Source organism: bacterium (assembly GCA_020444325.1).
Lineage (GTDB): Bacteria > Bacteroidota > Ignavibacteria > SZUA-365 > SZUA-365 > BM516.
This window is the reverse complement of the sequence record JAHLLD010000008.1, coordinates 171,165-215,342: the sequence shown is the minus strand read 5'-3', so window position 1 is coordinate 215,342 and position 44,178 is coordinate 171,165. Positions and strand designations below refer to the sequence as shown.

Sequence of the window (44,178 nt, the reverse complement as noted above, 5' to 3'; positions counted from 1 at the left end):
TCGCCTTCCCTCTCGCTCTCGCCTTCCCTCTCGCTCTCGCTCTCGCCTTCCCTCTCGCTCTCGCCTTCCCTCTCGCAATCGCCTTCCCTCTCGCAATCGCCTTCCCTCTCGCTCTCGCCTTCCCTCTCGCTCTCGCTCTCGCCTTCCCTCTCGCTCTCGCCTTCCCTCTCGCAATCGCCTTCCCTCTCGCAATCGCCTTCCCTCTCGCTCTCGCCTTCCCTCTCGCTCTCGATTTCCCTCTCGCAATCGCCTTCCCTCTCGCAATCGCAATCGTATTAAAAAAAAGCCCGCTCTCTGGAAACACAGAGAGCGGGCTAAATACCCAGCTGGCGTTAAAGCCAGCGAGTGATTTCGGGAATTACCGGGTCAGCACCATCTTCTTGGCTGCTGCGTACGGTGCGCTTCCGTCAACCGGAGTGGCTTCCATGCGATACAGGTAGATACCGCTGGCGACCGTCTGACCGAGTCCGTTCGTGGCATCCCAGGTCGTGATGTAGCTGCCGGCGGACTGGAAGCCGTCGATCAGCGTGGCGACCTCGCGACCGAGCATGTCATACACGCGGACGGTGACATGGGCGTCGCTGGGGACGTTGAACGCAATGTTCGTGGTCGGGTTGAAGGGGTTGGGATAATTCTGCGTCAGCTCGAAGCTGGCAGCATTTGCGATCTCGTTGAAGCGGCGGTCGGCCGGACGAGGATCCTTGGCGAGCACGTTGACGACGCGGAGGTCACCGATACGCTCACCAACGACGCTGATTTCGTCGCTGTTGCTGAACACAATGGCTTCACGCGCATCGCGACGCATGGTCGGCTGCTGGTCATACTGCTGCATGCGGGCATAGAACTGCGCGACGCGGTTGGTCATTTCGTTGCTGACCTTGTTGACCGCGAACACCGGGGATGCAGGATTGCTCAGCTGTGCGACGATGGCGCTGTTGGCCGGCATCTGCACGTTGTCAAGCTTCGGCGTGGCAAGCACGCGGTTCATGGCGTCGAGTTCCTTGGTCGTTGCGACCTGGGAGAACACGTCCGTCATCGGATGCTTGTTGAGCTTGAATTCCGGCAGCACGGCGAAGTTTCCGCCGTTCTTCACGTACTCGCGTGCGACTGCAGCGGAGCTGCGATCAAGATCGCCGACAAAGAGAACCTTGCCATTGGCAGGGTACTCGACGGCGCCGAGGTTGCGATCGACGAACACACATTCCACACCCTGCTGGGCGTAGGAGGTGATGATCTGATTCTTCTGCTCGCTGCTGATGGCACCAGGAGTGCTGACGACCATCGGAGCAAACGGAACAACCAGCTGACGGCTGTACTCGTTGTTGATCAGGTTCTCGTCATCCGGACGCTCGATCACGACCTTGATCGTGTAGCTGCCGGAAGTAAGGGACGGGAAGTTGTAGACCTGTGTATCCATGAAGGGTGCCTGGTTCAGGAAGACACGCTTCTCCTGGTAACCGACGGTTGCCATGGTGGAGTTGTCAATCACCCAGACCTTACCGAAGGTGATCTGGTTCGGCAGATAGCTGTAATGCGCATATGCTGCGAAGTCCACGGTCACGTCCAGGCCACCGAATCCGTTGTTCGGGTAAATGGCCACGACACCGACGTCGGACTGCTGGATGAAGTTCGGGCGGATCATCTTGGTATTGAAGGTGCGGAAGTCATCCGCGAACCAGGTCATGCCACCGTCAAGCGAGAATTCCTGGACACCGAAGCCGTAGTAGCGGCTCAGGAAACCGAGGGGCTCGAAGGGACTGCCGGTCTGGTCCATACCGATGCCGGGGCCGAAGGATCCGGGATCCACGGAGGTCATGCAGGTACCGATGCGGTACGTGCCTGCGGGCAGGGACACGGGCGTGGGGAACGGATAGCTCACCCACTTGTCACCCTGCGGCGGGAAGGGCACGGGCCCCGTGCTGGCCACGATGGTATTCGAGGTGACATCCCAGACATTGATCGTCATGGCGGAGGTGGATGCAGGCGGCTCGAGTTCGACCGTGCTTCCCTGCCACACATCAACGCTGGTGATGGTCTGCGGAGCATAAATCGTGTACACGTTGACATCGCACTCGTCCGTCATCGGGAAGAGCGTGTTCTGCACCATGCCGTTGTCAAACGCAAGCGAACCTGCGGTGACGTCCAGAGGCACGACCACGTCGTTGTCCGGGCGAGTCATGAAAAGATCGCCGCGCATGAAGAGACCAAGCTCGCCATTGTGCGTACCGGTCATGCTGTTGAGGTTGAAGCTGGCGATCAGACGATACGCGTCCTCGGCAGGGATGCCGAGATCGACATCGGCGAGGTTCGTCGTGCTGTTGCCGGGATACCGGTGATCGAGGGTCAGGTTCAGGACACCAGGCGTCTGGCTGTTCTGAATGTAACCTTCGGCGGTCACAACATTGTTGAGGGGGCGATGACCCTGCACCGTGTACGGCGGGATGGTCGTGAAATCGTCGACGAGACCAAGAACGTTGAGCGTCGTGCTTCCGACGTAGTTCAGGTCAACACCACCGCGGATGTCGCGATAGTTGTCGTAACGATTGAAAATGAGTCCCCAGCGAACGAGTGTACCGTTGTCACCGAGCAGGTTGTCGGTCACTTCGAGAGTCCAGAGACCCGTTGCGGAACCGGAGGTCGGCAGCGAGCTCTCAGGGATGTACACACCACGGAAAAACGCTGTTACGTTTCCGGGGGAGTTGACTGCAACACCCGGGATCGCGGTGCCGGGATTGCTGTCGAAAATCGTGTTCTCATAATTCGCACCCGCCAGACCGTTCTGCGTCGAAAGCGTGTAGCTTCCCGTCGGTCCGGTGAGCTTGATGGTCAGATCAGCTGCGGCGGGATGATCGATGTCGACCATGACCGCGAGAGAGCTGATGTTGAACACATCAGGAATATCAATGGAACTGGAGGTTGTGCTGAAATCCACGATGGGAGCGTTCGGGTCCATTTTGTACTCGAATTCCCGGTTCAGCTGTGCCTGCGCTGTGAGGGAAAAGAGGAAGGCGAGCGCCACCAACGCTACTGATAGCCTAACAACTTTCATTGATTCCTCCAATGATGATTGATTAATGATGAATAGGAATGTTTGCGTGCTTGTATGGTTCTAGTGAATCAGAAAGAAACTACCACTTACTGCCAGCAAAGTCAAGCAGATAGACGGGATGGAGGACAGGCAGCGCGGCCGTCAGGCAGCGAAACCGTTCCCGATGAAATATATGAGATTGCGTTCCCGTGGGGCTCCATGAGCTGGTATATTCTGAGGATCGGTCACAGAATAGCACCTCTTCATAAGAATGTCAACTATGTGGACGAAAAAAGGTGTGCGCACAAATCCGGTCCCATTCCGGTGCTTGCAATTCCCTGCACGGATAGGCATCTTTAAATGATATGCTGGAAAAGCCACCTGCCATCGAACCCGTTTACTTCATTTCCGATGTCCATCTCGGCTTCGGCGATGCCGCCACGGAACGCGTCAAACTGGAACGCCTGCTTGCCCTGCTCTCCAGCATCCGCGACAGTGGCGGCACACTCTATATCGTGGGTGATCTGTTCGATTTCTGGTATGAATACCGGGCTGTGGTACCGCGCGGGTATCACCGTCTCTATGCGATGCTGGAGGACCTGCCCCGCGCGGGGGTCCCCGTCACCTACCTGGCCGGCAATCACGATTTTGCGATCGGGAAGTTTTTTTCCGAGGATCTCGGACTGACCGTGCTGCACGACGACGTGCAGTTCCGCGTGGGCGATACACAGTTTTATGTCTATCATGGTGATGGACTCGCCCCGAAAGACGGCGGCTACCGGGCGCTGAAACGCGTCCTCCGCTCTCCGCTCTCGCAGTGGGGGTTTCGCTGGCTGCATCCCGATCTTGGCTTCGGTATTGCGCGGAAGTTCTCACATACCAGCCGCGGGTATACCAGCGGTAAGGATTACGGCGCGATGGACGGCATGCGCATGGAGGCAGAACGCCGGCTGCGCAATGGAACCGACATCGTGGTGATGGGACATCGGCATAATCCGATGCGTGAGCAACTCGGGGGTGGACTCTACATAAACCTCGGCGACTGGATCCGGCACTACACATACGCCGTGTTTCGCGACGGGGAAATCAGTCTGTATACAATGATCAATGGCTTTGAGGAGCAGTTCACGGAATGACCATCACGCCTCGCAAATTCTGGTCTGTCGCAGTTCCCGTCCTCGTCATCGTCGTCGGTGGGTGGATCTTCCTTTCCAATCTCACGGAGGGACTCCCTTCCCTCGCGGAACTGGAGAACCCTCGTCCCCCGTTCGCCACACGTGTGTATTCCGCGGACGGCGTCGTCATCGACCGCTTTTTCGAAGAGAACCGGTCGCGCATCACCACGCTCGACAGCGTGCCACGTGCTTTTCTCGAAGCCCTGCTTTCGACGGAAGATCGCAGATTCTACAGCCACTGGGGCGTGGACATGCGTGGGCTCTTCGCCATTCTCGCCGAACGCGTCTTCAATCTCACCCTGCACGGGCGCGGTGCCAGTACCATCACGCAGCAGCTCGCACGGCTCCTCTACCTGACACGTGAAGTCACTCTGACCAGAAAACTCCGGGAGATGCTGACCGCCGTGCAGATCGAACGCCGCTATACGAAAAATGAAATCCTCATCATGTACCTCAATGTGGCACCGTTCGGACGAGGAGCATACGGACTGCAATCCGCTGCTTCCGTGTTTTTCGGGAAGCGTCCCACGGAGCTGACGAAGGGTGAATGCGCCTTTCTCGTCGGTGCACTCGCCAATCCGACACGCTACGATCCCCGCCGCAGTCAGCAGCGCGCCATGGCCCGGCGTAACACTGTGCTGCGCAACATGATGGATGAGGGATACCTCGATGGCGGGGAATACCAGGAGATCTATCAGGACTCCATCCTCACCCGCTCACGCACCCGATCTGCTGGCATCGCACCGCATTTCGTCGAGTATGTGCGCCAGCTGCTGCGGGAAAAGGCGGAAAAATACGGCTTCGATCTTTACAGGGACGGTCTCTCTGTGTATACAACCATCGACAGCCGCATGCAGGAGGCCGCCAACCGCGCCGTGCTCGAGCATCTGCTTCCTTTCCAGGAGCAGTTCGACAGGCGATGGAGCTGGAATACACCAACACGGCGCGGCATCCTCGGTACTGCGATCCGGGTGGCGATCAAGGCCTCTTCCCAGTACAGGCAGGCAAAGACCGCGGATGAAAAGGAACGCGTAGCCATCGGACTGCGCATGGACAAGAGTTTCGTCGATTCTGTGAAACACGCCCTGACCAGTATTCAGGTGGGTTTCGTGGCCGTCGATCCGCAAACCGGCGAGATCAAGGCGATGGTCGGAAATTCTGCCATGGATTTCCGTTATGGACTCAATCATGTCACGCAGATCACCCGCCAGCCGGGTTCCACCTTCAAACCGTTCATCTATACGGTCGCTATCGACAACGGGTACAGTCCCGCCTACCAGATCTCCAACGACGCCATCGATATGGTCGACGGTTCCGGGAAACGGTGGAGACCGCGGAATTTCGGCGGCGAGGTTGGCGGCATGTATACACTGCGGTCGGGTTTGAAAAACTCGGTCAACCTGGTGGCCATCCGCACCATCCTGGAGATAGCACCCGCTGAAGAGGTGGTGCGCTATGCTCACCGCATGGGCATCGAAACACCTCTGCGTCCGGTCCCCTCCCTCGCCATCGGTACGTCGGAAGTCGTTCCCCTGCAGATCATTTCTGCCTACGGTTCGTTCGCCAACGAAGGCATTTACGCCAAACCCTTCGCCATCACGCGCATCGAAGACCGTGATGGCCGTGTCATCGAGAGCAACACCAGCGAAATCCGCGAAGTGCTCAGCAAGGAAACCGCCTTCATCATGTCGAGCATGCTGCGTTCGGTCATCCAGGGCGGTACGGGATCAGGCACCCGCCGCTGGTTCAACGGCCCCGCGGGAGGCAAGACCGGTACCACGCAGGATTATGCGGACGCCTGGTTCATCGGCTTCACTCCGAACCTCGTGGCCGGTGTGTGGACGGGCTTCGACGATCGCCGCATCACCTTTACCGGGTCCTACGGTCAGGGCAGCGTCGCCGCCGCTCCCATCTGGGGAAGGTTCATGAAGTATGTCTACACCGACAAACGCATCCCACTGAAGATCCGCGACTTCGTTCAGCCCGAAGGTGTCACGCAGGAAAAGATCTGCCTTGATTCACAGAATCTCGCGAATCCGTTCTGCCCGAACACGGTGACAGACTATGTCAATGCGAAATACTTCCCCGGTTACTGTACGATGCACACTTCGACCTCAAGCGAGCAGGAAAACTCGCGGCAGCAACCCGCGGAACGTACGATCGAATACTGATGCAGCGCTGCGCGTCCAGGGACGCAGAATGAAGGGGGGATTTGCGTGTCAGGAAAGTGGACAGTAACTTTCGTTATTCAACAATACCCATTCCACACATGCACTGGAGTTCTCTATGAGGAAATCTCTGAACATGATTCTGTTCCTCGCCCTGCTCTCTCCTTTCTTCCTGTCCGCATGCGGCGGAGGTGAAGAAGACAGCGCGGACAAGGAGGAAAAAAGCGGGCTGGAACAACTCGCCGATGCGGCTGACGATATGGCGAAAGCCGCGGAGGATATGGCAACGGGAAATTCGGAAGAACATGAACCACAACCCGCCGTCCATTTCCGCAAGCTCATCGAATATCTGCCCGAAAGCTTCCACGATCTTGAGCCCGGCGAGGCGGAAGGTGAATCCGCAACCTACGGGAACTGGACGTTCTCACAGGCGAAGCGACGCTTTACGGGACCCGAAAACTCGCGTGTTGAAGTGGAAATCTTCGATTATGCCTATATCTCCATGCTTTATGCGCCCTTCCGTATGATGTTCAAGATGAACCTGAACAGGGAAAGCACCAAGGGCTATGAGCGTGCAACAGAGATCGCAGGTTTCCCGGCAGTTGAAAAATGGAAAATCGACACGGAACGCGCGGAGGCAACCGCACTGGTGGGCGACCGCTTCATCGTTACGGTAAAATCCCAGAAAATGCCGGAAGACACTCCCCGCCAGGTTCTGGAAATGATGAATCTGCAGGATCTTGCCGATGAGCGGGGTGAAAAACCATCCGCGTAGGATGCATACTCACCACCAGAATAATGGATTGCTTAAAGCCGGTGCTCGCAAGCACCGGTTTTTTTATTCCCCATCCCGAGCAATGAGCTGATGAAGCTGCCATGCCGCAAGGTATGCTCGCGGACCGGGACGGAGAAAGATGTCAGCATCAACAGGATGCAGCCGTTTGCCCGAGACGGCGCTGAGACGGCGCCATTCCGGGAAGCGCTGCAACAGATCCCGCATGTTGAGATGCATGTCGTCGGGGTAGAGAAGCATGTCGGGATTCATCCGCAGTACTTCTTCCCTGTTCAGGACTGGGTAATTCCCGGGAGTCGCTTTCGCGGCATTTTTCGCCCCACCGAGCGCTATGATCTCGTCGAGAAAACTTCCTCCGCCGGCCGCCATGATCGGCTGCGTTCCCACGAGCATGAGAAGGGAGGGCGGCTGCGCCGTCTGCTGCGAACGAAGGGTATCGGCGACCGCATGAAGGGAATCGACGACACGACGCGCCACGCTGTCCCTGCCAGTGATGCCGCCGATATCGCGCACACTCTTGCAGATCCCATCCAGTGTGCGGGGGTTTGAGACAAATAACTGCAGTCCCACACGGTTGAGCTGTTCGAACACGGCATGCGTGTTTCCCTCGACGGATATCAGCACGAGATCCGGATCGAGCGCCAGGATGCGCTCGACATCAGGGTGCAGCAGATCACCGACTTCCGGCAGGTCGTCGGCGCGAGGAGGATAATTGCAGAGTGATGTCACGCCCACCAGCAGGCTGTCGGCTCCGACAGCGAACACCGTCTCCGTCAGGCTCGGGGCCAGGGAGACAATGCGCTTCGGCACGGACGCGAACCGGACGCTGCGGCCGAGATCGTCGGTCATCACCCTTCCGTCCTGCCGCTGTGTATGCGAGGACCGGTCGCAGCCCTGCGCTCCAACAAGAAGCAGGAATACGACCGGCCAGTACCTGTAGATGAAATAACGCAAGAAAGCTACTTCCCGATTCCGAAGATGGCCTTCACGACATGTGTGGCCATCGAGGGATTCTCCTTGAGCCTGCGGGTGGAATAAGCATACCACTGGTCACCGAACGGCACGTACACGCGCAGACGGTGTCCCATGCCGACGATCTCGTCGCGACGCTTCGACCGCACGCCGAGCAGCATCTGGAATTCATAGTCCTCGCGCTTCATTTCGTGGTTGCGCACGTAGTCGAGGCCATGCTCGAGAAGGACGTCATCGTGCGTGGCTATGCCGACATACACGCCGCCGCCCAGCCCCATTTCGTTGAGTTTCTTGAAGTTTTCCTGAATTTCTGCCCGGCCCTTGAAGGCGATCTCTTCGGGCTCGACATAGATGCCCTTGCAGAGACGGATGTTCGTATCACCGTCTTCCATGAGCATGCGAAGGTCGGCCTCGGTGCGGCGCAGATACGCCTGCAGCACGACGCCGACGCGATGACCGTAGTCACGCCGAAGCTTCATATACATCTCGAGCGTGGAATCTGTAAACGGATGGTCCTCCATGTCGAGGCGGACAAAATTGTCGTACTGCACTGCGAGATCGAGCAGGAAGCGGGCGTTCTCCTCGAAAAACGCGGTGTCGATGCTCAGACCGATCTGCGTCGGCTTGATGGAAAGGTTTGCGTCGAGCTTGTGTTCGTTGATGGCGCGCAGCACTCCGGCGCACTGCTCGCGCATGGCGAGTGCTTCATCCTTGCTGTTGACACTCTCCCCGAGAACATCCATCGTTGCCATGATGCCCTGTGCGTTGAGTTCCTTGACGACGCGGACTCCGTCAGCAAGCGTTTCGCCTGCTATATACGGTTTGGCGAAGTACCCGACGACGGGTCGCGGGATAAGCGGGATGGATGCGGCAATCAGTTTTGAGAATAATGACATGGTTTGATACTCTGTGGCGTTTAAGGCGTGATATGGCGTTCGCGCTGCGAACTTCCCTCCTGGCCGTCCACAAAATTACCGCCGGTGCGCAGGAAAAACAAGCGAAACGGAGTTCCGTATCCGGCACCGCGACATCGCCCGCGTCCCCCACCATGTGGGGAATTGCCCCGGAGTCGGAACTCAGCTTGTCCCGAGAAGCTCGCGATACACGGCCATGGTTTTCTCGGCCATGCGGGTGTTGGTGTAGTGCTCGAGGACGCGCTCCCTTCCCTTTTTCCCGTATTCCTCCCGCAGCGCTGTATCGTCAAGCAGTCGCTGCATGATTTCCTGCATCGCGTCCCAGTTTTTTTCCTCGAACGTGAAGCCGGCATCACCGATGACCCGCGGAATTTCCGCATGCGTCGAACCGACCACCGGCACCTCCGACGCCATGGCCTGCACCAGCACCTGTCCGAACTGCTCTTTCCAATGCGGGACGGTATACGAAGGCAGCACGAGCATGTCCATCACGTTGATGTGCTTCGGGATTTCGCTGTGCGGGATGGAGATCACGAGACGCACGCGGTCCGCGATGCCCAGCGACTCGGCACGATCCCTCAGGTCCTGTTCCATCGCCCCCCCGCCGATGACAAGCACCGAGAAATCGCCCTTGAGTTTGGCGGCGGCCTCCACGAGATCCATCACTCCTTTCTCCGGCACGAAACGGCCGATGAATCCGATGACCGTACCTGAAAGTCCAAGCTCCGCCTTCAGTGCGGGATTCTCGCGTTTCTGAAAAAGCTCGGGATCGAGTCCGAGCAGCGGCATGACATGGATCGGAGCCTCATATCCCTTCTCACGCAGGATATCCCGCGCGTCACTGTTCCCGCAGATGGCGGCATCGCTGCGCCGAAGATTGAAACGCTCAAAAAAGCTGAAGGGGAAAGACAGTTTCTTCTCGAAATTCATCCATGTGAAGAACAGGGTTTTCGCCTTCGGGGCGAAGAACCTGCGATACAGCAGCGCCTGGAAGTAGGAAAACGCATCCGTGCCTTCTTCCACGTGCAGGATGTCGGGCTTGAATCCTCTCATCCCGAGGGAGAACGAACGGTAGACATGCGCCGCCTCCTTGCCGCTGAACAGCACGGGGAGTCCACGCACATCGAGTTCATCGTCAGGGTGATCCGCCTGTTTGATGGTGAAAAGGTAATCCTTCCACACGGTCGGCACGATGATGCGCAGATTGACATCATAGAGCCGTGCAAGTTCGCGCCACTTTTCCCGGCCGACACGGGTGATATAGGTATGACTGATGACGAGGATATTCACACAAACTCGCTGGATGCTGTTACTGATGCGCGGCGATGGCTTTTTCGTACACATCCACCGTCCTGCGCGCGATTTCCGGCCAGGCGAACACCTGCTCCACTCTGCTGCGGGCGCCCTCGCCAAGTCGTTGGCGCAGCGCATCGTCCTGCAGCAGGCGCACGAACTGTTCGGCCAGCTGTTCGGGACTTCGGGGATCGACGAGAATACCGCTCTCACCGTCTTCGATGATTTCCGGTATCCCGCCAACACGCGTACCCACCAGTGGCAGTCCGCTGGCCATTGCTTCGAGTCCCGAAATACTCGTCGCCTCCATCAGTGACGGCAGCGCAGCGATGGTCGACAGCGCATAGAACTTTGGCATCGCGGTATTCGGCACGTTGCCGGTAAAAAACACGTCGCGAAGTTCGCCGCTCTCGCGCAGCAGGTCCTCGAAACGCTTGCGTTCTTCCGGGAAGCCGCCTCCGACGATGAGGAACTGCACATCGCTGTGCTGTGCCCGCACCAGGGGAATGGCGCGAATGAAATATTCCACCCCGTTCTTGGGTTCAAGTCGTCGGGGACAGATGATGACGGGACGACCGGGATCGAGTCCGTAATCCTTGTCAATCACGCCGAAGCTGTTTCCGGGACGAAACTTGGCCGCGTCGACGCCATTCGGGATATAAAAATTCCGTGCGGGCGCGATGCCGGTAGCGGTGGATTTCTCATACAATTCGCGACTGGGGCTGATTATGGCATCAGCATGTCCGAGAAAAAGATGAATCTTGCGGCGTCCCCCGCTGGTCTCAAACATCTCGAGATAATTGGAAGTGTGATTGGTCCACACCAGTGGAATGTCGCGCCGCAGCGTCCACGTGGTCCAGCAATTCGGCGTCAGATCATGCCAGTGCAGCACGTCGAAGCGATGCATGGCATGCAGCTGGCGAATGTACTCGCGCACACGACGGATATACACCAGGTGTTTGATGCGCGGCGTACTGCGATCAATGAAAAGATTGTGGACGGTAAAGCCCTCCATCTCTTCGATGTTGTTTTCGCCTGCACCATACACAGGATGCACCAGGTGCAGGGTGTGTCCATTCATGACATGGGCACGCGCGAGCTCCAGTGCGTGGGTGGCCATGCCGCCGATATTCGGGAGGAAGTCAGATGTCAGTAGCAGTATGTTCATGTTTCGAGCACTCTGGTCATGTCTTGAGCACCTTGGTCAGGACGCCGTTCCCGTCAGCGCATTCACGTCATCAATGACGCGGCGCAGACGGTGTATCGCCTGATGCTCCGCGGTCGCGCGCGCATATCCCGCACGGGCGATGGCCAGGCGTTCGTCCTCATGTTCCAGGTAATAGGTGATTTTTTCCTTCAGTTCATCCACGGTCTCGAAGCAGGCGATTTCCTTACCCTCGGTGTAGAGATCTTCCGCCTGCTCCCGTGATCGTTGCGTGAGCAGGAAACCTCCATACCCGGGTATTTCAAGAGTGCGAACGTTGTGCGAATCCTTGTTCTGTTCACGCAGGAAATTGAGGTGAATCTTTGAAACAGCAAACAGCTTCGAGATTTCTTCGCCATAAACGGCATTCCCTTTCCAGCGTTGGCGCAGCGCGTTCGCTTCACTCACATGCTCCCACATATTACCCCAGACCGAAAGATCGAATTCCGTGATTTTCTCCAGCCACCATTCCCGCATGGGCTCCCATGTCCCGGCGAACACTACATCCGTCGCGTACTTTGCCCTGTCTCCTTCCGAGATGGAATCCGGTCGCTGCAACATGGCGGGATCGTAACAGAAAGGGAGGTACTCAACGCGCCGGGCGCCGGCATCACGCAGCGGCTGTATCAGGGATTTTGCGTAGATGTAGTAGATATCGAACAGCGGGATGCTGGCGATGCTGTCTCGCGTGGCATTCCTGTTTTCGACATTGAAGGGACCATCGGGATACCACTGCAGGAGCACCGGATTGAAACGCTCTTTCACCTCGCGAATCGCTGAGGCATAGATTGTTTCCCCCTTGAGAAAAAACACAACGTCGGGACGAAAATCCTCAACGGCCTTCACGAAAGCAGCATTCATTTTACGGCGGTTGATGCGTCTCGTTGCGGCAGAAAGCACCGGCACGGAAGCACCGGCGGAAAAGTAGGCCTTGCGGAAATCGAAGACCTGTACCTCACAGCCGAGTTCTTCGAGATACCCTTTGTAGGACCACCCTCCTGTTCCGTACCAGTATTCGCAGACGAGGAGAAGTTTCATTGTTGCTCCGGGCTTTGCCCGCCCTTCATCACGGTTCTGATATACTGTGCATGCTCGCGCAGCTGCCGCCATTCAAACAGCAATTCGAGCAGAACAAAAATACCAATGAGATAGAGGGCTTCCAAAAGGAACTGCGGGATGGCACCCAGTCCGAGCTGCGCAGGTGGGAGGGAAAAGAACATTGCCGTGGCGATGCCGGCGAAGATAACCGGGTACACGAACACATGCATCCACCGTACAGACACTTCCCTTCGGACGATAAACAGCGCCCCCGCCACTCCGATGAAGTAATTCAGGACAATGGCCACCGCGGCGCCGCTGATACCCATCCACATAACGAAGCCGTACATGGCGGGAATGAACACCACCAGCTGCACCACCCGCACACGCACAATGGCTTCGGGCTTGCCCTTCGCATACAGCAGCTGTTTCATGTTCTCAAACATCGGTGAAAGAAGTGCCCCGGCGGCAAGGATGCGGAGTACGGGAACGGCGTCCATCCACTGCTCTCCGATGATACGAATGAACGAGGCCGGAAGGACGCCGAATACGAGCACAAATGGCATCAGCACGCGTACGAGAAAATACAGTACCATGCTGAATGCACGGGACAGGCGCGCGGCATCATACTGCACCTTCGCGTATGTGGGCAAGGCAACGGTGACCACGGCGGGTGCAACAGTCTGCGGTGCCATTTCCCAGTATTTCAAAGCGCGCCCATAGCTCCCCTGCAAATCGGTACCCAGAAGCTGCTGCGTCACCAGCGTACCGTATCGAACGAAGATCACTTCCATACCGCGTGAAAATATCAGCTTCCAGCCCATGGACATGAACCAGCGCGCCGTTCGTGGATTGAGTTTCAACCCGACGGGATATCTACTTACGATGCTCATCCCGATAAAGGAGACGACGAAGGTCGAGCTGTATCCGAGTACCATGCCCCAGGCACCCATGCCGTTGACGACGAGGAAATAGGATACCAGGGGAAAGGCGAGTACGGACAGCAGATTGATCCGCGCGATTTTCTTGTACTCGAGCTGCTTTTCGAGATAGGAGGAGAACAGGATGGTGAAGAGGTTAAGCGTGCTGAACGCGGCAAGGACAAGGAAGGCCTCGATCATGATTCCGGCGGTACCCGCCAGATGAAGGATCCACGCCGTGATCATGGTTGCCACGATCATGACAGCGGAAAGGATCAACGTTAACGCGAAGGCAGTGGTATAAAGGTCCTCCCGCTCTTCATCCGCCTGGATGACGGAGATGTTGAAGGAAACGGCGGCGAGGATGAACAGCGTATCGACCAATGCGAGTCCGAACATGTAGATGCCGTTCTCATCAGGCATAAGTACACGGTCACGAAGGATTCCGAAAACGAAACCCACGCCCATGGCGATGTAATTGAGACCGCTAGTCCAGAGCGTGCTGACGATCGCCTTGCGTCCGATGCTCACGCTGCGGACTCCCTGTCCCCAAGAATCTCCCGGTAAACCTCGATCACATTTTCAGCATACCTGTCCCAGGTAAACTGCTGAATATACTCCGCAGCGGCAAGGCCCATCTGCGCGGCATCCTCCCTGTTGTCGTACATCCACTGGAGTTTTTCCATAATCGCTTCCACACTGCGAATGGGGATGACAAATCCGCCTTTCCCGTCACGCACGACACTGCCGGTGTTTTCCGAGACGATAAGCGGCAGCCCGCAGGCTGCGGCCTCGTACGTGACCAGCGCGGAACCCTCCTGGAGCGAAGGCAGAATGAACACTGAAGCCTGTGCATACTCGTCCTTCAGCATCTCATGCCTGACATGACCACGAAGGGTGATGCGCTCCGCGTGCTTACGCAGGAGCGGCTGCATCCCTTCTTCCACTTTCCCGATGAACACGAGTTCCGCATCGGGTAAGGCCAGCCGTTCCCAGGCTTCGAGCAGATAATGGACGCCTTTCTGTATGCCAATGTTCCCAACAAAAAGGACACGGAAAATGTCGTCCTTCTTTTCCCCCTGCGAAAACGCGGATGGATTGAAGCCGTATGGGATCATACGCAGCTTCTCCTCCGAAATCCCGTTTTCGATGAAGGTGCGGTACACGAAGCGGGATGGGATAATCACGCGGTCAGCTTCCTCGATTTCCCGCAGCCCCTTTTCAATGATCTGTGGATGGGCACATTCGGTGCGAATTCCCTGGCGGGCGAATTCCTCCTGCAGTATCCCGCTCTGAAAACGCGGATGCGTCGATCCTCGTTCGATGACGACACCTGCACCGTGTTTTCGCGCAAAGGGAATGGATGCGAGCGCATAATTTCCCCAGGCATGAAAAATATCACAGGGGGGAATATACCTTCGGGCGAGTGCGTCAAAGAGGTTGTCTTTCACCCAGGAGTAATACCCTGCGCGCCGGAGTGAAGGGATTTTACGCACCAGCTCACCGAGATATTCAGGCGCCGGAATCGCATGCCACCGCCGCGCTGCGAAGCGCTTGTTCACATACCAGCTCTTGGTGGTAATGATGCGCGCAAGATGCCCACGCTTATCAAGTTGCTCGGCGAGCTCGATCGCGTGAAAGCGCCCGCCAACGGATATGACGACATTCACGCTGCTTATTTATCTCCACTGTCCTTTCCGGCGGTCGCGGCTTTTCCTGCCTGCATCCGCTTACGGATGTACATGACCAGGTAAAACAGCAGCACGATCGCCAGCAGATAATTGGTTACTGTGGTGACGATGAGACCTGCTTCATAGGTCTCCGGTTCGAAATGCATCTCTACGCGGTGTTCACCAGCGGGAACAACAACAGCACGCAAGGCATAGTCTGTCCGGAGGATGTCAACGGGTTTCCCGTCGATTGTCGCCGTCCAGCCGCTGGGATAATACACTTCGCTGATTTTCAGAATCGCGGTCTCCGGTGTGCTCACATCATACGCGAAACCGTTGATGCCGAAATCTACCATTTTTACGCTCGCTGACGCCAGCACGCTGTCGGGTACCTCCTTGAATCCCGCAGGAGGTTCTTCACTCAGGTATGCAACCTTGTCCGGCATGTACCCGGGGAGCGTCGACACTTTCTCGAGCATTTTCGCGTCATCCGGAATCACTTCATAGCGGCCGACGAAGAACGCGCGGTCGAGATCGAAGAGATTCTGATACACCGTTTCCTGCTGGCCGGTGAAGACCGGTTTCAGCCAGCGCGACCGCGGCTGCCATTCCTGCCCATTCGGAACGATGAGGTACTTGGTGTTGAGCATACTGAGCATGGCCCAGTTCACCGCATCAAGATGCTGTCCGTTCTGGAAGGTAAACTCATTGTACATCGTGTTGCGGATATCGTCATACAGCTTGAGCTTGGCGGGGTGATACCCGGCCACGCTCTGGATGCCGAAGCCCACGTACCAGTTATTGTCGTTGTGGTTCCTCGCTGGGAGAATACGGAACACCGTGGTATCCTGCTGGAGGAAATCCACTACATCGGTTCTGGCGAGCGACTGCTCCTGCTGCCGCAGCGGCACCATGTTCATGGGCTTGTAATCAACGATCCACCAGTCGATGATCAGCAGCAGCAGCAACGCCGCCTGCAATCCCATCAGGGCCATCTTTCCCCGTACAAACGCATAGAGTGCACCGGCAGCCAGCGCCATGAAAAGCAGCGCGAGCAGCGCATCGTTCAACGCCATGCTAAAAATGTTGTCTCTTGTCAGTCCCTGGGCTTCAGGATTGAGCTGGGAAAGCTGTCCGGCCTGTGCTGCCTGTTCGACCTGCTGCAGGGCAGAATACATCTGTGGATGGTTCTGCTGCATACCTTCGGCAATCATGGTTTCAAAGCCGCCTTCCGATGCCATGAGAAGCAGCACCAGCGCTCCGGCCACGGCAACCGGTACCCAGATGACCTTTGTAAGCCGCTTCGTCTGCGCCGCCCCCTCGTCTCCTTTTCTGCGTTCTCGTACGATACGAACAATCTCGGTGAGTCCCACTCCCGCGAGCATGCTCATGCACAATCCTTCGAGGAAGAGAATCATCGAAGGGATGCGGAAGCTGTTGAAAAACGGAAGGTTATTAAACAGCAGATCGTAGATCAGACCGAAATTCCTGCCGAAGGAAACGAGAAGTGCGAACACACCGAGTGCGATCCAGAGATGGACGAAACGGTCTTTCGGACGAAGGAGGATACCGAGCAGCGCGAAGAAACTGATCACGACGCCGAGATAAATCGGCGACTCGGTAAACGGCATGCTTCCCCAGTAGGTCGGTGTCCCGAAGCCGACGAAGGAAGGAACGAAAAAGGTGAGGACTTCAAGCGGCGAGAACGACCATTTGGTTGCGTAGTCGTAATCGAGTCCGCCACCCGGCGCCCCGTGCCCGGAGCCGCCCGAGCCCGCGCCGCGAATGGAGAAATCCTTGTACTCCCATGTCGCGAAATACGGGCCCGAAAGCATGAGAAACGCGAATGCTGCCGCCCCGAGTGTGATGACGGAAACCAGTGCGACATCCTTGAATTTCGCGCCCGCATACCATTTGTACATGACATAGAAAGCCACAGCCATCAAACTGTAGACCACCATCTGCACATGGCCCGAGTTGAAGGTGAAATGCAGCGTGACGATCAGGAGCGCCACTCGCAGTATACTTCGTTTCTCAAACAGCATATCCACGAGCAGAAGAATGGCCGGCAGCCAGGCGAACACGGTGATTTTCGTGTTATGCCCCGCCATGACCCAGTTCAGGGAATAGAGCGTGAAGACGACCGATACCGCGGCGAGAAAAGCCACCCAGGGTTCGAATTTCCTTCGCACGCCGAGCATGTAGGTGAACAGGCCGAGCAGGAAAAAATTGAACAGATCCCAGAACATGGATGGCAGTGGCAGTATATTCACGATACTCTGTACCCAGCCGTATGCCTGCAGAATCAGCATCGGCTTGAGGGGATCCAGGAAGGTATGCAGATACATACCGTGTCCGGGAGAAGAAGAACCCCAGGTCGGCATGCCGGCGAACACGTAGGGATTCCAGAACGCGTTGATCCCGTTCTCCTTCGCTTTTTCGAGATACCCCTGTTCCTGTACGATGCTCGCAATATTATCGGGCACGGCGAACACCTTGCCCTCAAAAAATGCTTCATGGAAAAAGATGATTAGCAGCAGGGCTATCATTCCAAGGAAAACGGCATGCGCGTGCTTTTCGAGAAAACCGGGCTGCGCGAGAGAGGGTCCCTGCGGCGCCGATTTGCGTGTCGATTTCCTGCCCGATGAGCGTGCTTTGGCCATGATACTGCAACTCTGATCTGTGAATGCGGATGAAAGCAAAAAAATAGGCATCCCGCGATGAAGAAACAATCGGCCGGATGCCAGAATCCATATCCGCGAAGCGCAGAAACGGGTACACCCACGATGGAGTACCTGCTAACGAAATGCCCCTCCCGTGTAAGCACGGAAGGGGCATGAATGACGAGCGGTTCGGAATATCAGGCGACGCGTTTCTGGCCACCCTTCTGATTCGGATTCCGTGCTGCACGCACGACGACCTCGACCTTGTCCAGATCAACACTCACTTCTGCGTTGCAGTACGGACAGTACTTGGCCGTCTGTATATCAAAACTGATGGTGTTTTGGCACATGGGGCACTCGGTAATCACCATTCCGATAACCTTGCCGGTCTGTTTGACTTTCACCGGTTTGGCTGCTGTTTTGTCTGTTGCTTTCATTATTCACCGTTTCTTTGAACAGTTTGCCACTATCCCTTGAAATTACGAATTTTTTGTTTCTGATTCAATGGATTTCTTCGTGGGTTTCGATTTTCGGCGTGTTTTTGGCAATGCGATTTCCAGCACTTCGCTCATTTCCTCTACAAGATGGAAGGTTATCTCCTTGCGCACACTCTCGGGAATTTCCTTTAAATCGTCCTCATTCCGCTTCGGGAGCAGCACGGTTTTCAGGCCCGCGCGATGCGCCGCAAGCACTTTCTCCTTCAAACCGCCGATGGGAAGCACCTGTCCGCGGAGCGTAATTTCACCAGTCATACCGAGATCATTTCTCACGACACGGTCGGTCAGCAGACTGGTCAGGGCGGCAAGCATGGTCACACCGGCGGAAGGACCATCTTTCGGGACGGCACCGGCCGGTACATGGACGTGGATGTCCATGGTTTCACGGAAATTTTCAGGAACGCCGAGGGATTTGGCATTGGCCGCGATGTAGCTGAGCGCGGCCTGTACGCTTTCTTTCATGACATCACGCACCTGGCCGGTGATAATCAGCCTGCCTTTTCCCTTCATTCGCGTCGCTTCGATGAAGAGGATGTCCCCACCGACCGGCGTCCACGCGAGTCCCGTGGCAATCCCGGGCACACAGATGCGTTCGGCCACTTCAGGGAAGAATTTCCGCGATGTGATATAGGTCGGCAGATCCGTTTCACTGATCGTCGCCTTTTTCACGGTGCCTTCGGCGATACGCCGGGCCACGCCGCGACAGATATCAGCCAGTTTGCGCTCCAGGTTGCGCACTCCTGCTTCCCGGGTGTATCGGTCAATGATGTCGCGGATGACATCGTCGCTGAGTCCCACCTGCTTCTCGGTCAGTCCATGCTCCTCGAGCTGTTTAGGAAGCAGATGCCTCCGTGCAATGTGCAGCTTCTCATCAATGATATAGCTGGGAATCTCGATGATTTCCATCCGGTCGCGCAGCGCGGGCTGTATGGTGTCGAGTGTATTCGCCGTCGCGATGAAGAGCACATTCGACAGATCGAAGGGAACCTCGAGGTAATGGTCGCTGAAATTGACGTTCTGTTCGGGATCGAGCACTTCGAGCAGCGCTGATGTGGGATCGCCGCGGAAGTCCATCCCCACCTTGTCGATTTCATCGAGCACCATGACCGGGTTACTGCTGCCGGCTTTCTTGATGCTCTGGATGACACGTCCGGGAAGCGCCCCGATGTAGGTACGCCGGTGTCCGCGAATCTCCGCTTCATCACGAACTCCGCCCAGTGAAAAACGCACGTATTTGCGTCCCATGGCCTCGGCAATGGAGCGTCCGAGTGAGGTCTTTCCCACGCCCGGGGGGCCCACGAAGCAGAGGATGGGACCGCGCATGTCGTTCTTCAGTTTGCGTACTGCGAGGTATTCAAGGACGCGGTTCTTGACCTTCTCGAGTCCATAATGGTCATGATCCAGCTGCTCTTTTACGAGGGCGATATCGAGGTTGTCTTCAGTATGCACCGCCCAGGGCATCTCGAGCAGCCAGTCGAGATAGTTGCGCGTCACGCCATACTCGGCGGCCGCAGGACTCATGACACTGAGACGACTCAGCTCTTTCTCGGCGACTTTACGCACTTCATCCGGCATGTCGAGGTCTTCGAGTTTATTGCGCATTTCGTCGACTTCGAGCTGATCCTTTTCCTCACCGAGCTCCTTCTTGATGGCGCGCAGCTGTTCACGGAGGAAATACTCCCGCTGCGCCTTGTTGATGGAATCCTGCACATCGGCCTGGATTTTCCTGCTCAGTTCCTGACGCTGAATCACCTTGCCGAGCGCGGAGGCGAGCTTCCCGAGAAATTCGCGCATATCCATGGTTTCGAGCATTTCCTGCTTTTCGGGAACAGGAATGTTCATCATCGCGGCCACCAGGAACGCGAACGTCGCCATGTCCTGCGTGTTGAGAATCAGGTTCAGCTGTTCGGGATTGACGTCGGGGAGAAGCTTCTCAAGGGACTTGAGCTGCTTGCGAATATTGGCCACCAGCGCGGTGAATTCCATGTCCTCATGCGGGACCTCTTCTTCCTGAAGACGATCGATTTCCGCCTGCAGGTACGGCTCCTCCGCGACGAGCTGCGAGAACCGCGCCCTGCTCGTGCCCTGTACCACCACGCTTTTACTGCCGTCGGGCATGGTATGAATCTTGACCACGCGCACCACAGTACCGACATCGTAAAGGTCATCGTTGCCGGGCACATCGATGGACGAATCCTTCTGCGTCAGCACCATAACGGAGTTCTGCGCCTGGTACGCTTCTTCGATCAGCCGCACTGAACTGGGCCTGCCAACATAAAGCGGCATAATCTGTCCCGGAAAAAACACGATGTTACGCAGGGGCAGTACCGGGATCACTTCCTTTCCCGTTTCCACCGGTTGTTCAGCCGATGTCCGGGATGAAGACTGCTGATGTTCACTGGTCATAGGTTACTCTCCTGTGTGTCCCGGACTCCCCAGCACCGGGAATTCTTGATTGCGTATTGGTCAAATGGGACAAGAACTGTGCCATGCAGCTATTCTGCCTGATCATTCAGGATAACCTGTCCATTTGACAGCCCGAATTGGCGCCTACCTGCCATACTGTCGCACCTCTCTGACAGCAGGCACTGCCGGAGGTACGACAATCCTCAAATCGACATACATTATCCGCATTTCGCATGAAAGAGCGTATTTTTTTATGCATTTTCTGCATATTTTGTATTGAAATCAAGAATTTCGTGAGAAAACCGGAGTCCTTGCACCGCGCATCATGGTACTGAAGGCTGCAATGATACAGGCGTATGTTTACCGGCGCAGCAGTGCCGGTGAGCTGGAGTATCTGCTGCTCAAGCGTGCATCGGACGAACGGTTGTATCCCGGGATGTGGCAGATGGTTACCGGAAGGATCGAACATGGCGAAACGGCCCTGCAGACCGCACGCCGCGAGATCGAGGAAGAAACCGGTTGTGCCTTCCCTCTCCTGACGGTTGTACCCTATGTCGCTTCCTTTTATTTTGCTCCTGACGATTCCATTCATCATGTGCCCGTTTTCGCCGCCGAAGCAGAGGTAAGCGACCACGTGCGGCTGTCTGCCGAGCACGAGGAGTTTGCCTGGCTCACATACGAGGAGGCATGGCGCAGACTGGTATTTCCCGGGCACCGGGAAGGCCTGCGCATCCTGAGAGATTACATCCTGCTGGACGCGCGTGCCCGCGAAGATTTCTGACGGTACATTCATTTTCCGGAGAATACAGTCATGAAAAAATCCTTGCTCCCTTTCATCGTGGTCCTGTTGCCGCTGGGCCTGCTGCTGCAGTCCTGTAATTTCACGACCGCAAATATCGAACGCGCTGTCATGGCGCGATCGGTCGACGAAAACTCGGCTCCGGTCGAGGAGACATCGAGTTTCCACGCCTCTGAAGCTCTGCTCCACTGTTCGGTGAAAATGGCAAATTCTCCCACCGGCACGCGTGTCAAAGCCATCTGGTATTATACCCCAGAAGGGGAAGACCGCCAGGTGATTGACTCCACCGAAATCACCCTCGAAAGCAGTGCATGGATTGACTTCACCCTTGAGTTGAGCCAGAACAGTCTGCCTTACGGTTCTTACGTGGTGGACCTCTACGTCGATGGCGAATTCAGGAAAGACGTGCCCTTCAATGTCGAACCGATGTACCCGGAATCCGTCGTGAAAGAGGCGGTGATGTCGGCAACGGTGTCTGAAAACTTTTTCCCCACCGGCGTCACCTGGGTGTTCGATCAGGGCGTCAGCCGAATCTATGCCTGCGTATATGTCGCAGGACAGAAAGAAGGGACGGTGTTCTCCGCCAACTGGTACATCCACGACAACATGGGCGACCGCGAGCTCATCGATTCGACTGACTACGCCTACGATGAAGAAGGCTGGATCGGCTTCTCGTTGAGCTTCACCAACGGTGTCGCTGCCGGCAAGTACTCGACAGACATTCTCGTGAACGGCGATGTCGTCAATACTCTCGAGTACCGCGCGGAATAACCCTCCTGCGTGCTCTCCCTTTCGCGTCCGGCAGCTTCCGCCCGTTGCAGAGACTGGCAGGCCGCCTGGTGCAGCACAGATTTTTTCCGGTGCCGCCCTGTGATTCCACAGGGCGCACTTTTTCCCGCCCCTTATAACTCGCTGCAATGCAATGCGTTAGCACTCCGTGGTACGGAGTGCTACCTTGCGTCGCAATCCCTAAGGTTGTATGTTTGGAGATACTATTCGCGGAGCCGGCGTCGTTGTACGAACGCCATGTCTCCTGCGAAGGAGAAACTATGCTGGACCATGGAACAAACGACATAGAGCAGCTGTCTGAGCGGGAGCGCATGGTCCTGCTCTCCATCATCGAACAGCATGTGCTGACCGCGCATCCCGTCGGATCGCGCACGCTGTCGAAGAGCGGGGAGTTGAACCTGAGCCCGGCCTCCATCCGCAATGTGATGTCCGATCTCGAGGAGCGTGGGCTGATCAACCACCCGCATACATCCGCGGGACGTATCCCGACGGATCTCGGATACCGGTATTACGTCAACTCCATCATGGAGGGGATTTCGCTTTCGGATGAGGAGCGTATCATCATCGAACAGCAGTTCGACGCGAATCTTCCTTCCGCGATTGAGGAACTGGTGCGGAAGAGTTCGCTCATCCTCAGCCGGATTTCCCATCAGCTTGCAATTGTCTCTGCACCGACGCTGGGACGCGGCGTGCTGCATCGCCTGGAACTCGTACAGGTAGCCAGCGACAAGATCATGGTCATCCTTTCGATACGCTCGGGTATCGTCAAATCCATCATCCTTCAGATTCAGACCGAGATCAGCCGCCGGCAGCTCGATGAAATTGCAGCCTTGCTCAATGACAGGCTGGCGGGACTCACACTCGAAGAGATACGTGAGACCTTCGCAGATCGGCTGCGCGACGCCGGGGCAGGCACTGACGGTATCATACGCGTTTTTCTCGATTCATCGGAACGCCTGTTCTCGGAGCGACTAGAGAACGACGCGGTGTGCATTGAAGGCATACAGTCGATTACGCAGCAGCCGGAATTTGGAAATCCGGACCGCATGCGAAACCTGATAGAAATCGTGGAGAATCAGAAAGTCATCGTACACGTCCTCGATTCTCTCGGTCAGGGCTCTGCCCTCACGATTCGCATCGGTCAGGAAATCAACGACGCGATGCTCAACGATTACAGTATCATCGCATCGCCCTACCGTTTCGGACAGCTCAGCGGAACACTCAGCATCATTGGTCCCAAGCGAATGAACTATCCGCGTATGATTGCGATCGTGGATTACCTGGCGAAGCTGATTTCCGTTTAAATCCCCAGTTGAAGACCATAACCCAGATTAGAATACAGAGGAAACGCCATGCCTGACAAGGAAGAACAGACGACGCAGCACACCCCCGATATCCAGGGTGTTGAGGACGCCGCTTCCGAAGACATACGGCAGAATCAGGAAGCGGAACAGGCCCATGACCTGCAGCAGTCTGCATCGGTCGAGGACGCACTGCGCACCGAAATCCAGACGCTGAAAGAACAGGTCCTGCGCAAAGTGGCCGAATTTGAAAACTACAAACGTCGCACGCGTGAAGAAAAGGATGCCCTGCTCAAATACGGCGCCGAGGGAGTGATCGCCGATCTTCTGCCCGTGATCGACGACTTCGAACGCTCCCTGGCGGCGGGACAGGAGCACCACGATTTCGAATCCTTCTTCAGCGGTGTCGAAATCATTTACGGCAAACTGATGCGCACACTGCAGAACCGCGGGCTCGCACCGATCGAAGCCGTGGGACAGCCCTTCGACGTCGATTTTCACGACGCCCTGCTGCAGGTACCGAGCGCCGATACGGAACCCGGAACCGTTCTCGATGAGGCGGAAAAGGGATATATGCTTCACGACAAGGTCATCCGGCACGCGAAAGTGACTGTTTCGCGTGAAGCGGATGAACACACGAAAGAGTAAGGAATGAAAAAAGATTATTACGAGGTGCTCGGCGTTGATCGCGGCGCCGACGACACAGCAATAAAAAGCGCCTACCGCAAGCTCGCGATGAAATATCATCCCGACCGGAACCCGGGTGACAGCGAAGCGGAAGAGCGCTTCAAGGAAGCCGCCGAAGCGTACGAGGTACTGAGCAATGCTGAGAAGCGGCAGCGCTATGATCGTTTCGGACATGACGGACTTCGTGGACAGGGTGGTGGTGGCCCCGGGTTCACGGATATCAACGATATCTTCAGTCATTTCTCGGACATTTTTGGCGGCGGTTTCGGCGGCAGTATTTTCGAGGAAGTGTTTGGTGGTGGTGGCGGTCGTTCACGCGGCAGGCGGCAGGGCGTACCAGGCTCGGATCTCAAGGTACAGCTGCATCTGACACTTGAGGAAATCGCCACCGGTGTGGAAAAAACCATCAAGGTCAAGCGGCAGGTGAGCTGTGAAACCTGCAGCGGCACCGGTGCGAAGGAAGGGACCGCACTGGAAGAATGCTCCGTCTGCCATGGCAGCGGCGAACTGCAGCAGGTATCGCGTTCCCTCTTCGGACAGTTTGTCAACATCGTTCCCTGCTCAAATTGTGGTGGCGAAGGACGCGTAGTGAAGCAGCCCTGCACTGACTGCCACGGGGACGGACGCATTCAGGGAGAAAAAACTATCAAGGTGAAAGTCCCTGCCGGCGTCAGCGAAGGAAACTATATCCCCATGCGCGGACATGGCGACGCGGGAAGAAAAGGCGGTCCCGCGGGCGACCTCGTGGTATACATCCGCGAAAAAGAACATGATGAGTTTATCCGGCAGGATGACGACGTGCTGCACAATCTCGTCATCAGTTATGCGGACGCGGTGCTGGGCACAGAAGTGGAAGTGCCGACGCTCAATGGCCGTGCGAAATTGAAAGTTGACGCCGGGACACCGGCGGGACAGATACTTCGCATGCGCGATAAGGGCATTCCGCATCTCAACAGCAGTGGACGCGGCGATCAGCTCGTCCGGGTGCATGTGTACGTGCCGCGAAAGGTCTCCGGGAGCGACAGGGAACTACTCGAGACCATGCAGCAGTCCGAGGCCTTTCGTCCCGCCGACCGGGAAGAGAAAAAAAGCTTTTTCGGACGCATTTTCGACTCACTGTCCTGAGGAAAGGACCTGTGTGTTGCTTTCATAACTCACACGCCTTTCCTATTTTGCATCTGATATGAACTGAGCGACGGACCTGCATCACATGTGGAAACGTGTCATATCCCTCGCACATCGCTTCGGATTCACGCAGAACGAAGCTGCGGTTATCGTATTTCTTTCCGTGGTCATCGTCGCGGGCAGTGTGCTCAGTGAATTGCATGCCACCGATGGGCAGCCGCAGCGCGACATACGCAGCGCATATCGGCAGGCAGACAGTGCCTACGCCAGACGCGCCCGTCTCGCGAATCATGCCGAATCAACGGCACCGGCGGAATCCGGAGATGTATTGGAAACATCGTCCACCGTCAATGCGCAGCAGACCGAAACAACGAGGTCTTCGTCCATCAACCTGAACACGGCATCGGTCGAAGAACTCATAGCGCTTCCCGGCATCGGTCCTGTTACAGCAAAGCGCATCGTCGCCTACCGCCAGTCTCACGGCGGGTTTCAGACGCTGGAAGAGGTCATGCAGGTGAAAAGCATCGGCGAGAAAAAATTTCAAGACATTCGTCAATTCATAACCGTCGAATAAAACGCAGGGCAGCCTGCATCATTTTCGGAGGCTTTCATGGCACACAAACAGCCATTTGGTATCGTTGACGCAATCCTGGTGGTAGTCATCATCGGACTCACATACGTGCTGTTCCGGGTGATCAACGATCCAGGACAGCAGCTTGCCCATCAGGAGGACATGAAATGGGAATCCCGGTCGCGCATGTCTGCTCTGCGTACCGCAGAACTCGAGTACTACGGGAAAACGAAGACCTACACGGCTGATCTCGATTCCCTCATCATGTTCGTGCAGGACAGCCTGCCGGCCGGCCGCGTCGACAGCCTGTTCACCAGCACGAGACTCTATCTCGGTCCCTTCCAGTGGGACTCCATCAAGACCGCCCCGATGAGCGGGCAGCCGTACATGCTCGCGGTGGACGATACGTCCGCTGTCCACAGGTACCGCATCGAAGATCCGGACGGCTTCGGTTACATCAGTTCCCTTACGGATCCCGATGAGCACAACCGGGCTTCCTGGGAACAGTAACCCGCGCCTCTTTCCACGGGTAACTCCATGGGTGTAACACACCATATTGGACTGGAAATAGCAGAGCGTTCTTTTCGTTTTGTTGAGATTCAGCAGCAGGATCGTCACACGACGGTCCTGCGTGCTGACACCCTCGAAACGGCCCTCGATTACGCCTCCCCTCTCCTCTTCGACATTCCTTTCGACCGCAACCGTGCACGCGCGTTCATCACCGATCTTGCGAGCGTTTACCATCGCCACACGGTTTATGCGAGCAGCATCTCTCTTGTTCTGCCTGCGACACTGCCGCTCGTCTGCACCGTCCCGCTCGACAACAGCCTGTCGGAGACGGAACGACAGCGTCAACTGCAGTGGGAATGCACCACGCTGGGGAATTTCCCTCCGGAAACGCGCATGCGTATTCTATCCCATCCCGTGCTCCGCAGTGTGCAATACGACAGCCAGCTCGTTGTCGCGCTCCCGCAGGCACTCGTTGATTTCCTGACACAAACCTGTGAGCACCTGACGCTGAACCTGACCTCCATCGATATCGATCACTTCGTAATGGAAAACGTCTTGCGCAGACTGTATCCGCACGACGCTTCGAAGCGCTACGCCGTCACCGGCCTGCATGCCGAACATTGTTCCGCTGGACGATATTCCGACGGAAGGTACCACGGCTACGGAATGGCATCCGTTACCTACAAAGAGCATTACCCCGCGCAGATCGTGCGTTTGCTCGACGGATTGCGCGGCGGCAGACAAAGTGAGGGGCTGCAGCAGCTTTACGCGTTCGGTGAGCAGGCAGAGCCCATTGTTCTTGATGCCCTGGAACAGGTACTGCGCTGCGATGTCACGCGCTGTATTCCCCTTGCGGACAGTGAGGTACCGGATGCCATCAGGCGTGGTTTCGATCAAGGCGGCGAACGAATCTATGATGCCTCTGCGTCTGCTGCCCTTCTGGGGCTGCCGTGAGAATTATTTCCGGTCAGTGGAAAGGACATGCTCTGCACGTCCCGAGCAGCGCCGCCTTCCGTCCGACAACAGACCGCGTGAAAGAATCGCTGTTCAATATTCTTGCGGGTCTGGTCGACTGGCCAGGGACAGCGGTGTGCGACCTCTACGCCGGGAGCGGCGGACTCGGTCTGGAGGCGTTGAGCCGCGGGGCCGCAGAGGCCACCTTTGTTGAGCACAGTGCCAGCAGCCTGGCGGTACTCAGGCGCAATATCTCGGCACTTGGCGCAGATCAGCAATGCCGCGTGCAGAAACGTGATGTTATCCGGTTTTGCCGAAACTCGGAGCATCGGTACCCGCTGGTCTTCGCCGATCCCCCGTACGCGGAGTTTTCCGCAGAAGAACTTATGAACGGTCTCGCTTCCGTGCTTCAACCACGCGGCATCGCGGTGCTTGAACATGGCGGACGCATCCCTCTCCCCGAGAGCGACCAGCTGAGCGTGCAGGATGAACGCGTGTACGGAAGCACCATTATCACCATCTACCAATCTCACAGCGGCGAGGCAGTATGAAAACCGCAGTATATCCGGGATCATTTGACCCAGTAACGTATGGACATATCGATGTTCTGGAGCGTGCCACCGGTATCTTCGACAAGGTCATCGTGACCGTGGCGAAGAATTCTTCAAAGACGCCGCTTTTTTCTACGGAACAACGTGTTTCCCTGCTGCAGGGCGCATTATCGCACATTCCCAACGTGGAGGTCGATACCTTCGACGGACTGATCGTCGATTATGCGCGAAAACAGGGAGCAGTTGCGCTGGTTCGCGGACTCCGGGCCGTATCCGATTTTGAATTTGAATTCCAGATGGCGCTGATGAATCGCAAACTCGAAAATGAGCTTGCCACGGTCTTTCTCATGCCTCATGAGCGCTTCACCTACCTGAATTCCTCCATCGTTCGTGAACTTGCAAGGCATCGTACAGACGTTTCGGATTTTGTCCCGGACAATGTACGTGCAGCGTTGGAGGCACAATTCGGCACGGCGCAACGCAGCCGGTAGTAAACGCATCTCATTCATATCGTGTTCTTCGAGTAGATACTTACTCACGACGCAGTACCAAGGAAATACATCATGCCAACCTATGACTATCAATGCAAGGAATGCGGGCACCGCTTCGAAGAATTTCAGTCGATGAAAGACCCCGTGCTTGAAATCTGTCCCGCCTGCAACAAACCTGCGCTGCAACGGCTGATCGGGGCCGGTGCAGGACTGTTGTTCAAGGGATCGGGATACTACCTGACGGATTACAAAAAATCCTCATCCTCCGCGGCAGCTTCGTCATCGTCGGAGGAGAGTTCAACTGCCTCGAGTTCCACGGCAGCCCCCTCTGAGAAAAACAGCAACGGCAGTGCCTCCTCGACGACATCCTCCTCAAAATCAACCTCCACGGAGAAAGGCAGCGCCTGAGCTGTCTTCTCATGCGAGATGCAGAAAAGGCCCCGTCAGGGGCCTTTGTCGTAATCGGGAGAGCAAGATCATTCCACAGCAGTTTCCGCGAGCAAGTCCTCGACGGCCTGCTGCACCGTCGTGCTGGAGAGTTCACGCATACAGACAAACGTTTGAATCGGGCAGTGATCTCCACCGTGAATCGCACATGGCTTGCAGGGAAGGTCCTCACGCTGTACGATTCGGTGCGGTACGGCATAGGGCGTGAAGCCGTATGCAGGTGAGGTCGCCCCGTAAATTTCCACTACCGGTGTTCCCATGGCCGACGCGATATGGACAGGAGCGCTGTCGTTGCTCACGAGCATTCTTGCCTGTTCGATCAGATATGCAGAGGCGAGGAAACTGAGTTTCCCGGCGAGATTCACCTGATCCCCGGGAGGCAATGTCTCTGATATTTCCCTGCACAGTGCCTCATCTCCCCTGCCGCCGATGAGCGCAATGCGATAACGGTCACGCATGGCATCGGCAAGTGAGGCAAAGCCTTCCGTCGTCCACCTTTTTGTCGCCCAGACCGATCCAGGCGCCAGAACGAGAAACGGAGCATCCTCCGGGTTGAAAAATTTCACAACCTCCTCCCTGTGCGCATCAGCAGGATACAGTGCAGGACGCAATATGGCAGGGAGGGTACAATCCATGCTGTGAAGCAGGGAGAGATTGCGATCAACTTCATGCGCACTGCGCTCGTAGGGAATGCGCTGCGTGTAAAGCGGACCGCCTGCCGAGCGGTCGAAACTGATACGCTGTTTTGCACGGGAAGCTCGCGCAAGCATGGCGCTGCGCATTGATCTATGCGGTGAAATGCAGAGATCGTAGCCCCTGCGAGATAACTGCTGCATCATACCCAGCAACCCCGGTCTCCCGGTTTTCTTGTCGTACGGCAGGATTTCACGCACGTGGGGATTATTCTCAAGCAGTGGCGCTGTTCCGGGGATACACAGCACATCGACCACATTGCCATCTGCGCAGGTGGCGACAGCCTCTATCAGGGGTGTGGTCAGAATCAGATCACCGGCGAACGCCGTCTGTATGACAAGTGCCTCAGGCATCGGACGAATCCTCAACATCGGGTGCATCCTCGGCCATGGGAGGATCCTCGACCAACACACTGTCCTCGCGCGGGTTATGTTTCCAGCGCTTGTGCTGCCAGAGCCACTGCTCGGGATGCTTTCTCACCATACGCTCAAGTGTCCGAACGTGGCGGCGCGTGAGCTCCCTGACATTGGCGTCATTGAGTCCTCGCAGATCCGACGTCGGGATTTCCTCCTGCAGTACATCGTAATTTCCATCCGCGGCGCGTACGGCGAATGACATGATCACAGGGGATCCGGTACGCAGTGCAAACGTCGCGGGTCCTTCATACGTCGCCGCGAAGTGGTCGAAATAGCGGACATACAGTGAACCGCTTGGACCGCTCTGATCCGCGAGCATCGCGACAACTTCACGATTGCGCAGCGCCCTTATAATCTCACGGACCGACAGCCCCATATCCACCACCCGGTTGCCCATCGACTCCCGCCATCGCTCTACGAGTTCATCCACGGCGGGATTATGTATCGGGTGAACGACGACTGTCACATTGAATCCCATCAGCCGGGATGCGCCGGTACAGAGCCATTCCCAGTTTCCGAAATGCCCTGACATCATGACGACACCCGATCCGCGCTTGCGTGCACGTTCGACGACGTCAAGATTGTGGACGCGCAGCACCTGCCCGAGGTTGCCTTCATGCAGTCGCGGCGTCCACATCATTTCAAAGATGGTGGTGATCAGATTGACGTAGCTCCCTTTGGCAATGCGCCGAATCTCTGCTTCCTCATGTTCAGGAAATGCACGCCGAAGCTGCAGCAGTGTAAGGCCGCGCCGCAGTGGAAGAACGTAGAACAGCGTCTTGGCCAGGGTACGCGCAAACAGTCGCACCGCACCCAGCGGCAAAAGCTGCAGGATGCGCGCGACCGATGCAAAAAGAACGTACTCGAGTGTCGATTTCACGTCGATGCGACGGCGTTCTTCCGGGAAACGTCAGTACGTTCCGGCAGAGCGTTCCCAGTCCGGATTGTTGATTTCATTGCGCTTTGTGGAATGCACGAGCTCGTAGTTATTGAAACCGCCCTTGTCGACGAAGATGAATTCAACACCGCCCTCGATGTAATCGTATCGCCATATTTCATGCGGTTTCATATCGCTTTCGCTCGACATGCGTTCGATATAATCCGGCGGACCATACACGATATAGACACGTCCGCGATCTGATCGCCAGCCTTTGCGGAATGCGGAACGGAACTGCTCGTTCGCAATGGCCACACGCTGCTGGTACTCTGAGAAAAACTCATTCTGCGGTGTGACAGGATCCGTGTCGCGAGACCGCCAGAACTTGGTCAGAAACTTCTTCTTCGGCTCCGCTCCCGTGAGCGAAGACCAGATATTTTTTTCATCTGATGTCGCCACGTATAGCCCCATGGCAAACTGCTCGTCCAGTTCGGATTCACTCATCGCCGCGAACTCGGCCGCAATCTGGTCTGCGATCTGTGTGATGGCGGCGGTGTCGATGGGTATGTCCGGGTTGAACACGTAAAACGGTTTGCTCTGAGACTCGAGGAATGTACCCGAGGTGTCGCCGTATGAGAGAATCAATGTATAGACACCGGAAGGGAGGGTACTGAGATTCAGTGAGCCCACTTCGACGCGTGAAGCATGCTTCCCCTGTCGCTCACGGGCTTTGCTCACCATGGTCTTCCCGTAAGAAGAAACAATCTCGCTTTTCACCAGAAAATCGTCGTGCTTCACGTTATAGAGTTCCGCGTAATACATAACATTCGGCATCGGCTTCCCGTAGAGCAGAGTAGGATTCGGGATGACCTCAAGGGTATTTTTGTAAAAGATGTTGGCAGGATCGTTCTCGGCTTTCTGAATGGACGAGGCAAGCTCGATATCGCTGAATTTCAGATTCTTACTGCCAAACTGGCGAACTTCGTAGCGCACCTCAACACTGTCGCTTTCCAGCGGTTGGGCCTCATCGCGTGTGATTACAGTGATGCGGTAACGGCCCGGCTCAAGCAGATAGTTGACGCGACCGATCAATGTTTTTTCTTTCAGTCCCGTAGTGTCATTCAGGCTGATGGGGACACGCCAGTTTTTCAGTACGGGATCCTCCTCCTTGTCCTCCCGTCGAATGATGGTATGCACAACCGCCGAACCGTTGTAAACATTATTTCGCAACGTATACTGGATCGCGCTGCGGGGAAAGGAGTAATACATCTCGACGTAGCTGGTCTGGTCATCGTACTTGAATGACGCGAAATCGATGTTCATTCGCAGCGTTGTTGCGTCCTGTGCTGAAGCGGTCATTGCAAGCAACACGAGGAACAGGAGGGCAAGAAACCGGTTCATGGGAGCTTCCTCAGGTTCATGGAAGAATGCCACGCAATGGGCATAAAATAAACTAGCAAACCGTAATCATAAAACAAGACGATTCCTGCGCTCCGCTGTAACGGGAGAGGCCTCGTCCCGCAATGCGTGACGAGGCCTCTCAGTCAGGATTGTAGGGTATCAGAACCCGAGATTGACCGTGATGACATGATTGCCATCAAACGTCTTCATGTTCTGATAGGCGTAATCGACGCCGATCATGAGATCGCCGGCATCGAAGTTCACGCCTGCGCCAAAGGCCGCATCATATTCATAGGCTCCTTCGTCGAACGCATCGTTCGGTTCGTCGCCCGCGAGGTTATAGGAACCACGCAGGAAGAAGAAGTTTTTGAATCCATATTCCACACCCAGGCGGTACTGGTCGAGAAGGAAATTGTTGTTCTCGAAAGAACCGGCAACGGTGACGTTGTGGAGTTCGGCAAAACTGCGCGTGTAGGCGAGGCTCAGTTCCAGGGAGGTCGGCATACTGAAGCCCGCAGCCTCGATGCGCAGCAGCTGCGGATCGCGTTTCCCGTCAAGTTCATCGACGCGGCGGGTAAGTCCTGCGCCGGTGTACTGCATGTTTCCACCGAGATGGCGAAGGGTGACACCCAGACTGAGTCCGCGCATGCCCGCGAGTCCCTGGTACTGGACACCGATATCGAACGAAGCGTTCGATGCGGAAACGCGGTACTGGTCCTCACTGACAAGGTAGGCGGACACACCGGCACGGATGCGGTCGGTCAGCGCACGGGAATATGTCACACCGAGAGCGACAAAAGTCGGTGACCAGGTCGCGCCTGTCCCATCCGGGTTTTGTTCATCGGTGATGTCCAGATCGCCGAAGGACAGGGATTTGATGGAAAACGCCAGGTAGCCGAAGCCGCTGAATTCGGCGCCCACTGCGGCATAATCGACACCGAGGTCACCGAAAGCTGACGTATGGGAAAATGTTGCCTCTGCACTGTTCCTGCTTGCGGCAAGACCGGCAGGGTTGTAATAGATGGCGTTGAGACCCGAGAGACCCGCGCTGTAGGCACTCCCGAGGGCGATGCCCCGGGCACCCACGGGAACCAGCAGCTGTTCGGCTGCAGCGGTACCGGAGCGGCCTCCTCCTTGGGCGTTTGCGGTGGTGCTCAGAAGTGTCAGCACCAGCAACACAGCCAGGAAAGATGAAAGCGTAGTACGCATGATGTATCTCCTTAATGATGTATCTGATTCACAACAAGTGTTCATATGCGTCGTGTCGATGCGTGTGGAACCGTCAGATACGGTCGAGGTACTGTGCCTCGCTGACCACGCCGAGCTTGAGCACCTTTTCGGTGTTCAGGTCGGGCATCTCGATATGAATGATGTACATGCCACTGGCAACGGGCAGACCGTTGTCATTCTGAAGATCCCAGTTGGCAAGCTGTGAACCGTCATCTTTCTCAAAGGAGGCCACCAGCGAACCGGATACCGTATAGATACGGAAGTTGGCACGAGGCGGCAGATGGTTGAAGGTCACAAAGCGCTGATACTTGTTCAGCTCCTGCTGATTGGATCCCAGGTACGGGTTCGGGAAGACCTGGATGTCGGAAACATCCTCCTTCGCGAGATTATTATCGTACGTGGCTTTCGGAGTTGTGAATGTGAATACATCCGTATCGTCGAACGGAACATTGGGGACCCACCGCATGATGGTACCATCCGTGAAGGGCTGGGGTGATCCGTCGGCGATGCTTGTCTGAATTGGCCACATGGCATAGAGAATGGGCATGACGGCCGCATCAGCTGTAAGGATATAGTTGGTGTACACCGGGTCCGGAGTATCCGAATACGGTTTGTCAAGAATAAACAGATACTCGCGATCTGTCACGACCACGGGGTCAAACGTATTGTTATGTGTCGGACTGTCGATGCTCTCCACCTGTGCCCAGGAGAGCTGCTGCGGGTTGTTCTTGTCTGTCACATCCCACACGGTGAAAGGAGAATCGAAATACCCGACGTATCCATAGCTGGGATCGCCACCGCGGAGGAAGTAGTATCCCTTCGAGGTATTGTTCCGGTCGAAGCGGATTTCGACAATCTTCTTCACATCATAGGATTCTATGCTGCTGCCGAAGAAGTCCTGTCCAACGATTTCATAACCAGCGTATCCTTCATATACCCTGGGACCGTTCTCCCACTCGACGGCGAGAATTTCACGGCCCTGGACGTAGTGTCCGCTGCCGCTGACACCGATCTGGAAGCCATCAAACACGTAATAGTCGGTGTCGAGTCCGCCGAATGCCGAGGCATCGGAAACCATCACCGTATTCTTGCTCGTATTGGTCAGGTTCCAGCCATAGTCGTCAACAATGAGGGTGGTGTCGTAATACACCGTTTCAACCTTCCCCTGTGAGGTAAAGGTAACTGCGTAGGAATCACCGGTCAGTTCTTCCGGATCGATGACCTTGACAAGGACCTTGCCAGTGGACAGTCCTTCCGTATGCATGACCTGCAGATTCTCATTGAGCTCCGCACCGGCACGGTAGCCCGGATCCATGGTCTGCGGACGCACGGTCAGGATGTCGGGTGTCGATTCGAGCTGACGGGGGGTGGCCTCATCATCGGGGTTGAAAGAGTACGCTGTAACAGCGAAGTAATAGGGCTGGTTGTTCACGAGGGGACGATCCGTGATGGCGTCGTCCTCAATCTCAATGAGACGCTGAATACCCGAATCGGTACCAAACTGCACCGGGAGGACGACGACGGCACCCGTTTTCGGATCAATGACCTCATCGAAAATGGTTGCGACATTATCGATGACATCGTAGGTCGCGATACGGATGGCATCATCCAGCGTCGAACTGGGGCTCGGGAACTGATAGACGTTGTAGCCCTGGAACTTGTAACCGCGATCGTCGAAGGGCTCCGTCTGTGCAATACCTGCGGGCGTACCCCAGTGGAGAAGGATTTTGCCGTTCTGCTCTGAAACAGCGACGTCAGGTGCGGGAGGCGCCTTCGGGAGATCGAAGTTATTGTCGAAAGCGAGCTGCGCGAAACGGTCGTAGTAACGCAGCACCTGAAGACTGGAGATGCGGTCGGAACCGCGTCCCACGATGCGTGCGACAACAACTTCCTGCTTGTTGAGCTTTCCATTCGCGAGGTCGGTTGTCCGATCCAGCGTGAACGGTCCAGTCGTCATCATCATACGGCGATCATCGGGAGGATTCACAATACCGTCAATCCAGCCCTGCTTGGTCACAGGATCACCAGCGAGAGCGATCTTGACTTCCTCGCCCGTTGTGGGATCGACGAAGGGACCGCCGTCGTAGAGGCGCGACTGCAGATAGTTATACATCTGCTGCGCACCGGCCGGATCGCCCAGGTCAGGATCCTGATACACGGGATCGGAATTGATGTAGAATGCGAAGGAAGTCACTTCGAGATTTTTCCATCCCTGAAGCGTTCCGAAGTTGTAATGCGCTTCATCCTCGGGTTCGCCTGGAACGACGGGACCCTGGAAGAAGTCATAGCCCGCTGCAGGCGGAATACCGTAGGTGTCATCCGACGCGAGACCGTTGTAGACATAGCCGAGCGACAAGGTGGTGTCAATACCGACGAAATCATCATTCGCGTCGCCGAGATCGGGATCCGACCACTGTGCGAAATATGCGTCTTCGAGAGGATCGGGACCCTTATTGATCACGATGTACTTGGTGAACACCATGTTGCCGAGCGGACCGGTCTGATTGTAGCCCCAGACCAGCGTCTGCACTTCCACGCCGATCGGCGGGGAGCCGTAAAGGTCGGCGGTGCGCTGACCGTCCTGGTCGTTGGACACAAACCAGATCACTTCGTCGCCGATAAACCACGGAGTGTCTGCATTCGGGTCTTCATCCAGCCATTCTTCAAAGTCCGGGCTGTAGCTGCCGTCATTGTCGCCATCGGTGTACGGAGCACCGAACTGTGTCGGCCACTCTTCAAAGTCCTTGCGCAGGCGATCCTGCTCAGTGGCGGACAAGTTGCCAAAGCTCTTGCGGTTGACCTTGCGGACCTTGAAGATGCGATGGATCGGGTTTGCGGGATCGGTCGTGCCGTCGGCCTTGATATTCCCGGCCTGCAAACCTTCACTGTAGGTGGCACCGCCGATATGGATGGTGCCCTGCACCTTTCCGCCCCAGACGAGACCGTCCTGGTAAATGGCGTATTTGCCGCTACCCGCCGGCCATTCGAGTCCGGAGCCACCAGATTGCGGATTATGCGATGTGAATCCGTTGTTCGAAATCCACATCAGGATATTGTTGATCGATATAAAATCGTATTGGTCGTTTATCGTTGTTTTATGCAACCGCCCCTTGTCCTTGCCACCTTCATGCTCACCTGCCTGAAGGCCAGTGGCAAAGAGCAGCATGGTTAGCAGCAGGAACAGCTTTCCAATCATTTTCATGCCAGTCTCCTTGTATTACTTCTACGTTTAATCATTGGTCAACTTCGATCAAGACTTAGAAATTAAGTCTGAGACCGACACGTACCTGACGCGGGGGGCCATAGTGCGCATTGTCAACGTCTGACGCCAGTGACGTCCGCGGGTTCATCAGGTAGGTCTGATAATAGTAGTTGCGGTACAAGTTGCTGAAGACGGTACCGTAGCTTTCGTAGGTCTGCAACTGCTGCTTGCCGTTGACGGTTGAGAGATACCCGTCATCAGAAGCGCTGCCGGACTGCATCCAGACATCGATCACGTTTTTCGTGTCGAGAAGGTTGATGACCCATACGTAGAAGTTTACGTCGAGACCGGCGATGCTCACCGTCTTGTCGAGACGGGCGTCAATCTGGAAATTCCAGGGAGTTGTTGACTCGTTGAGCACCTCGATCGGCTGACGACGGTTGTCATAGCTGTTTTCGTCAACGCGGGTGTAGGGATGTCCGCTGTTGAACTGGAAGAGAAGGTTGAGTCCGAGACGTTCAAGCGGATGGACTCCGCCGAATGAAGGACCGTCATCGACGCCGAAGCGGTAATCGATGTTGATCGATCCACGGTGGGACTGGTTGAAATCAAGTGCCGTAATGTACTTCGGCAGATACGGATCCTCGGTCGGCGAAAGCCAGAGGGCGCGGAATGCCGTGGAGGGAGCCGATCCCGTGCCTCGTGCATCAGAGTAAGTGTAGTCAACCGAAGCCTGGATGCGTTCCACGCGCCGGAGATCGACCTTCAGCGAAACACCGGAGGTTGTCGCGAAGTCTCCGTTCACCCAGGCGAAGTACGCCTGATGGGAAGCACCGAGTTCGGCCGGAATCTGCACCTGCTGAATCTGGTCACGGATATCCTTGTAGAACGCGCCAAGATCGAAGGCGAGGAAATCGCCGATCTGCTGACGGAACCCGAAGTCATACTGAATGGTCTGTTCCGGCTTGAGACCGAAACCGACGGGACTCTGAATTGCGTAGCCGCCACGGATATTATCGGCAGCAAGGGCATTGCCGAGATACACGTCGCGGAGACGGGACTGCTGCACGAACTTGCCGTACTGTGCATAGAATACTGTCTGATCGGTCACCGGGAAGGAAAAACCGATACGTGGACTGAAGGTCGAAGTTGCTTCCGTCGGCTCCATTCCTTCGGGATCGAGAGTACCGTCATCGGTGAACTGCACGTTATTGGGATCTTTGAACTGCTCGGTATCAGTATCGATATAATCCCAGCGCAGACCGAGGTTGATGACCAGATCCTCGAGTTCGATTTTATCCAGTGCGTAGGCCGATGCGAAAATCGGGTTGCGCGGGCCATTGGGACCGTCATCAAGTGTTCTGCCCCACTGGTCGTATCCGAAGTAATTGGTTCGCGAACTGACCGCCTGCGATGTTGGCGAGGCATCGGGGTTACTGCGGATATAGGTCTTGAGCAGGAAGGGGACGATGTCGAACTGCCGCACTTCGTAACGCGTGGCTTCACCACCGACCTTGATCTCATGCGTCCGTCCGATCTGGTGCACGAAATTCAGCTTACCGCTGATGGAGCTGTAACGGTCTTTCTGGTAGGCATATCCCGTCTCGGGAGTGCCGTACACGTCAAAAAGATCACCGAACAGCTGCGTGCGCTCGGGCTGCACGCCATCACCCTGCAGGGTATATCCGTAGGGGGCATTGTCGATGGAATCACCGTATGCAAAGAGATCGTGCTGGAACTGGGGATCCATCTGCAGGCCGAAGTACCCGAAGTAATTGACGAATACCTCATAGAACGTCGTCTGGCTGAGCAGATGGGTCAGTTTGAGGTTCGCGGAATAGTTTTCCGTCTGATCCCACAATGCCCGCTGCGCGTTCACGACGGAAATGTCGTCTTCGTTATAGCTGAAATCGTTGGGATTCGTGTAGTACTGAACAGCGCCATCGACGACACGCGCCATGCGTCCCGTCTGATAGGCCTCAAAAATACTCGCGCCGTCACGATCGGTGTAGTACGAGTAGCTACCGCCGACGCGAATATTGATCGGGTTCAGATCCACGGTCATGTTTCCCTGGACGGCGTAGGCCTCTGAGGCATTGTTGATCACCGTTCCCGCGGGATAGGTATAGTCGATTTTCTTCGCGCTGGCGCCCAGGCGCGGATCGAATACACCCGCTTTCATCTGCTCCTCGGGAGCGAGCATCGCGTGCGCGTCGGTTTGCCGCAGCGCGAGTTCCGTCGCGGCGTTCGAGAGAGTGTACGCATCGCGGTAGCGCGCTGGCGTACGATTGAATGAGTTCTGTCCGGCAACGAAGAATTTGACCGGACCCCAGATCGGTCCGCCTGCCGTCAGCACATACTGGCTCGTGCCATAATTGTATGAACCGAGGAAGTTCTCCTCGCCGATGCCATTCCAGCTGTCAGTGTAGGCCTCGAAGCCGAAATTGAGCTTCTGCTCACCGGTGCGCGTCGTGGTCTGAATCAGTCCACCATTCGCGCCGCCGAACTCAGCCGAGTAACCACCTGCCTGGAAATTGATTTCCTTGATGGCATTGTTGATCACCGTCAGTGCGCGTCCGCCATAGACCGGGTCATTGGCGTTCACACCGTCGACGATGTATCCCGTCGCGTCTCCACGGGAGCCGCGTACGTGAATTTCGCCATCCTGTGCAACGATACCCGCCTGCAGGGCGACAATACCATCGACACCGCGGACGGGAAGATTCTCGATCTCCTCCTGAGTGACGGTGGCTTTGCTGTTGGTGACATTTTTATCCACCAGTGGTTTCTGCGCGATAATTTCCACCGAGCCAACCTTGAAGGCCTCGCTTGGGAGCTGGAAATCCACCGAGGAAGTTTCATTCGATTTAATGAGAATGTCGCGAATGGTTATCTGCTGATAACCAATGTAGCTAGCAACAAGAGTAACCTTGCCAATGGGAACGTTCAAAATGACGTATTCACCATTGATATTGGTTGCGGAGCCGCGCTCGGTACCATCGATCACGACATTTGCTCCAATAAGAGGCTCTCCTGTCTCGCGGTCTGTAACTTTTCCGGCAATCTTGCCGTTTTGTGCCATTGCAGCCACCGGGAAAAGCATACAGAGGATAGCAATCAGGATCCGTTTATGCATAATATCCTCCTTCAGAACTTGAGAAAACGTTTAAACTCCTGTGTCCTCCAGTGTTGAAACGGTCTGATCGGAGCCGGTCCTTCCATGGTTCCACCAATCCTGCCCCGACCGTTCGGGTTTACTGACTTCTATTCATCCAAGAGCTTAACGAGCTCAAGTGCACCATCAGCCCCGACAACGACAACGGTATAGCGATGAGGATTCTCGAAAGAGGCGCCTGCCATTTCAGAATCAAGAACCACACCACCACCATCGCGAGCGATGAAATAATCGCCGCTCATTGCGGGCATGCGGAGATAGGGCGTGAGTAATCCACCGTCGATCGGCGAAATCACGACTTCGAAGTCATTTTCGCCAATGCGCTTGGCGAGGCCATACTTTGCGCTTGTGAGACTCAGGTTGATGAGCTTCACCTCGCAGCTGTCATCGATCAGCTTGCTGGTTTCATCCGCATAGGTAAAGCGTTCCTGCGTCGTGAGCAGCTGGACGTCCTGGTCCGTGTTGTGGAACAGCGCCGTGATCTTCATCAGCGAGCGAACGTTCACTTGCGAACGGAAGATGGCGGCCGAACTGTCCTGCCCTGCCGGGACAACGCGGAAAAAGCGGTTTCCGGAATTGACCGTCAGGTAGTCCGATGCGCCTTTGTAGCCGACGTTGGTGACGGCAGGCTCATCATCGACCCAGATGTCGACGGCAGCAGTACCCGGAATCGCGTGCACAAAGCGCACCTCGGAAGTGATACGGCCCAGAACCGGTGGGTTTGGTTCATCGATGCAACCGGTCAGGACAATGCCTGACAGCAGAAGCACCATGCCCAGCAACCCGGCTTTCCGTAGCAGCTTTTGTTGCATAGTTCCTCCTGTAAAGGTTTGAGTAGTATTTGGGAAAAACATGAAGAAAGATCTCGCTGAAATGGTAATAAACGCCCATGGGGCGGGAGAATTGAGTCGCGTGTACTCTACCCGGGAATAACAATCGCTCTGGTGGTCATGGACGCTTCCTATACGCTGGCATGATTCACCAATATTTTTTCGGTGGGTCGCATGTGTCAATCAGTAAGGAAAACATACAATCGACACTTAAAAAAAGCAACTAATCAGCGAATCCGGCGAAAGCGCTTCCACGCAGCTGCCAGCACACGCGCCGAGACAGGCTCTTGAGGCCCATTGAGAGCCGGGCACAATATATGATAATTCTGCCGGAAACCCCGATCTGCGGCGGAAAAAAGGACGGGAAAATCCGCCGAAAAAAACCCCAATTCTCTTGACATTTCAGCCCTCAAATCGTATTTTTGTTATCTATTTATTCCTCGGTAGCTCAATGGTAGAGCATGCGGCTGTTAACCGCAGGGTTGCAAGTTCGAGTCTTGCCCGGGGAGCTGAAAGCGCGGCGAAGAAGCCGCGCTTTTTTCATGTCGTATGGCCTTTGGAGGAAGATGTGTTAGTGCAGTATGTGGAATGCGGTCCGGTGGATACCATGGGGTACATTGTCGCCGATGAAGAATCCGCGAACGCGCTCGTGATCGACGTTCCCATCGACGGGGCCGAACCCCTGCGGCGTATGCTGCAGGAACGTGAACTGACGGCATGCGCCATCGTGCTGACACACGGGCATTTCGACCATGTCGGAGAGGCGCGCCGGCTTTCGGAAGATCTCGGGGTTGAGGTCTGGGTCGGGACTGCTGATGCACCGATGCTGGAGGAAGCACAAAAATCGATGCTCGGTCTTCCCATAGTAATAGATAGCGTTTCTCCGGGACGCCTTCTCGAGGAAGGTGACGTGATCTCCTGCGGCAATCTGCGTGTTGATGTGCTGCACGTTCCCGGCCATACACCAGGGCATATCGCCCTGCATATACCCTCCGAAGGAAAACTGTTCAGTGGGGATGTGCTGTTTCACAGCAGCATCGGCCGTTCTGATCTGCCCGGTGGAGATTACGACATTCTCATGCGCAGTATCACGGAAAAACTCCTGGTCCTGCCCGATGAAACCGTCGTCTATCCGGGACATGGCCCACATACCACCATCGGGTTCGAAAAAGGACATAATCCATTCGTGCGCGAATATCTCGACCATTTCTGATCACCGGGGAGTCGTGATGGAATGGTTTCGCGCAGATGCTTCCATCCCGAGAACCAACAGGGCCGCAGCGTATGACACGGACCCCAGTGTATTGGTCTGCGAAAAAAACTTTCGTATATTTCATCTTGCACCTTTTGCGAAAGACCCTGGACTTTTTTCCAGGGACACTGCGCAGAAATGCGCCTGTAGCTCAATCGGATAGAGCGTTGGCCTCCGGAGCCAAAGGTTGAGGGTTCGACTCCCCCCAGGCGTACGAACGTTTTTCTGTCACTTCTTGTGTAAACCGGAGCTCGTCAGTGTTAACCGCCAAGAAAAAAATCTCTTCCCGCGAAGCGGTCCCCAAATCTTCAACCGCGGATTTCATGTATTCCGCACAGGACTGGTTCAAAGCCAATACCAAGGTGATAGGTGGTGTCGCCCTCGGCGTCGCAGCCATCATTATTGTAGGATACCTGTATATGTCAGGCGTGGCTGCCGATGATCTGGCAGCGAATCGCGAGCTGCGCAAGGTGCAGGAACTGTATCAGCAGCAGCAGTATCGTCTGGCCATCGGTGGCGATGCCAGCCAGGGTATCATGGGGCTTGAAGAAATCGCCGACAAGTACAGCGGAACTCCCACCGCCGAAGTTGCCATGATTTACCTCGGCAATTCCTATCTCTATGCAGGAGAATACGACAAGGCACTGAGCGTATACGAAGACGCCTCGCCCGATACCGACATGCTCCGCGCCGCGGCACTGGCGGGCGAAGCAGCTGTGTACGAAGCCAAGGAAAATTTCGCGGAAGCGGCTCCGCTCTATGAAAAGGCCGCGAAAACGTTCGAGAACGATCTGCTTTCGTCAGAGCGTTACCTCGCAGCAGGCCGTGCCTACGCGAAAGCGGGTGAAAATGGTCCAGCAGCGGAAATGCTCGAAAAAGCCTCAGAAAGCAAACAGCAGAAGTACAAACAGGCTGCCGAACGTATCCGTGCGGAATTCGGAATCGAGACCGAGTAAGCCCTTCGACATCGATTAGCCGCGACAACATGAACATGTGAAGCCTTCCGTTGCGGGAGGCTTCCTTATTTCCGGCCCACGCCTACCCCGTCGGTTTCCCTCCTCCCTCCCATTCCACATGCCTGACACCCCACTGTCCACTTTTTGAGACAACTATGTCGCCGTCTGCGACGCAGAACTCAGGAAAATATGCAGAATCTGCATATTCCGGTGCGTTTTCGTCATTGTTTCGTTCTGGCACTCTCTTTGCATTGAATAGGGTAGCACATCAAGAAGGAGCTGAGACCATGAAAACCCGATTGCTTCCCCTTTTACTTTTCATCGCCTTACTAACCGCATGCGACGACCGTCACGATGAAGTCTACTATGTTGACGACTATGCCCCGCTGCCCCCTGTCGGCATTATTTCAATCTCGCTCGACAATGCAATTGAACTGTCGTGGTATGAAAACCAGGAAGCCGACCTCGCCGGATACAATGTGTATGTCAGTGATCGTTACGACGGCACATATGAACTCGTCGGCAGCACCCGCACGGCACATTACGTCGATCGCGGCGCCACGAATGGCATCACTGAATACTACGCTGTTACGGCGTATGACGTCAACGGCAATGAGAGCGATCTGAGCCGTGACGTTGCGTACGACACGCCGCGGCCTGAGGGACGCGGTGTCCAGCTACGCGACCGCTTCGTTTCTCCGCAGCTCGCGGGCTACGACTTCTCCGATTATTCCATCCTCCATTTTGACACGGACTTTACGGACCTGTTCTTCGAGACAAGCAGCAGCGGCGTCCCCTATCTCGTGGTCTGGGATGACACGGAAATCCAGGACATGGGATACACGACGAGCATCGATGAGATTTCAACCGCCCCCGCTGAGGGCTGGAATCCCACGGGTGACGCGCTTGCAATTCGAGGACACACATATGTTGTCCGCACCTTCGACAACCACTACGCAAAGGTTCGCATCGTCGATATCGGGTCCGCTTCCCTCGTCTTCGACTGGGCATACCAGACCGCAACGGGGAATCCCGAGCTGATTATCGGCACCGGAGGCGAACTCAGCAAGCGTCATCGCAGCGGCGACCGCAAGCGCGGCGAGCTGCGACGGCACTGAACAGACCCCATACGAACAGGACTACGCATCACAAGAACACAAGGAGGCAGGCCATGAAACGC

Annotated in this window: 37 protein-coding genes and 2 tRNA genes (1 of these 39 cut by a window edge); 21 read left to right on the top strand and 18 right to left on the bottom strand. The window is 55.9% G+C overall.

The annotated features are described in order from the left end of the window. On the top strand, window positions 1-279 hold a 279-nt coding region (locus KQI65_12185), incomplete at its 5' end, for a hypothetical protein (GenBank protein MCB2205497.1). Window positions 280-358: 79 nt separating this feature from the next. Here KQI65_12185 and KQI65_12180 read toward each other — a convergent pair. Beyond that, entirely contained in the window at window positions 359-3,049 is a 2,691-nt protein-coding gene (locus KQI65_12180; protein MCB2205496.1) for a proprotein convertase P-domain-containing protein, read from the bottom strand. 344 nt (window positions 3,050-3,393) lie between these two features. On the opposite strand from KQI65_12180, the gene KQI65_12175 reads away from it, so the two are divergent. The 3 genes from KQI65_12175 (at window position 3,394) to KQI65_12165 (ending at window position 7,146) form a co-directional block, all read left to right on the top strand. After that, window positions 3,394-4,164, top strand: a complete 771-nt coding sequence (locus KQI65_12175; GenBank protein MCB2205495.1) for a UDP-2,3-diacylglucosamine diphosphatase — start codon at window positions 3,394-3,396, stop codon at window positions 4,162-4,164. Beyond that, the gene (locus KQI65_12170) at window positions 4,161-6,374 is read left to right on the top strand and encodes a PBP1A family penicillin-binding protein (protein ID MCB2205494.1); all 2,214 of its coding nucleotides are present in this window, start codon (window positions 4,161-4,163) and stop codon (window positions 6,372-6,374) included. Before KQI65_12175 ends, KQI65_12170 begins: the two co-directional genes overlap by 4 nt. A 115-nt stretch (window positions 6,375-6,489) precedes the next feature. Continuing rightward, on the top strand, window positions 6,490-7,146 hold the full coding sequence (locus KQI65_12165; protein MCB2205493.1) for a hypothetical protein: 657 nt from the start codon (window positions 6,490-6,492) through the stop codon (window positions 7,144-7,146). A 63-nt stretch (window positions 7,147-7,209) separates the two neighbouring features. Here the strand turns inward: KQI65_12165 and KQI65_12160 are convergent, their stop codons facing one another. The 10 genes from KQI65_12160 to lon all read right to left on the bottom strand — a co-directional run bounded on the left by KQI65_12160 (window position 7,210) and on the right by lon (window position 20,741). After that, window positions 7,210-8,118 carry a cobalamin-binding protein gene (locus KQI65_12160; protein ID MCB2205492.1) on the bottom strand — a complete coding sequence of 303 codons (909 nt, stop codon included), beginning with the start codon at window positions 8,116-8,118 and terminating at the stop codon, window positions 7,210-7,212. 5 nt (window positions 8,119-8,123) lie between these two features. Beyond that, window positions 8,124-9,032 (bottom strand): proline dehydrogenase family protein, encoded by a 909-nt coding sequence (locus tag KQI65_12155; GenBank protein ID MCB2205491.1) that lies wholly within the window; start codon window positions 9,030-9,032, stop codon window positions 8,124-8,126. 180 nt (window positions 9,033-9,212) lie between these two features. After that, window positions 9,213-10,340: a glycosyltransferase family 4 protein gene (locus tag KQI65_12150; GenBank protein MCB2205490.1), complete on the bottom strand. Its 1,128-nt coding sequence runs from the start codon at window positions 10,338-10,340 to the stop codon at window positions 9,213-9,215. Window positions 10,341-10,359: 19 nt separating this feature from the next. Continuing rightward, window positions 10,360-11,511 carry a glycosyltransferase family 4 protein gene (locus KQI65_12145; GenBank protein MCB2205489.1) on the bottom strand — a complete coding sequence of 384 codons (1,152 nt, stop codon included), beginning with the start codon at window positions 11,509-11,511 and terminating at the stop codon, window positions 10,360-10,362. Window positions 11,512-11,547: 36 nt separating this feature from the next. Then, window positions 11,548-12,585 (bottom strand): glycosyltransferase, encoded by a 1,038-nt coding sequence (locus KQI65_12140; GenBank protein MCB2205488.1) that lies wholly within the window; start codon window positions 12,583-12,585, stop codon window positions 11,548-11,550. Continuing rightward, window positions 12,582-14,036 carry an oligosaccharide flippase family protein gene (locus KQI65_12135; GenBank protein MCB2205487.1) on the bottom strand — a complete coding sequence of 485 codons (1,455 nt, stop codon included), beginning with the start codon at window positions 14,034-14,036 and terminating at the stop codon, window positions 12,582-12,584. The genes KQI65_12140 and KQI65_12135 overlap by 4 nt, the downstream gene beginning before the upstream one ends. Then, window positions 14,033-15,175, bottom strand: coding sequence for a glycosyltransferase family 4 protein (locus KQI65_12130; protein ID MCB2205486.1), 1,143 nt, complete (start codon window positions 15,173-15,175; stop codon window positions 14,033-14,035). The genes KQI65_12135 and KQI65_12130 overlap by 4 nt, the downstream gene beginning before the upstream one ends. A 5-nt stretch (window positions 15,176-15,180) precedes the next feature. Further along, window positions 15,181-17,838 (bottom strand): YfhO family protein, encoded by a 2,658-nt coding sequence (locus tag KQI65_12125; GenBank protein MCB2205485.1) that lies wholly within the window; start codon window positions 17,836-17,838, stop codon window positions 15,181-15,183. Window positions 17,839-18,035: 197 nt separating this feature from the next. Continuing rightward, window positions 18,036-18,275, bottom strand: coding sequence for a hypothetical protein (locus KQI65_12120; protein ID MCB2205484.1), 240 nt, complete (start codon window positions 18,273-18,275; stop codon window positions 18,036-18,038). A 42-nt stretch (window positions 18,276-18,317) separates the two neighbouring features. Next, window positions 18,318-20,741 carry an endopeptidase La gene (gene lon / locus KQI65_12115; protein ID MCB2205483.1) on the bottom strand — a complete coding sequence of 808 codons (2,424 nt, stop codon included), beginning with the start codon at window positions 20,739-20,741 and terminating at the stop codon, window positions 18,318-18,320. Window positions 20,742-21,066: 325 nt separating this feature from the next. Between lon and KQI65_12110 the strand changes: the two genes are divergently transcribed. From KQI65_12110 to KQI65_12060, 11 genes are all read left to right on the top strand, one after another. Beyond that, window positions 21,067-21,522: an NUDIX pyrophosphatase gene (locus tag KQI65_12110; protein ID MCB2205482.1), complete on the top strand. Its 456-nt coding sequence runs from the start codon at window positions 21,067-21,069 to the stop codon at window positions 21,520-21,522. A 30-nt stretch (window positions 21,523-21,552) separates the two neighbouring features. Next, window positions 21,553-22,311, top strand: a complete 759-nt coding sequence (locus KQI65_12105) for a hypothetical protein (GenBank protein ID MCB2205481.1) — start codon at window positions 21,553-21,555, stop codon at window positions 22,309-22,311. A gap of 278 nt (window positions 22,312-22,589) precedes the next feature. Next, window positions 22,590-23,633, top strand: coding sequence for a heat-inducible transcriptional repressor HrcA (gene hrcA / locus KQI65_12100; GenBank protein ID MCB2205480.1), 1,044 nt, complete (start codon window positions 22,590-22,592; stop codon window positions 23,631-23,633). A 48-nt stretch (window positions 23,634-23,681) separates the two neighbouring features. After that, complete coding sequence (gene grpE, locus KQI65_12095; GenBank protein MCB2205479.1) at window positions 23,682-24,278, top strand: nucleotide exchange factor GrpE; 597 nt, start codon at window positions 23,682-23,684, stop codon at window positions 24,276-24,278. A 3-nt stretch (window positions 24,279-24,281) separates the two neighbouring features. Then, window positions 24,282-25,442: a molecular chaperone DnaJ gene (gene dnaJ, locus KQI65_12090; protein MCB2205478.1), complete on the top strand. Its 1,161-nt coding sequence runs from the start codon at window positions 24,282-24,284 to the stop codon at window positions 25,440-25,442. Window positions 25,443-25,527: 85 nt separating this feature from the next. After that, window positions 25,528-26,016, top strand: coding sequence for a helix-hairpin-helix domain-containing protein (locus tag KQI65_12085; GenBank protein MCB2205477.1), 489 nt, complete (start codon window positions 25,528-25,530; stop codon window positions 26,014-26,016). A 36-nt stretch (window positions 26,017-26,052) separates the two neighbouring features. Continuing rightward, on the top strand, window positions 26,053-26,523 hold the full coding sequence (locus KQI65_12080; GenBank protein ID MCB2205476.1) for a hypothetical protein: 471 nt from the start codon (window positions 26,053-26,055) through the stop codon (window positions 26,521-26,523). Between the two features lie 27 nt (window positions 26,524-26,550). Continuing rightward, a complete protein-coding gene (locus KQI65_12075; protein MCB2205475.1) occupies window positions 26,551-27,477 on the top strand; it encodes a hypothetical protein in 927 nt (308 codons plus the stop codon). Continuing rightward, entirely contained in the window at window positions 27,474-28,028 is a 555-nt protein-coding gene (gene rsmD / locus KQI65_12070; GenBank protein MCB2205474.1) for a 16S rRNA (guanine(966)-N(2))-methyltransferase RsmD, read from the top strand. Before KQI65_12075 ends, rsmD begins: the two co-directional genes overlap by 4 nt. Then, window positions 28,025-28,519, top strand: coding sequence for a pantetheine-phosphate adenylyltransferase (coaD, locus tag KQI65_12065; GenBank protein ID MCB2205473.1), 495 nt, complete (start codon window positions 28,025-28,027; stop codon window positions 28,517-28,519). Before rsmD ends, coaD begins: the two co-directional genes overlap by 4 nt. Before the next feature lie 72 nt (window positions 28,520-28,591). Further along, on the top strand, window positions 28,592-28,927 hold the full coding sequence (locus tag KQI65_12060; protein MCB2205472.1) for a zinc ribbon domain-containing protein: 336 nt from the start codon (window positions 28,592-28,594) through the stop codon (window positions 28,925-28,927). Between the two features lie 68 nt (window positions 28,928-28,995). Here the strand turns inward: KQI65_12060 and KQI65_12055 are convergent, their stop codons facing one another. The 7 genes from KQI65_12055 to KQI65_12025 form a co-directional block, all read right to left on the bottom strand. Continuing rightward, complete coding sequence (locus KQI65_12055; protein MCB2205471.1) at window positions 28,996-30,012, bottom strand: glycosyltransferase family 9 protein; 1,017 nt, start codon at window positions 30,010-30,012, stop codon at window positions 28,996-28,998. Continuing rightward, window positions 30,005-30,955: a lysophospholipid acyltransferase family protein gene (locus KQI65_12050; GenBank protein MCB2205470.1), complete on the bottom strand. Its 951-nt coding sequence runs from the start codon at window positions 30,953-30,955 to the stop codon at window positions 30,005-30,007. Before KQI65_12050 ends, KQI65_12055 begins: the two co-directional genes overlap by 8 nt. A gap of 30 nt (window positions 30,956-30,985) precedes the next feature. Continuing rightward, window positions 30,986-32,353: a GWxTD domain-containing protein gene (locus KQI65_12045; protein MCB2205469.1), complete on the bottom strand. Its 1,368-nt coding sequence runs from the start codon at window positions 32,351-32,353 to the stop codon at window positions 30,986-30,988. A gap of 159 nt (window positions 32,354-32,512) precedes the next feature. Next, window positions 32,513-33,562, bottom strand: coding sequence for a PorV/PorQ family protein (locus KQI65_12040; protein ID MCB2205468.1), 1,050 nt, complete (start codon window positions 33,560-33,562; stop codon window positions 32,513-32,515). Between the two features lie 73 nt (window positions 33,563-33,635). Further along, entirely contained in the window at window positions 33,636-36,785 is a 3,150-nt protein-coding gene (locus tag KQI65_12035) for a T9SS type A sorting domain-containing protein (GenBank protein ID MCB2205467.1), read from the bottom strand. A gap of 55 nt (window positions 36,786-36,840) precedes the next feature. Next, window positions 36,841-39,921: a TonB-dependent receptor gene (locus KQI65_12030; protein MCB2205466.1), complete on the bottom strand. Its 3,081-nt coding sequence runs from the start codon at window positions 39,919-39,921 to the stop codon at window positions 36,841-36,843. 128 nt (window positions 39,922-40,049) lie between these two features. Next, window positions 40,050-40,772 carry a DUF4397 domain-containing protein gene (locus KQI65_12025; protein ID MCB2205465.1) on the bottom strand — a complete coding sequence of 241 codons (723 nt, stop codon included), beginning with the start codon at window positions 40,770-40,772 and terminating at the stop codon, window positions 40,050-40,052. Between the two features lie 455 nt (window positions 40,773-41,227). Between KQI65_12025 and KQI65_12020 the strand changes: the two genes are divergently transcribed. The 6 genes from KQI65_12020 to KQI65_11995 form a co-directional block, all read left to right on the top strand. Beyond that, window positions 41,228-41,299 (top strand) — tRNA-Asn (locus tag KQI65_12020). Window positions 41,300-41,397: 98 nt separating this feature from the next. Beyond that, complete coding sequence (locus KQI65_12015; GenBank protein ID MCB2205464.1) at window positions 41,398-42,003, top strand: MBL fold metallo-hydrolase; 606 nt, start codon at window positions 41,398-41,400, stop codon at window positions 42,001-42,003. A gap of 179 nt (window positions 42,004-42,182) precedes the next feature. Next, window positions 42,183-42,256 (top strand) — tRNA-Arg (locus KQI65_12010). 43 nt (window positions 42,257-42,299) lie between these two features. Next, window positions 42,300-42,998 carry a hypothetical protein gene (locus tag KQI65_12005; GenBank protein MCB2205463.1) on the top strand — a complete coding sequence of 233 codons (699 nt, stop codon included), beginning with the start codon at window positions 42,300-42,302 and terminating at the stop codon, window positions 42,996-42,998. Between the two features lie 287 nt (window positions 42,999-43,285). Next, the gene (locus KQI65_12000) at window positions 43,286-44,116 is read left to right on the top strand and encodes a hypothetical protein (GenBank protein ID MCB2205462.1); all 831 of its coding nucleotides are present in this window, start codon (window positions 43,286-43,288) and stop codon (window positions 44,114-44,116) included. A 53-nt stretch (window positions 44,117-44,169) separates the two neighbouring features. After that, a protein-coding gene (locus tag KQI65_11995) for a DUF4384 domain-containing protein (protein MCB2205461.1) crosses the window boundary here: on the top strand, window positions 44,170-44,178 show its 5' end (the start). Its footprint extends 1,824 nt past the window's final position; only the first 9 of its 1,833 coding nucleotides appear in the window; the start codon lies at window positions 44,170-44,172; its stop codon lies beyond the right edge, outside the window.

What these genes read in the sequence shown, in the direction of transcription:
- KQI65_12180 (MCB2205496.1), bottom strand. Translation starts at nt 3,049, where the DNA reads ATGAAAGTTGTTAGGCTATCAGTAGCGTTGGTGGCGCTCGCCTTCCTC.
- KQI65_12175 (MCB2205495.1), top strand. Translation starts at nt 3,394, where the DNA reads ATGCTGGAAAAGCCACCTGCCATCGAACCCGTTTACTTCATTTCCGAT.
- KQI65_12170 (MCB2205494.1), top strand. Translation starts at nt 4,161, where the DNA reads ATGACCATCACGCCTCGCAAATTCTGGTCTGTCGCAGTTCCCGTCCTC.
- KQI65_12165 (MCB2205493.1), top strand. Translation starts at nt 6,490, where the DNA reads ATGAGGAAATCTCTGAACATGATTCTGTTCCTCGCCCTGCTCTCTCCT.
- KQI65_12155 (MCB2205491.1), bottom strand. Translation starts at nt 9,032, where the DNA reads ATGTCATTATTCTCAAAACTGATTGCCGCATCCATCCCGCTTATCCCG.
- KQI65_12145 (MCB2205489.1), bottom strand. Translation starts at nt 11,511, where the DNA reads ATGAACATACTGCTACTGACATCTGACTTCCTCCCGAATATCGGCGGC.
- KQI65_12140 (MCB2205488.1), bottom strand. Translation starts at nt 12,585, where the DNA reads ATGAAACTTCTCCTCGTCTGCGAATACTGGTACGGAACAGGAGGGTGG.
- KQI65_12125 (MCB2205485.1), bottom strand. Translation starts at nt 17,838, where the DNA reads ATGGCCAAAGCACGCTCATCGGGCAGGAAATCGACACGCAAATCGGCG.
- KQI65_12120 (MCB2205484.1), bottom strand. Translation starts at nt 18,275, where the DNA reads ATGAAAGCAACAGACAAAACAGCAGCCAAACCGGTGAAAGTCAAACAG.
- lon (MCB2205483.1), bottom strand. Translation starts at nt 20,741, where the DNA reads ATGACCAGTGAACATCAGCAGTCTTCATCCCGGACATCGGCTGAACAA.
- KQI65_12110 (MCB2205482.1), top strand. Translation starts at nt 21,067, where the DNA reads ATGGTACTGAAGGCTGCAATGATACAGGCGTATGTTTACCGGCGCAGC.
- KQI65_12105 (MCB2205481.1), top strand. Translation starts at nt 21,553, where the DNA reads ATGAAAAAATCCTTGCTCCCTTTCATCGTGGTCCTGTTGCCGCTGGGC.
- hrcA (MCB2205480.1), top strand. Translation starts at nt 22,590, where the DNA reads ATGCTGGACCATGGAACAAACGACATAGAGCAGCTGTCTGAGCGGGAG.
- grpE (MCB2205479.1), top strand. Translation starts at nt 23,682, where the DNA reads ATGCCTGACAAGGAAGAACAGACGACGCAGCACACCCCCGATATCCAG.
- dnaJ (MCB2205478.1), top strand. Translation starts at nt 24,282, where the DNA reads ATGAAAAAAGATTATTACGAGGTGCTCGGCGTTGATCGCGGCGCCGAC.
- KQI65_12085 (MCB2205477.1), top strand. Translation starts at nt 25,528, where the DNA reads ATGTGGAAACGTGTCATATCCCTCGCACATCGCTTCGGATTCACGCAG.
- KQI65_12080 (MCB2205476.1), top strand. Translation starts at nt 26,053, where the DNA reads ATGGCACACAAACAGCCATTTGGTATCGTTGACGCAATCCTGGTGGTA.
- KQI65_12075 (MCB2205475.1), top strand. Translation starts at nt 26,551, where the DNA reads ATGGGTGTAACACACCATATTGGACTGGAAATAGCAGAGCGTTCTTTT.
- coaD (MCB2205473.1), top strand. Translation starts at nt 28,025, where the DNA reads ATGAAAACCGCAGTATATCCGGGATCATTTGACCCAGTAACGTATGGA.
- KQI65_12060 (MCB2205472.1), top strand. Translation starts at nt 28,592, where the DNA reads ATGCCAACCTATGACTATCAATGCAAGGAATGCGGGCACCGCTTCGAA.
- KQI65_12055 (MCB2205471.1), bottom strand. Translation starts at nt 30,012, where the DNA reads ATGCCTGAGGCACTTGTCATACAGACGGCGTTCGCCGGTGATCTGATT.
- KQI65_12045 (MCB2205469.1), bottom strand. Translation starts at nt 32,353, where the DNA reads ATGAACCGGTTTCTTGCCCTCCTGTTCCTCGTGTTGCTTGCAATGACC.
- KQI65_12040 (MCB2205468.1), bottom strand. Translation starts at nt 33,562, where the DNA reads ATGCGTACTACGCTTTCATCTTTCCTGGCTGTGTTGCTGGTGCTGACA.
- KQI65_12035 (MCB2205467.1), bottom strand. Translation starts at nt 36,785, where the DNA reads ATGAAAATGATTGGAAAGCTGTTCCTGCTGCTAACCATGCTGCTCTTT.
- KQI65_12030 (MCB2205466.1), bottom strand. Translation starts at nt 39,921, where the DNA reads ATGCATAAACGGATCCTGATTGCTATCCTCTGTATGCTTTTCCCGGTG.
- KQI65_12025 (MCB2205465.1), bottom strand. Translation starts at nt 40,772, where the DNA reads ATGCAACAAAAGCTGCTACGGAAAGCCGGGTTGCTGGGCATGGTGCTT.
- KQI65_12015 (MCB2205464.1), top strand. Translation starts at nt 41,398, where the DNA reads ATGGGGTACATTGTCGCCGATGAAGAATCCGCGAACGCGCTCGTGATC.
- KQI65_12000 (MCB2205462.1), top strand. Translation starts at nt 43,286, where the DNA reads ATGAAAACCCGATTGCTTCCCCTTTTACTTTTCATCGCCTTACTAACC.